General features: G+C 70.9%; 44 protein-coding genes. 16 read left to right on the top strand and 28 right to left on the bottom strand.

From position 1 onward, the window contains the following. Positions 1 to 101: 101 nt before the first annotated feature. Positions 102 to 2,375: a bi-domain-containing oxidoreductase gene (locus tag AC08OT_RS01205; RefSeq protein ID WP_476602470.1), complete on the bottom strand. Its 2,274-nt coding sequence runs from the start codon at positions 2,373 to 2,375 to the stop codon at positions 102 to 104. A gap of 266 nt (positions 2,376 to 2,641) precedes the next feature. On the opposite strand from AC08OT_RS01205, the gene AC08OT_RS01200 reads away from it, so the two are divergent. The 8 genes from AC08OT_RS01200 to AC08OT_RS01165 all read left to right on the top strand — a co-directional run bounded on the left by AC08OT_RS01200 (position 2,642) and on the right by AC08OT_RS01165 (position 13,152). Next, positions 2,642 to 3,769, top strand: a complete 1,128-nt coding sequence (locus AC08OT_RS01200; protein ID WP_462187896.1) for an MraY family glycosyltransferase — start codon at positions 2,642 to 2,644, stop codon at positions 3,767 to 3,769. Between the two features lie 173 nt (positions 3,770 to 3,942). Beyond that, positions 3,943 to 5,268 carry a glycosyltransferase family 4 protein gene (locus AC08OT_RS01195; RefSeq protein WP_476594109.1) on the top strand — a complete coding sequence of 442 codons (1,326 nt, stop codon included), beginning with the start codon at positions 3,943 to 3,945 and terminating at the stop codon, positions 5,266 to 5,268. Continuing rightward, positions 5,265 to 7,124 (top strand): FkbM family methyltransferase, encoded by a 1,860-nt coding sequence (locus AC08OT_RS01190; RefSeq protein WP_476594110.1) that lies wholly within the window; start codon positions 5,265 to 5,267, stop codon positions 7,122 to 7,124. The genes AC08OT_RS01195 and AC08OT_RS01190 overlap by 4 nt, the downstream gene beginning before the upstream one ends. A 5-nt stretch (positions 7,125 to 7,129) precedes the next feature. Next, positions 7,130 to 8,125, top strand: coding sequence for a glycosyltransferase (locus tag AC08OT_RS01185; protein ID WP_476595603.1), 996 nt, complete (start codon positions 7,130 to 7,132; stop codon positions 8,123 to 8,125). Beyond that, the gene (locus tag AC08OT_RS01180; RefSeq protein ID WP_476593338.1) at positions 8,122 to 9,201 is read left to right on the top strand and encodes a glycosyltransferase family 2 protein; all 1,080 of its coding nucleotides are present in this window, start codon (positions 8,122 to 8,124) and stop codon (positions 9,199 to 9,201) included. The genes AC08OT_RS01185 and AC08OT_RS01180 overlap by 4 nt, the downstream gene beginning before the upstream one ends. Next, positions 9,198 to 11,216 carry a heparinase II/III domain-containing protein gene (locus tag AC08OT_RS01175; RefSeq protein WP_476602469.1) on the top strand — a complete coding sequence of 673 codons (2,019 nt, stop codon included), beginning with the start codon at positions 9,198 to 9,200 and terminating at the stop codon, positions 11,214 to 11,216. Before AC08OT_RS01180 ends, AC08OT_RS01175 begins: the two co-directional genes overlap by 4 nt. A gap of 77 nt (positions 11,217 to 11,293) precedes the next feature. Then, entirely contained in the window at positions 11,294 to 12,151 is an 858-nt protein-coding gene (locus tag AC08OT_RS01170) for an FkbM family methyltransferase (protein ID WP_476593340.1), read from the top strand. Further along, a complete protein-coding gene (locus tag AC08OT_RS01165; protein ID WP_476593341.1) occupies positions 12,148 to 13,152 on the top strand; it encodes a glycosyltransferase in 1,005 nt (334 codons plus the stop codon). Before AC08OT_RS01170 ends, AC08OT_RS01165 begins: the two co-directional genes overlap by 4 nt. Here the strand turns inward: AC08OT_RS01165 and AC08OT_RS01160 are convergent. The 4 genes from AC08OT_RS01160 to AC08OT_RS01145 form a co-directional block, all read right to left on the bottom strand. Next, a complete protein-coding gene (locus tag AC08OT_RS01160) occupies positions 13,136 to 13,906 on the bottom strand; it encodes an FkbM family methyltransferase (protein ID WP_476593342.1) in 771 nt (256 codons plus the stop codon). The genes AC08OT_RS01165 and AC08OT_RS01160 overlap by 17 nt on opposite strands. Further along, complete coding sequence (locus AC08OT_RS01155) at positions 13,893 to 15,491, bottom strand: hypothetical protein (RefSeq protein ID WP_476593343.1); 1,599 nt, start codon at positions 15,489 to 15,491, stop codon at positions 13,893 to 13,895. The genes AC08OT_RS01160 and AC08OT_RS01155 overlap by 14 nt, the downstream gene beginning before the upstream one ends. A 77-nt stretch (positions 15,492 to 15,568) precedes the next feature. Next, on the bottom strand, positions 15,569 to 16,423 hold the full coding sequence (locus AC08OT_RS01150; protein ID WP_462203397.1) for a class I SAM-dependent methyltransferase: 855 nt from the start codon (positions 16,421 to 16,423) through the stop codon (positions 15,569 to 15,571). Positions 16,424 to 16,467: 44 nt separating this feature from the next. Further along, positions 16,468 to 17,565: a UDP-glucuronic acid decarboxylase family protein gene (locus AC08OT_RS01145; protein WP_476593344.1), complete on the bottom strand. Its 1,098-nt coding sequence runs from the start codon at positions 17,563 to 17,565 to the stop codon at positions 16,468 to 16,470. Positions 17,566 to 17,979: 414 nt separating this feature from the next. Between AC08OT_RS01145 and AC08OT_RS01140 the strand changes: the two genes are divergently transcribed. The 4 genes from AC08OT_RS01140 (at position 17,980) to AC08OT_RS01125 (ending at position 23,985) form a co-directional block, all read left to right on the top strand. Further along, complete coding sequence (locus tag AC08OT_RS01140; protein ID WP_476593345.1) at positions 17,980 to 19,185, top strand: glycosyltransferase family 4 protein; 1,206 nt, start codon at positions 17,980 to 17,982, stop codon at positions 19,183 to 19,185. Positions 19,186 to 20,659: 1,474 nt separating this feature from the next. Then, positions 20,660 to 21,523 carry a TylF/MycF family methyltransferase gene (locus tag AC08OT_RS01135; RefSeq protein WP_476602471.1) on the top strand — a complete coding sequence of 288 codons (864 nt, stop codon included), beginning with the start codon at positions 20,660 to 20,662 and terminating at the stop codon, positions 21,521 to 21,523. Positions 21,524 to 21,601: 78 nt separating this feature from the next. Then, a complete protein-coding gene (locus AC08OT_RS01130) occupies positions 21,602 to 22,363 on the top strand; it encodes an arsenate reductase/protein-tyrosine-phosphatase family protein (RefSeq protein WP_476593377.1) in 762 nt (253 codons plus the stop codon). Further along, positions 22,360 to 23,985, top strand: a complete 1,626-nt coding sequence (locus AC08OT_RS01125) for a Gfo/Idh/MocA family oxidoreductase (protein ID WP_476593376.1) — start codon at positions 22,360 to 22,362, stop codon at positions 23,983 to 23,985. The genes AC08OT_RS01130 and AC08OT_RS01125 overlap by 4 nt, the downstream gene beginning before the upstream one ends. Before the next feature lie 119 nt (positions 23,986 to 24,104). On the opposite strand, the gene AC08OT_RS01120 is transcribed toward AC08OT_RS01125, so the two are convergent. Together AC08OT_RS01120 and AC08OT_RS01115 are read right to left on the bottom strand one after the other, a co-directional pair. Next, complete coding sequence (locus tag AC08OT_RS01120; RefSeq protein WP_476602468.1) at positions 24,105 to 25,916, bottom strand: putative bifunctional diguanylate cyclase/phosphodiesterase; 1,812 nt, start codon at positions 25,914 to 25,916, stop codon at positions 24,105 to 24,107. 436 nt (positions 25,917 to 26,352) lie between these two features. After that, positions 26,353 to 26,679 (bottom strand): class E sortase, encoded by a 327-nt coding sequence (locus tag AC08OT_RS01115; RefSeq protein ID WP_476593374.1) that lies wholly within the window; start codon positions 26,677 to 26,679, stop codon positions 26,353 to 26,355. Between the two features lie 264 nt (positions 26,680 to 26,943). On the opposite strand from AC08OT_RS01115, the gene AC08OT_RS01110 reads away from it, so the two are divergent. Continuing rightward, entirely contained in the window at positions 26,944 to 27,822 is an 879-nt protein-coding gene (locus AC08OT_RS01110) for a glycosyltransferase family 2 protein (RefSeq protein WP_462186697.1), read from the top strand. Here AC08OT_RS01110 and AC08OT_RS01105 read toward each other — a convergent pair. Beyond that, positions 27,801 to 28,547, bottom strand: coding sequence for a class I SAM-dependent methyltransferase (locus AC08OT_RS01105; RefSeq protein WP_462186686.1), 747 nt, complete (start codon positions 28,545 to 28,547; stop codon positions 27,801 to 27,803). The two genes, AC08OT_RS01110 and AC08OT_RS01105, sit on opposite strands and share 22 nt — an antisense overlap. 120 nt (positions 28,548 to 28,667) lie before the next feature. On the opposite strand from AC08OT_RS01105, the gene AC08OT_RS01100 reads away from it, so the two are divergent. Beyond that, positions 28,668 to 29,876 carry a glycosyltransferase family 4 protein gene (locus AC08OT_RS01100; protein ID WP_476593373.1) on the top strand — a complete coding sequence of 403 codons (1,209 nt, stop codon included), beginning with the start codon at positions 28,668 to 28,670 and terminating at the stop codon, positions 29,874 to 29,876. A gap of 236 nt (positions 29,877 to 30,112) precedes the next feature. Here the strand turns inward: AC08OT_RS01100 and AC08OT_RS01095 are convergent, their stop codons facing one another. The 3 genes from AC08OT_RS01095 to AC08OT_RS01085 all read right to left on the bottom strand — a co-directional run bounded on the left by AC08OT_RS01095 (position 30,113) and on the right by AC08OT_RS01085 (position 34,947). Next, positions 30,113 to 31,291, bottom strand: a complete 1,179-nt coding sequence (locus tag AC08OT_RS01095) for an RNA polymerase sigma factor (protein WP_476593372.1) — start codon at positions 31,289 to 31,291, stop codon at positions 30,113 to 30,115. A gap of 40 nt (positions 31,292 to 31,331) precedes the next feature. Beyond that, complete coding sequence (gene dnaG, locus AC08OT_RS01090) at positions 31,332 to 33,221, bottom strand: DNA primase (RefSeq protein WP_476594912.1); 1,890 nt, start codon at positions 33,219 to 33,221, stop codon at positions 31,332 to 31,334. A gap of 463 nt (positions 33,222 to 33,684) precedes the next feature. Further along, the gene (locus AC08OT_RS01085; protein ID WP_476592112.1) at positions 33,685 to 34,947 is read right to left on the bottom strand and encodes a deoxyguanosinetriphosphate triphosphohydrolase; all 1,263 of its coding nucleotides are present in this window, start codon (positions 34,945 to 34,947) and stop codon (positions 33,685 to 33,687) included. 95 nt (positions 34,948 to 35,042) lie between these two features. Here AC08OT_RS01085 and AC08OT_RS01080 point away from each other — a divergent pair, with 95 nt between their 5' ends. Further along, positions 35,043 to 35,198, top strand: coding sequence for a hypothetical protein (locus AC08OT_RS01080; protein WP_476592113.1), 156 nt, complete (start codon positions 35,043 to 35,045; stop codon positions 35,196 to 35,198). Positions 35,199 to 35,238: 40 nt separating this feature from the next. Beyond that, on the top strand, positions 35,239 to 35,778 hold the full coding sequence (locus AC08OT_RS01075) for a PH domain-containing protein (protein ID WP_476592114.1): 540 nt from the start codon (positions 35,239 to 35,241) through the stop codon (positions 35,776 to 35,778). Positions 35,779 to 36,006: 228 nt separating this feature from the next. On the opposite strand, the gene AC08OT_RS01070 is transcribed toward AC08OT_RS01075, so the two are convergent. The 17 genes from AC08OT_RS01070 to hrcA form a co-directional block, all read right to left on the bottom strand. After that, complete coding sequence (locus AC08OT_RS01070; protein ID WP_476592115.1) at positions 36,007 to 37,881, bottom strand: transketolase; 1,875 nt, start codon at positions 37,879 to 37,881, stop codon at positions 36,007 to 36,009. 248 nt (positions 37,882 to 38,129) lie between these two features. Further along, entirely contained in the window at positions 38,130 to 38,816 is a 687-nt protein-coding gene (locus AC08OT_RS01065) for a YdcF family protein (protein ID WP_476592116.1), read from the bottom strand. Positions 38,817 to 38,940: 124 nt separating this feature from the next. After that, positions 38,941 to 41,661 (bottom strand): pyruvate, phosphate dikinase, encoded by a 2,721-nt coding sequence (gene ppdK, locus AC08OT_RS01060; RefSeq protein WP_476592117.1) that lies wholly within the window; start codon positions 41,659 to 41,661, stop codon positions 38,941 to 38,943. A 76-nt stretch (positions 41,662 to 41,737) separates the two neighbouring features. After that, entirely contained in the window at positions 41,738 to 44,791 is a 3,054-nt protein-coding gene (locus AC08OT_RS01055; RefSeq protein WP_476602467.1) for a glycine--tRNA ligase, read from the bottom strand. A 113-nt stretch (positions 44,792 to 44,904) separates the two neighbouring features. Next, a complete protein-coding gene (locus tag AC08OT_RS01050; protein ID WP_476602466.1) occupies positions 44,905 to 45,000 on the bottom strand; it encodes a hypothetical protein in 96 nt (31 codons plus the stop codon). Between the two features lie 100 nt (positions 45,001 to 45,100). Then, positions 45,101 to 45,544: an antibiotic biosynthesis monooxygenase gene (locus AC08OT_RS01045; protein WP_476592119.1), complete on the bottom strand. Its 444-nt coding sequence runs from the start codon at positions 45,542 to 45,544 to the stop codon at positions 45,101 to 45,103. Positions 45,545 to 45,585: 41 nt separating this feature from the next. After that, positions 45,586 to 46,383 (bottom strand): isoprenyl transferase, encoded by a 798-nt coding sequence (locus AC08OT_RS01040; RefSeq protein ID WP_476592120.1) that lies wholly within the window; start codon positions 46,381 to 46,383, stop codon positions 45,586 to 45,588. 288 nt (positions 46,384 to 46,671) lie between these two features. Further along, positions 46,672 to 47,403: a DNA repair protein RecO gene (recO, locus tag AC08OT_RS01035; RefSeq protein ID WP_476592121.1), complete on the bottom strand. Its 732-nt coding sequence runs from the start codon at positions 47,401 to 47,403 to the stop codon at positions 46,672 to 46,674. Between the two features lie 194 nt (positions 47,404 to 47,597). Continuing rightward, complete coding sequence (era, locus tag AC08OT_RS01030) at positions 47,598 to 48,521, bottom strand: GTPase Era (RefSeq protein ID WP_476592122.1); 924 nt, start codon at positions 48,519 to 48,521, stop codon at positions 47,598 to 47,600. Between the two features lies 1 nt (position 48,522). Beyond that, a complete protein-coding gene (locus tag AC08OT_RS01025) occupies positions 48,523 to 48,948 on the bottom strand; it encodes a cytidine deaminase (protein WP_476592123.1) in 426 nt (141 codons plus the stop codon). Continuing rightward, the gene (locus tag AC08OT_RS01020; RefSeq protein WP_476592124.1) at positions 48,945 to 50,309 is read right to left on the bottom strand and encodes a hemolysin family protein; all 1,365 of its coding nucleotides are present in this window, start codon (positions 50,307 to 50,309) and stop codon (positions 48,945 to 48,947) included. The genes AC08OT_RS01025 and AC08OT_RS01020 overlap by 4 nt, the downstream gene beginning before the upstream one ends. Before the next feature lie 20 nt (positions 50,310 to 50,329). Then, positions 50,330 to 50,926, bottom strand: coding sequence for an rRNA maturation RNase YbeY (gene ybeY, locus AC08OT_RS01015; protein WP_476592125.1), 597 nt, complete (start codon positions 50,924 to 50,926; stop codon positions 50,330 to 50,332). Between the two features lie 28 nt (positions 50,927 to 50,954). After that, the gene (locus AC08OT_RS01010; RefSeq protein ID WP_476592126.1) at positions 50,955 to 51,992 is read right to left on the bottom strand and encodes a PhoH family protein; all 1,038 of its coding nucleotides are present in this window, start codon (positions 51,990 to 51,992) and stop codon (positions 50,955 to 50,957) included. A 156-nt stretch (positions 51,993 to 52,148) separates the two neighbouring features. Continuing rightward, positions 52,149 to 52,703, bottom strand: a complete 555-nt coding sequence (locus tag AC08OT_RS01005; protein WP_476592127.1) for an RsmE family RNA methyltransferase — start codon at positions 52,701 to 52,703, stop codon at positions 52,149 to 52,151. Then, a complete protein-coding gene (locus tag AC08OT_RS01000) occupies positions 52,652 to 52,849 on the bottom strand; it encodes an RNA methyltransferase PUA domain-containing protein (protein WP_476592128.1) in 198 nt (65 codons plus the stop codon). Before AC08OT_RS01000 ends, AC08OT_RS01005 begins: the two co-directional genes overlap by 52 nt. A 123-nt stretch (positions 52,850 to 52,972) precedes the next feature. Continuing rightward, positions 52,973 to 54,112, bottom strand: a complete 1,140-nt coding sequence (gene dnaJ, locus AC08OT_RS00995) for a molecular chaperone DnaJ (RefSeq protein WP_476592129.1) — start codon at positions 54,110 to 54,112, stop codon at positions 52,973 to 52,975. Beyond that, positions 54,112 to 55,131 carry a heat-inducible transcriptional repressor HrcA gene (gene hrcA / locus AC08OT_RS00990; RefSeq protein ID WP_476594919.1) on the bottom strand — a complete coding sequence of 340 codons (1,020 nt, stop codon included), beginning with the start codon at positions 55,129 to 55,131 and terminating at the stop codon, positions 54,112 to 54,114. Before hrcA ends, dnaJ begins: the two co-directional genes overlap by 1 nt. Between the last annotated feature and the right edge of the window lie 97 nt (positions 55,132 to 55,228).

Below are 55,228 nucleotides of genomic sequence, written 5' to 3'. Positions count from 1 at the left end.
CACCCAGATACAACCCGTCCTGACCGGTAATCCCGGTAATCAGCGCGCGAGGCACGTCGAAATCCTTTCGTCAAAAAAATCTTCGGCCGGTTCCCGGCTGTTCAGGAACCCATCCGGGCCGAGCTTCGCGGTACCTCGGCACCGAGCGCGTCAGCGGCCGCGAGGGTCGCCCGGCTCGAGGCGAGCAGCTCCGCGGTGACACCGGTGTCGCTGCCGCGGCACATCCGCAGGAAGGCCGCCGCGGCGGCACGATGCCCCTTGTCCTGCGGCCCCTTCCAGGCGGAACGTCCATCGATCACCAGTTCGCGGTAATCGTCGATGCGGACGTGCCGGCTGCCCGCCAGCGCCTCGAGATGCTCCTTACGCACTCCGCGGGGACGGGCGGAACTGTAGGAGATGGCCGACAGGGAACCGTCGGCATGCCGGAGCGTGACTGCCACATCGGGAGCAAGCAACAGCTCGGCCTCCCGCCCGGCAAGCGCCGTCACCATGTCCACGTCGCTGCCGGCGAGCGCGGCGCAGGTGTCGACGAAGTGGCAGACCTCGCCGAGCAGCCGGCCACCCTGGACCCGGTCGTTGTACCAGTGGTCGGCCAGCACCGGCCCGGCGGCGATCCGATAGCTCAACGTGAGAGGACCGTCCCGGTCGGCCAGCGCCGCGCGGGCTGCGGTGACCGCCGGAGAAAAACGCCGGTTGTAGCCGACGACAAGCACCCCGCCGCCGGTCGCCGCCGCCTTCTCCACCCGGTTGAGCTCGTCGAGGCTCAGCGCGAGCGGCTTCTCGCACCATACGTGCCGACCGCCTTCCAGAGCCCGGGCGGCGAGGTTGGCATGTGTCGCATGCGGCGTCGCGATGACGACCACGTCGACGTCGTCATCGTCCAGCACGGCGTCGGCGCCGGCCACCGCCCCGGCGAACCCATGCCGGTCCGCGAAGGCCCTGGCCGACCGGCCACCGGCGGAGGACACCGTGACCAACTGGTCGAACCCGGCCGCCCGGAACGCGGGCAGCAGAACCGATCCGGAGAACGTCCCGGCCCCGATCCAGCCGACCCGGCTGCCCCGACGTCCCGCTGGGGCGGATCGCTGGCGGGGCCCCCGCGGCCGCGGGCTGACCGACCGGTCCCGGGCCGGGCCCGCGCTGTGTGCCGGTGCGGTCCCGGCCACCGCGGACCCGGCCTGTTCGGGGGCGGCCTGTTCGGGGGCGGCCTGTTCGGGGGCGGCCTGTTCGGGGGCGGCCTGTTCGGGGGCGGCCGACGCCGGGTAGTCGAAACGGATCCCCAGGTACGGCTCGCTACGGGTGGCGACGATCTCGTAGGCCCGCGGCGCCGCGTCGATCGGAAAAGCGTGGGTGACGAGATCATCAACTTGCAGCCGGCCGGCCGCGAGCAGGTCGAGCACGGCCTCCTGGTTGCGTCCCTCGGTCCAGCGGACCTGCCCGGCCGGGTAGTCAACCCCCCAGTCCTCGTAGCCACGCTCGTACCGCCCCGGCCCGTAGGAGCGGGCGAAGCGCAGCGTCAGCTCCTTGTCGTAGAACGGCGCGCGCAGCAGGCCCAGTCCGACGTCACCCACCACGACCAGCTGCGCCCGGTCCCGGGCCAACGCGGTGGCCCGCATGACCGGTTCCGCCGAACGACCAGCGGCGCAGATGAGGACCGCGTCGGCACCACGGCCCCGGCTCCAGGCGCGGACCGCGGCGGTGGTGGCCTCGCCGGACTCCCGCAGCGCACGGACACCGCTCGCCCCGGCGGTGACCAACGGCAGATCGGCAAGATCGATGCCGGCGACGTCACATCCGCTGGCGAGCGCGAGCCGGGCGGCGAGCTGACCGACCAGCCCCAGCCCGACGACCACCACCTTCGCCCCGGGGCCCACCTCCGCCAGGCGCAGCCCGTGCAGGGCGATGGAGCCGATCGTGGCGAACGCCGCCGCCCCCGGGTCGACCCCGTCCGGAACCCGGGCGCAGAGCAGCCCGGGAACGGCCTGGAACTCGGCGTGGTTGGCGCGCCCGGCCCCACCCGTGGCGACGAGGTCACCGGGGCGGATGCGGTCGACCGCGGAGCCCACCTCGACGACGCGACCACATCCGCTGTAGCCGAGGGGGACGTCGGCGCCGAGCCGATCCCGGACCGAACGCGCGGCCGGGATGAGACCGTCGGTCCTCGCCTTCTCCGCGACCTTGCGGACAAGGTCCGGACGGGCCCGCGCCTTGGTCAGCAGCCCAGAGCGGGCGAGCGTGGTAACGGCACGTTCCGTGCCGGCGGACACGATCGTCGCAACGGTCGCCACCAGCACCTCGGTCGGACCGATGACCGGCACGGGAACGTCGACGACGCGCACCGCCCCGCCGGACGCCGCCTGCACCACCTGCTTCACCACACCACCTGCTTCACCGCGTCACTGGGGCGCCGCCGCACCGGCCGACGGTCGGCGCCGGCAGGCGGACTCGCACCCACTCGCGGACCCGTACCGGCGTGTCGGCTCGTACCGGCGTGTCGGCCCGAGTCTTCGGTACGACCGGGGGAAGTGAGGGCGTCGGGGGCGCCCACGCTCGCATCATGCTGCGCAGTGTAGTTGATGCATTACATTCAGCGATGAACATCGGCCTCGCCCATCCGAAGTGTCAGACCCGGAGGAACGGCATGCTCGAAGCGTCGGCCGCCGCGTGCATCGTCACCCTTGCGGCGACCCCGATCGTCATCGTCGGCATGCGCCGGATGGCGGCGATCGACGAGGTCACTGCGCGGTCCTCGCACCAGGTCCCGACCCCGCGTGGCGGCGGTATCGCAGTCGTCCTCGGGCTGTTCGCGGGCATCGGCCTGGCGGTGTGCATCCCTGGGTACGGCGACGCCCGCGACCTGCTGTCGTTGACCATCGGCATCGCCCCGTTCGGCCTGATCGGACTCGTCGAGGACCTCAGCGGCATCACCCCGCTGCGCCGACTGGCCCTGCACGTCACCGCGGCCGTCGTCGTCGCGGTGACGACGGTGCTCGGGGCGGTGCTCGACGACCCGGTTCCGAGCGGCACAACCGTCCTGCTCGTCACGATCATCGCGCCGATCTGGATCACCGCATTTGTCAACGTCTTCAACTTCATGGACGGCATCAACGGCATCTCGGTGACGACGGCGGTCCTGGCCGGGGCGGCGTTCACGGTGCTCGGAGCCGTCCACCACGTGGACGCGATCACGATCGGCGGTGCTCTCACGGCGGCCGCGGCGCTCGGTTTCGGCCCGTTCAACTTTCCGCGGGCCCACATCTTCCTCGGGGACGTGGGCAGCTATTCGCTGGGAGCCGCGATCGCGGTCCTGGCGGTGCAAGCGGTCCTGGCGGGAATACCGGTGGAGACCGCCGTGGCGCCGACGGCGCTGTATCTGGCCGACACTGCCTGGACCCTGCTACGCCGGGTGCGGGCGAAGGAACAGTGGTACCTGCCCCACCGCACCCATGCCTACCAACGACTCACCACCGCCGGGTGGTCACACACCCGGGTGACCGGGCTGGTTGGCGTCCTGACGGCGGTCCTCGCCGCCTTGGGATTCGCCGCGGACGGACCACTGCCCGTTCGCCTGCTCGCCGACACGGCAGCCGGGCTGGTGCTCCTCGGGTACCTGAACGCTCCACAGCGCGTCGCGGCGAGACGGGACTGCGTCGCGGCGGCCCCGTCCTCCGGAGCGGCGATCCCGTCGCAACGCCGGCTGGCGAACCCGGACAGGACAGACCGGACCGACGGGACCCGGCCACTGGGGGATGCCGGTCGAAGCCACTGATCGGCTCGTACCCCCCCCCCCCCGACCGCCAGGCGGCCGACGACGACGGATGACAACGAGGTCGATACGAAGCGCGACACACGCGGTACGACATCGCCCACGTTTAGTCACGCACAGCATACAATGCATTACTCATGGTGAAGGATGTCAAGGGCGACTGGAGGTCGAGGTCGGTGGTCCCCTCTCCTGCCCGGTCGCGCGTCCTGCTGGTGACGCACTACTTCCCCCCGGAGACCGGAGCTCCCCAGTCCCGGTTGTCGGAGACGGCACGCGCGTGGGCGGCGAACGGGCTCGACGTCACCGTACTCACCGGCATGCCGAACCACCCGACGGGCAAGATCCCTGCCGCCTATCGCGGCGCCTGGCTGCGGACCGAGCGGGTCGACGGGTACCGCGTCGTGCGCACCTGGCTCTATGCCACTCCCAACGAGGGGATCACCCGCAAGACCCTCGGCCATCTGTCGTTCATGGTCACCAGCGTCCTGCTCGGCGGCCGGCCCGCCGGCCCAGCCGACGTGGTGGTGGTGTCCTCGCCGACCTTCTTTCCCCTCGGCTCGGCCTGCCTGCTCGCCAGGCTGCGAGGCGCCCGGCTGGTCGTGGAGGTCCGCGACCTGTGGCCGGCCATCTTCGAGCACCTCGGCGTCCTCACCGACCGGCGGGTCCTCGGCATTCTCGAACGCCTCGAACTCGCCGCCTACCGGGCCGCCGACGCCGTTGTCACGGTGACGGAGGGGTTCCGGGAAGACATCGTGCGGCGAGGCATCGCGCCGCACAAGGTGCACGTGATTCCCAACGGCGTGGACCTCCGCCGGTTCCACCCGACGACCGTGGCCTCGGCCGACATCCGGGCCCGGCTGAGCGCCACCGACGGCGACACCCTCGTGCTCTACCTCGGCGCCCACGGCATCTCGCACGGGCTGACCTCGATCGCCGACGCGGCCGCCCGGGTGACCGGCCGGCCGATCCGGTTCGCCTTCGTCGGTGAGGGGGCCGAGAAACGCAGGCTCGTCGGGCACGTCGAGCGCCTGGGACTAGCCAACACGGTGCTGCGCGACGGGGTTGCCCGCGAGGAGGTGCCCGCCGTCGTCGCGGCCGCCGACATCTGCGTCGTCCCGCTGCGGGACGTGCCGATGTTCGACACGTTCATCCCGTCGAAGATGTTCGAGTTCCTCGCCGCGGGCCGCCCGGTGATCGGGGCGGTCCGCGGCGAGGCAGCCCGGATCCTCCTTGCCGCCGGGCAGATGGTCGTGCCCCCCGAGGACCCGGCCGCGCTGGCGGAGGCGATCCTGGCCCTGGCGGCGGACCCGGACCGCCGGGCGCGGATGGCCCGCAGCGGGCGGGCCCACGTCGAGGCCCACTACGATCGCGACGACCTGGCCCGCCGGTACCAGACGCTACTGTTCGGCAACGCACCGTTCCCGACGCCGCCCCCACCGACGACCCTTTCCCCACCGGTACCGGTGCAGGTACCTGCACCTGCACCGGACGTGGTCGCATGAGGTTCCTCGTCACCGGTGGCACCGGTTTCCTCGGAAGCCGGGTGGTCGACCGGGCGCTCGCGGACGGACACCGGGTCGTCGGGCTGGCGCGCAGCGACGCGGCGGCGACAAAGCTGCGCCGACGCGGCGCGGGGACTGTGCGCGGTGACCTCGACGATCCGGCGACGCTGCTCCCGGCATTCCGCGAGGCGAACTGCGAGGCGCTGGTCAACATCGCCTCACTCGGGTTCGGCCATGCGGAGACGATCGTGACCGCCGCCCGTGCGGCCGGCATTCACCGGGCCGTCTTCCTTTCCACCACCGGGATCTTCACTACGCTCGATCCACCCTCGAAGCGGATCCGGGTAGCGGCCGAGGGGACCATCGCGGCGAGCGGGCTGGACTGGACGATCATCCGGCCGACGATGATCTACGGGGGTCCCGACGACCGGAACATGGCCCGGCTGCTGGCGCTGCTCCGGCGCGTTCCGGTGCTGCCGGTCCCCGGCGGGGGGCATCATCTGCAGCAGCCGGTGCACGTCGAGGACCTGGCCCGCACCGTGCTGCGCGCAGCGACGACCGCGGCGGCGATCGGACGCGCCTATGACGTCGCCGGGCCGGAGGCATTGACGTTCCGGCAGGTCGTGACCACGGCCGGCGCCACCGTCGGCCGACGGGTGATCTGCGTGCCCGTGCCGGTCCGCCCCGTTATCGCCGTGACCCGCGCCTACGAACGGCGGGTGTCCTCGCCAAGGTTGAAGGCCGAACAGATCGCCCGGCTCACCGAGGACAAGGCGTTCTCGATCGACGCGGCCCGCCGCGACCTGGACCATCGTCCGCGGCCATTCGCGGCCGGCATCGCGGCGCAGGCCGCCTCATCACCCGATCGGGTGACCCCCAGCCGCTCTCCCGACCGAACGGAGACCCGGATGTTCCGGATCGACCAGGCCACCCAACTGTTCCAGGACCTCCAACGGATCGCCAGGGTGGCTGGTCCCCCGACGGCGCTGCGCTTTGGTGCCGCCGTGGCCCGGCATGCTCCGACCATCCGCCGGGCGGGCAACCTGAATGCCGCTGACCGGGCAATGGCCGCCGGCGGCCACACCTACCGGCCGCTGCCCGGGGTGACGGTCATGTTGCCCGGCACCGCGTTCGGCGGCGCGCGCGAGATGTACTGCCGCGGCGTCTACCACGCCCTCCCCGGGTACGCGCCGGCGGCCGGCGAGGTCGTCGTCGACCTCGGCGCGAACCAGGGCCTGTTCTCGGTGCTCGCGGCGCGAGCGGGCGCCGATGTGATTGCCGTCGAGGCGCAGCGCGGGTTCGCCCCCGCCTTCGTCAACCATGCCGCCGGCAACGGTGTGTCGAACCACATCCAACTGCTCCACGCCCTGGTCGGTCCGACCGCCGGCGTGTTCGCCGATCCGCGGGCCCGCCGGAACGCGACGCACTGGGACGGAGACGTCGACGTCCTCACCATGGCAGAGGTGTTCGAGGCCGGCGGGGTCGACCAGGTCGACCTCGTCAAGCTGGACATCGAAGGCTCCGAGTTCGCCCTGTTCGACGAGCCCGGATGGCTGGACGCGGTTGGTCGGATCGTGATGGAGGTGCACACCGGGTTCGGCGATCCCCGTACGCTCGACGACCTGCTGGTCCGGCACGGCTTCGAGGTCACTCTGCTCGGTAACGACCTGGTGCCGACTGCCCATCTGGGCGACGCGGCGTCGGGTTACCTCTACGCCCGCCGGACCCGATCGACGACCCGGGCCATCCGCAGGCCCGCCGAGCCCGACGGTCGCCCGGTGCCGGTACCCGGCAGCCGCCCGTCATCCGAGCCCGGTTTCGTCGACGACCCCGCACCGCGGGGTGTCTCGGCGTGAGGCCGATGTCCAGCACCCGCCCGACCCTGGTCGACTGTGCCGGTGCCCGGATGGGCGGGGCGTTGCGGTTCCTGACCGAACTGGACGGTTACCTGAGCCTTCGGCCGGGCCTGCAGGTCCACCTGGTCGGCCGAGATCGCCGGATCGGACCGGGCTGGCTCGCCCGCCGGGAGCGGCCTGGGCGGTACGCGCGCGCGATCGCCCTCAACAACGTCGGCTTCCTCGCGACCCGCGGCGAACGATGGGTCCTGCTGCGCAACGTGCTGCACTTCCTGCCGGCGGAGGAGGCCCGACGGCTACCCGGCGGCCTGCCCGACGGCATGGCCCGGACAGCACGTCTCGTGCGGCTGTTCGCCCGTCGTGCGGACGTGGTCGTCGTACCGACGACCACAATGGCGGACCGGGTTCTAACCATGCTTCCGAGCCTGTCCGCCAGGCTGGTGGTCCGGCCCCATCCGCTGTCCCCCGATCCGACCCCTCCCCGGGCCCGTACGCCGGGCCGGTTTCTGTGTCCCGTGTTGTTCGCGCCGTTCAAACCGATGGGGCGCCTGCTCCGCATGGTCGATGCCGCCGCGACCCGGCTTCAGGAGGAGATCGGAGCCCACCTCGCGATCATGGTCACCGCGACCGATCGCGAGGCCCACGAACACGGCTTGTCCCACTGTCGGACGCTGCGGTTCGTGGGCCGGCTGACGCCGGCCGAACTGCGGGCCCACCAACGCGATGCCGGCGCGTTGCTGCAGCCGACGACGATGGAGTCCTTCGGCTACCCGCTCGCCGAGGCACGGCTCGCCGGGATACCCGTCATCGCCCGCGACACCTCGCACAACCGCGAGGTGGCCGGCTCGGTTCTGGTGCCGTACTCCCGGGAGTCGGCGGATGACCTCGCCGTGGCGCTGCGCACGGCACTCACGTTCACGCCACGGCCCGAGACGGGAAACCCCTTCGATCCGACGCGTTACTTCGACTGGTTGCTCGATGCAGGAGAGAGCTCACCATGACGACGCAGACCCACCGAATCCCGCCGCGCCAGGGCCCATCGTTCCCCGCGGCACCAGCGGCACCAACGGCAGCACCAGAACCGGTAACGCCAGAACCGGCAGCACCAGAACCGGCAGCGACGCGAACCCCACGCCGAGCGAACTGGCCGACCCCCTATGACACCGCCGGTACCACCGGCCCAGCCGGTGCCGCCGGTCCCTCCCCCGCCGGATCGGCACAGCCACAGCCGGCGCCGGGATCGGTTCCCCTCACCGCAATCATCCTCGCCCACAACGAGGCACCGAACATCGTCCGGGCGATCAGGTCCGTCGGTTGGTGTCGACAGGTCGTCGTCGTGGACTCGGGTTCCACCGACGGCACCGCGGATCTGGCCCGCGCCATCGGTGCAACTGTCTGGCACGAGCCTTGGCGTGGGTTCGCCGGCCAGCGGCAGTGGGCGATGACCCACCCGGGGATCGCCCACGACTGGGTGTACTTCCTCGACAGCGACGAATGGGTGTCCACCGCGCTCGCCGCCGAGATCGCCGCCCGGCTGGGGACGGCGGACTGCGCAGCCTACAGCCAACGACGCCGGCTGGTGTTCGAAGGCCGCTGGATCGCGCACTGCGGGTGGTATGCGAACAGCTGGCAGGCGCGGCTGCTCGATCGGCGGGTGGCGTACTTCGACGACGCCGTCACCTACAGCGAACGGGCCGTGGTCACCGGTGAGGTCGGACGGCTGTCCGCCGACCTGATCGACGAGGACCACAAAGGACTCGCCGCCTGGCTGCGCAAGCACGTGCGCTACGCCGAGCTGGAGGCGGCGCGCCGCGTGACGCAGCCCGCTGCCCGGGAGCGGTTGGCGCGGGTCCGCGAGGAGGTGCGCCGGCCCACCGGGTCAACCCGACCGCTCACGCGGACCATCGCGAGGGACGTGATCTTCCCGCTGGTTCCGGCCAAGCCGGCGGTCCTCTTCTGCTACATGTACCTGCTGCGGAGCGGATGGCGGGACGGGCGGCAAGGGCTGCTGTTTTGTCTCTACTACGCCTGGTACGAGCTCACGATCGGCGCACTGACCCGGTCTGTTCACCGGTGACCGCGTCGGTTCCGCTCGGTCGCTACCTGCGCACCACCGCGGGGCTGCGACCGGTCCAGCTCGGCGCCCGTGTCCGGCTGCGCGGGCAACGGGCCATCCTGAGCCGCCACCCGGGCCTGGGCGAGATGCTGCTGCGCGGCAGGCCGCCAGCGGAATCCTGGCCGATCGGGTTCCTGCCGTTCGACGGCAGATGCCCGCCGGCTCGGCCGATGTTCGACGAGATCGTCGCGGGCCGCCTCACCCTGCTCGGCCACTCCCGCGATCTATGCCCCCCGGACTCCAGCACCCCCGCGACCGGCACCCCCACGGGGACCGGCGCCGCCGCGGCCCCCGCCCGATGGGACTGGAGGCAGGCCGACGCTCCGCTGCTGTGGCGCTACCATCTGCACTACTGGGGCTGGGCATGGGCATTCACCACCGAGGCTGTCCAGGGGCCGGCGATGTTCGCCCGGCTGTATCTGGCCTGGCGGACCTCGGTGGCCCTAGGCGATCCGGTTGCCTGGTCGCCCTATGTCGTGTCGCTCCGGGCCTGGACGCTGTGTGCCTTGTGGCCCCGGCTCGCTCGGGGAACGCCCGCCGAGATGGCGGTCCTCGCCGACCTCGGCGTCTGCCGGTCCTTCCTGCGCACTCATCTGGAGACCGACGTCGGCGGGAACCACCTGCTGAAGAACTACAAGGCACTGATCGGGCTGGCGGTCGCCGATGACGACGCCCGCGGCCGCCGACGATGGGTCGACGCGCTGCTGCGCGAGCTCGATCGGCAGGTCCTCAGCGACGGTGGACACTACGAACGCTCCCCCACCTATCACTGTCAGGTGCTGGCCGACCTCGACGACGTCGCCGGGCTGCTCACCGCGGCGGGCCACGCGGTGCCCGGCGCACTGCTCGACGCGGCCGGCAGGATGCGGGCCTGGCTGACGGCCGTGCTCGGACCGGATGGTATGGTTCCCACGCTCAACGACGGATTCGCGGTGCCCGCCGAGGCCCTGCGGCTGCTTCTCCCGGCTCCGGTGAGATCGGCGCCGATCTCCGTCCAGGGTCCGGGTCCGGGTCCGATCCCAATCCCGGCACCGCGCCCGGCCGAGATGCCGACCTCGACGCCGCAGCTGACCGTGGGGACCGCGCACCGTCCGCGGACGCCCGCATCTGACCAGACCGGCGGCCTTCTGCTAGTCGACAGCGGTCTCGCCGTGCTGACGGCGGGACCGTGGCATCTGCTCGCCGACGTGGGCCTGCCCTGTCCCGAGGACCTTCCGGCCCACGCCCACGCCGACACCCTCGCGTTTCTGCTCTGGCACGACGGCCGGCCGCTCCTGGTGGATACCGGGACCTCGACCTACGCCCCCGGACCGGACCGGGACGCCGAACGTGGTACCGCCGCCCACTCGACCGTCATCGTCGATCACGCCGACTCGACCGAGGTCTGGGGCGCGTTCCGGGCGGGCCGCCGGGCCCGTCCCACTCTTGTCACGATGCGCCACCACGAGAACGTGGCGACGTTGGCCGCCGGCCATGATGGCTACCGCCACCTTCCGGGGCGACCCGTGCACTGGCGGACGTGGCTACTCGACCCGAGTGGGTTGTCCGTCGACGATCGGATCACCGGGGAGGGCCGCCACCACGTCGAGGTGCTGTTCCACTTCGCCCCCGGGGTGTCCGTCACCGCCGCGGCGGTCGATACCAGGCAAACCAGTACCGCTTCGAGCGGGACCACTTCGAGCGGGACCAGCCGGAACGCGGCCACCCGGAGCGGGGCCACGGAGGCGCTCACGGTGAGCACGTCCCAGGGGCGGCTGGTCCTGCGGGCCGGCGGACCGGGGCGGTGGGTGGTGCGCTCCACCCGCCGGGCGGTCGGATGGAGCCGTACGGTGCCGGCGTACACCGCCGCGTACGTGATCGATACCGAGCTGCCTGTCGCGGTACGCACCACGGTCGTCCACGAGGTCCGCTCCGGCAACCTGCACTCCGGCGACTTGCGCTCCGGCGACACGGAATCGTCGCCCGCCCGCCTCTGACGCACACCCGGACCGGACCCACCCCGGTCACACCGCATCACCACGAAACCGAACAAACTGCCCGACAGGAGAACACCGTGCCGACCCTGTCCGCCCTACGCCCTTTCGCGGAACGGCTCACCCACCATCTGGTGGTGGCCCGCCGCCTGCCGCCGCCCTTCCAGGCGACGCGCATCTACGTCTCTTCCGAGGCGGGTCTGAAGTATCTGCGCCCCAGTCTCGCCGCCGTCGATCCGGTCCTGACCGACCTGGTCGGCGAGGTCGTGCGCCCCGGCCACGTGGTCTGGGACATCGGCGCGAACGTGGGACTGTTCGCCTTCGCCGCCGCGTCCGCCGCGACGTCGTCCGGCACGGTCGTCGCGGTCGAGCCCGACACCTGGCTGGTCGGGATGTTGCGCCGGTCGCAGACACGGTCACCACGCCGCGGCGGATCATCGGCCACCGATGGCCGTGCCACGGTGAAGATCCTGCCCGCCGCGGTCGGCGCGGCCCCGGGGATCAGCACGTTCCACATCGCGAGTCGCAACCGCGCGACCAGCCATCTGGACGGATTCGGCAGCAGCCAGACCGGCGGCACCCGCGCGGCGCAGCTCGTGCCGACCTTTACCCTGGACGGCCTGCTCTCCCATTTCCCGGCACCGGACGTCGTGAAAATCGACGTGGAGGGGGCCGAGCACGCGGTCCTCAGCGGTGGGCACCGGCTTCTGGGCGACATCCGCCCGACCGTGATCTGCGAGGTCACCGGACGCAACGCCGAGGCCGTCGGCGACCTGCTGCGCGGGCACGGGTACCGCATCGTCGACGCGGAGGTTCCGCCGCCGGCTCGGCGATTCCTGACGGCGGCACCCTGGTCTACGTTGGCCGTGCCGGACGTCCCGCCCGCCACCGCGCGACCCGCGTCCGGGCAGGTTCCCGAGCCCCTGGTGCGCGCATGAGGACCACGGCGGTCATCGTCCACTGGGGGCCGACCGCGCCGACGATGGATCTGGCCGCGCAACTGGCGGCGATACCTCGGATCAGCGAGGTCGTCGTGGTGGCGAACGATCTGCGAGGACGGCCCGACGGCCTCGGGGAGGAGACGGCTTGGCTCGTCCCCCCCGGCAACCTCGGTTTCGGCGGCGGCTTCCGGCACGCGTGTGACGCCTATCCGGCCACCGACTGCTATCTCCTGCTCAACAATGACGTCCAGCTCGTGCCGGCCACCGTCGACGCCTGTCTGGAACTGCTGTCCCGCCCGGACGTGGGCATCGTCGGACCCACTCTGGTCAACGCCGACGGTCTGCATCCGGGCTTCGCCGGACTCACCCGCGTCTTCACCGTGCCGCGCGCCCGCCGGACCCCCACGGACCACGCCGATGACGTGCCGTGGGTCACCGGCGCGATCACCTTTATCAAGGCCGAGTGTCATCGGCAGGTGCCGATGGCCGTTCGGTACTTCCTGTACTACGAGGACGTGGATCTCTGCCACCGCGCTCAGGCGGCCGGGTGGCGTGTCCTCGTCAGTCCGGCCCAGGCCTGGCACACCGGTGGTGGGACGGTACCCAGCAACGGCTACACCTACTACACGGTACGCAACCGGCTGTGGTTCGCCCGCCTCCACGGCCGCCCGCGGCAGGTGGCGCTGGTGACCGCCTGGCTGCTCCTGGCGGTGCTGCCCCGGGTCGCCGTGTCCGAGCTGGTGCGCCGGCGCGGAATCGTCCGCGTCCACTGCGGCCTGCGCGGCGTCGTGGACGGTCTCGCCCGCATCCCCGACATCGACCAGACCCTGCCCGGGGAACCCCAGGCGTCCCGGTGGAGTACGTGGACGCGCGAGGCCCGCTCCGTCCCGCGTCCTCGCCCGGCCCGGGACCGGCCGATCGGTCCACCGGACCCCGCGGGGGGAACCGACCGGCGGGAGAAGGCGGCCGGCACGGGGGAGCTCACCCGTCCCGGCTGAGCGTGACCACCACCCCGTGGCGATCGACCACCTGGAAGCCCAGTCCACGCGCGGCGTCGAGCAGGTCCGCCGCGGTGACGGGCCGTCCCTCGAAGGTCGTGTCGTGCATCTCGAACACCGCTCGACGGCACCGGTCCAGCGCGCCCGGATCCCCCAACAGAAACGACGCCTCCGCACCCTCGATGTCGCTGACGAGGTCGAATTCCGCGATCCTCCTGCGTACCAGCAGGTCCCGAAGCGTGGCCGCCGGAATGGTGACGGTCCGCCGCGACGCGTCGTCCCACAACCGGGAACCGAGGTTGTTCCCGACGAGGGCGAACGCCACCGGGCCCACGGCCTGCATGATCGCCCTGTTCTCCACGTCCAGGGTGATGTGCCCGGCGTACGCGGCCAGGCGTCGCGTGAGGCCCTCGATGAGGTGAGGGTTTGCCTCCACGCACACCAGCCGCGAGCCGGGGGCCAGCCGCGAGGCGATATGCGCGCTGGTGATGCCCAGACTCGCACCGAGTTCCACGACGGTGCCCGAGGTCGTGAGATGACGGCGGATCATCCGAATCTCGGCCCCTTCGTACAGCCGCCAGAACAGCGCCGCCCGCGCCTGCGGGGTGAAGTCGCGGTCAGCCACGTCGAAACGCAGCCCGTGGTTGGGGACCCGGTTGCGGGTGGCCGCCGCGATGACTGTCCCCACCGCCGGGGACGTCAGGACACCGGCGATCGAGATCTTGGTTCGGTAAAGAACATCACTGGCGTCCATGAGTAGGATCTTTTCCCTTCGTTGCGGGCCGGGCACCGCCGTAGGCGAAACGTGCCGTCAGGAACAGCACGGCCAGCTGGATGGGCAACGCCGCGAGGAGGTCCCCCACGCTGCTCTCGGAGTTGACCAGTTGGAGGAAGAGCGGAACGAAGATCACGATGTAGCGCAAATCCTTCGCCGGGTCCCACGCCTCGTCGATCAGCCGGAAACCGGCGCCCAGCAGTGCCATGCCGACCAGCAGGGGAAGCAGGCCCCCATGCAGATAGAGGTCGGTCTGGGGGGAGACGGCGGCCGCGGAGTAGATCCGGGCGTTCCCCGAGAGGTACTGCTGTTTGAACTCGTAGCCGGTGGCCCTGATCGGTTTGTCGGGCCAGACCGCCCGGGGCACGGCGGTCAGGACGGGAGCCAGGAACAGCTCGTTGATGTCCCGGTAGGGAACGATGTCGGGAGACAGCTGGACGACGATGGCCAGACTGTCGATGCCCCGCATCCGCGAGGTCAGGTACTCCAGCGGTGACTCCGCGGGGCCTTCCCCCGCGGGGGCGTCCCCGGACAGCGTCTGGCCCAGCACGGTCGGCGCCATGGACACCGCCGACTGGGCGTCCAGGGTGTGGCTCTGGCTGCGTACCTGGGCCCGGTAGGAGGCGTTGTAGGGAATCAGCACGAGGACGAAGACGGCGGCGGCCGCGGCGATCCACCGCATTGGAAGCCGGCCGCTGGCGACGGAGAACGCGATCAGCACCCCCCACACGCTGGTCGCGAACACCCCCTTCATCCCGCTGGCGACGGCGAAGAGGATCTCGATGGACAGCAGGGCGACGAAGGCCCGCCGACGCCCCCCGCCCCGGGCCAGATCGACGGCGGCGATGAGGAGGGCGGACATCCCGAGGCCGCCGAGCAGGGTGAGCGGCTGGGCGTAGGCACTCGCCTCGGAGACCTTCTGGGACGCGTCGCCCAGGTAGGCATACTGGCCCAGGAGGATCTGCAGGACCCTGGCCGCCACCGAGATCCCGCACAGGATCCACGGCACGTTCCGGCCACGCAGCCGGGTACCGGTCCCGGGCGCCGCCGCGGCGGCAAACCGGGTGGCCGCGCGCGTCACCATCCGGCCCGGGCCGAGCAGGTATCCGCAGGTCCACAGCGGCAGGGCGAGGCTCGCCAATGCGAGTGCCCGCAGCACGCCGTCGAGATGGATCTGCGGGGTGTCCAGCTGGGGGGTGCGCCAGACCAGTGACACCAGTCCGAACGACATCCCGGTCCACAGCAGGTACCAGGGGCCGAGACGGAACAAGCCCAGCCCGTAACCACGTCCCGCTCGCGCACCGACCAGGAGCAGCGCAGCGAGGCATTCGAACGTGAACGCCACCGAGCGCAGGACCACCCGGTCGGACTCGGACGGCATCCGGAACGCCTCGACGAACCACGGCGCCACGCTGACCATCACGATCATCAGCCACAGCAGCGGCGGGCGGCGGGCGGCGTAGGCAACCCTCCCACCCGGCACGGCCGGGGCGATCACTACGGCGCACCCGAGGGGATCGGCGAGGCGTCGCCGGTAGGCGTGCCCGAGTGGCGCCGCGGACATCCCGCGAGCGGGCAGACGGCCCGGGACGTCCGCCAGCAGAGAGCCCGCCAGCAGAGAAGATCAGGCATGCCCGAACCTCACGCCGTCTGGTCGCGGGGCAGCGGCGTGCGCCGCAGGGTGACGGCGACCTGTTCGAAACGCTCCCAGCCGTCGTGGAGCGCGAGCACGTTCGGCGAGAAGACGCCCTGCCCGGTCAGCCCGCGCCGGCTCAGATTGAGGATCCGGTAGCCGGCGGCGGCCAGCAGCGAGACCAGCTCACCGGGATGGTCCCCGGCAGCCCGCCGATCCCGTTCGCCGCGGTGGCCGTTCTCGCCGGGACGGTCTCCGCCGCGGCGGGCGAGGCGGGGCGGCATCGCCAGCAGGAGAGCCGGCCGATGCGCCCGTAGGAGCTCACCGGCGCCGCGCAGCACGTCGAGGCCCTCGGCCTCACCACCGATCCTGACCAGGTCAGGCGGTCGGTGCCGCGCAGCGTAGGCATCGAGGGTGATGGTCGTCGCGCCCGGGATGGGCACGGCGCCCACCGCGGCAGTAGCGCCCACCGCGGCGGTAGACAGGTGGACACCCGAGAGCCGGTTGCGCTCGACCAGGGCCGCGAGCGTCGCCCCGGTGCGCGGTGCTTCCTCGAAGGCATGCACCTCGCCGGCCGCTCCCACCACCCCGGCCGCCCACAGGGTGTAGAGCCCAAGGCCAGCAGCGACGTCATAGCAACAGTCACCGGGGCGCAGAACCGCGTCGAACACCGGCGCGAGCGCCGGTGGCCGATAGCGGGGACCGCTGTAGGCGTTCGCAGAGCCCTGTACCCATCGGGTCAGCCAGCCACGACCGCGCAGGTCGGGAAGGACCGCGGCCAGACGTCCCGCCAGCCGCCAGCGCAGCGGACCGGCACGACGCCCGGGGATCGTCGCGAGGTTTCCAGAGCCATCCCGGGTCACATGCTTAAAGTAGCCGACCTCTTACAAAGAGCAATGGATTGAGGTCACGAATCCGCCGCGTCGCCCTCGCCCACCTTGACCGCCAGCCCCGGTCCGCCACCCCCCGGTCCGCCACTCCGCACGGTGAACCCGTCGCGGTCACCGCCAAGCACGTCCGAGCCCGCCGGTGGCTCCTGACAGGGCACCACCCACGGGGACCGCGGCCGCTCGACACGTCCGTGGAACCAGGCCACGGTGCGGGCAAGCCCGTCCCGTACGTCCACCAGGGGTCGCCACCCGAGCGCCTCCCGCGCCAGCGTGATGTCGGGGCAGCGCACGGTGGGATCGTCCTGCGGCCGCGGAACGAAGGTGATCGGGACGTCAGCCCCGCACACCTCCACGACGAGCCGCGCCGCATCAATGATCGTCATCTCCTGGGGGCTGCCGAGATTCACCGGACCAGGAAGGTCGCTGTCCAGCATGCGCACGATCCCCTCCACCAGATCGTCGACGTAGCACAGCGACCGAGTCTGGCGACCCTCGCCCGCAACGGTGACGGCCTGGCCACGCAGGGCCTGCGCAATGAAGGTCGGGATGGCGCGCCCGTCGTCGGCGCGCATCCTCGGCCCATAGGTGTTGAAGATCCGGATGATCCCGGTGGACGTGCCGTGGGTGGCGCGGTGGGCGGCGGTCAACGCCTCAGCGAAGCGCTTGGCCTCGTCGTACATGCTCCTCGGACCGATCGGATTGACGTGGCCCCAGTACTCCTCCGGCTGGGGGTGGACCCGGGGGTCGCCATAGACCTCCGAGGTGGAGGCCAAGAGGAACCGGGCGTTCTTGCGATATGCCAGATCCAGCAGGTTCGCGGTACCCGACGCACCGACCGACAGGGTCTCCAAGGGCAGGGCCCGATAGTCCACCGGGGACGCGGGGGAGGCGAAGTTCAGCACGGCGTCGACCGGACCAGTGACGTCGATCGGCTCGGTCACGTCCCGCCGCAGCAAGCGGAACCCGCCATGCCTCCGAAGATGGTCGATGTTGTCCGGCCGGCCGGTGAGGAAGTTGTCGACGCAGATCACCTCGGCGCCCCGAGCCAGCAGGCGGTCACAGAGATGGCTTCCAAGGAAGCCGGCCCCGCCGGCGACGACGACCCGCCTGGTCACTCCAACCACCACCCGTGAGTAAGGAAAGCCGGGTCATGGGCGTCACGTTCCGCTATCGGTCGACAACGACACTGCGCGCCCCTCAGACAGTCCTCCTTCTATCACTGACAGTGATAGAAGGAGGACTACCACGGCGGGGGACCCGCGTGTCTCCACCCGATGACGCCGCAACCGCCACCCACCGCCACCCGGGCCCCACCGGTTCCCGGCACCCCGGCACCCGCGATCCGCGGCCTACGGCCCGCGACACGCGACACGCGACACGCGACACGCATCTACAAACAGTTGCTCGATTAATACTTTGAGTGACAGAGTCGGATCGATTCGTACTGGCGCACGGCCCACCCGGTCCGATCAGCGGTCATTGCGAGGAGGAACAGCCGGCTCATGACCTCCGTCCACAGGTCGACGACGGTGGCAGTCGTCGTATCGCACGCGATTCAGCATTTCGCGCCGCTGTACCGGGCGTTGACCGAACACGAGGTGGATCTTCGGGTGCTCTTCCTGTCCCGATCGGGCCTGGAACGCTACTTCGACGCGGATTTCGGCCTCGACGTGCAGTGGAAATCGGACATCGTCACCGGTTATCACCACGAGTTCATCGCGGACCTGCCGCTGCGCCCGGGCTGGCGGCAGCCCGACGCCAGCCGGCAGATGGTTACCCGGACCTGGGCGGCCCTGGACCGGCTGCGCCCCGCCTGCGTGCTCGTCTACGGATACCGGTACGCCCATTCCCTCGCGGCGCTCGCCTGGTGCCGGCGACGGGGCGTACCCGCCCTCATGATCAGTGACAGCGAACTCCTCGGCCAGCGAACCCCCGCCGTCCGCGCCGTCAAACGGCTCACGCTGCCCCACCTGATGCGTTCAGTGAGTGCATTCCTCACGATCGGCGACAACAACGAGGCGTACCTGGCCCACTATGGAGTCCCCGCCACCCGCATGTTCCGCACGCCGTATCCCACCGATGAGACGGTGCTGCGGGCCGTACTGGCTCATCGGGAGAAGCATCGAACGGCGATTCGCGCCGAGCTGGGTATCGCCCCGGACGCCCTTGTCGCCCTGTTCGCCGGAAAGATGATCTCTCGGAAGCGCCCCCTCGACATCGCGGACGCGCTGCGCGTCCTCACCCGCGCCCCCCGGGGTCCGGTCGACCGGGAAATCATCGTGATCATGGCTGGGGACGGAGTGTTGCGCCCCGCTCTCGACGCGGTGGCCGCCGAGCTCGGCGGCGCGTTGCGGATGGTCGGATTCGCCGACCAGGAACGGCTCCCCCGCCTGTACGCGGCCAGCGACCTCTACCTGCACCCCGCCGAGCGGGACCCGCACCCGCTGGCGGTCAAGGAGGCGGTGCTCTGCGGCCTGCCGGTGGTGGTCAGCGACCGGGTGGGCTCCACCGGCCCGACCGACGATGTCCGTCCCGGCCGCAACGGCCGGGTTCACCCGGCCGGCGATGTGGACGCGCTCGCACGGATCCTCGGGGAGCTGCGCGCGCGCCCCGACGTCCTGGCCAGGATGGCCCAGGAGTCGGAGAAGGTGATCGGCGACATCGAGCTCGCCGCGTCAGTGGACGGCTTCCTGCGCGCCGTTGCCCATGTGCGCGACACCGCTCGGCGCGGATGACCAGAGCCGTCAGCCGAATCGCCGGGCCGTCATGACCGGCCCGCTCGCGAGCCGGCTTCCCCGCTCCACCGTCGCCGTACTCACCGGCAACGCGGGCACGCTGGTCGTCGGGACCGCGACCGGCGTCCTGGCCGCCCGCACCCTGGGGCCAGTGGCCCGCGGCGAGTTCGTCGCGCTGCAGACCTGGGCGGGCATGCTCGCGATGGTGTTCGCCCTGGGTGTCTCCCAGACGCTGGTCACCGATGACGGTGAGGACCGCGCGCTGCTCGGCCCGCTGCTCACCCAGACCGTCGCGTCGGCGCTGCTCGCCGCGGTGCTGTTCACCGTGGTGCCGGCGCTGATCACTGTGGGCCCGGGCCGTTCGGGCGGCGCGGGAGCCGGGCGGGGACCCGCCTGGGACACCGTCGCCGTGCTGGGCGCGACCTGCTTCACCGCCGCGGCCGTGGCCGCCTCCAACGCCGCCGGGCTCGCGCAGCGCCGCGGTCGGATGACCGGCGAGTTCCAGCTCGTCCGGCTGCTACCGGCGGCGGCGACACTGGCCGCGTTCGCCGCGCTCGCCGGCAGCGGAGTCCGCGATCCAGGATCGTGGATGCTGGCCCTCGGCGTGACGGCCCTGCTACCCCCACTCGGGTACCACGTGGCGGTGCTCGGCGGCCTTCCCGCGCTCGCGCGGCCGGGACGCCTGCTGCCCCGGCGCCGTTTCATGCGGTCCGCCCTGGGGGCCTACGGCACCGTCGTCGGGGCTCAGGTCATCTACAAGCTGGACATGCTGCTCGTCGCCACCTTCCTGGCCGCCGAGCAGGTGGCCTTCTACGCCGTCGCCGTCGCCCTCGCCGGCGCCTGCACGACCGTCTGCCAGGCAACCGGCATGGTGATGTTCAGCCGGCTCCGTACCCTGGTCGATCCCCGGCAGCGGGCCCGGGTGGTGCGCCGCGCGGTCATCGCCACCGTCGCCCTCGCCGCCGTAGTGGCGGGTGCGATCACCCTCGTCACGCCGACGGCCATCCGCATCGTCTACGGCACGCGGTTCGCCCCCGCCGCCCCGGCCGCCCAGGTCCTCGTGCTGGCGACCATCCCGCAGTCCGTCGATTACCTGCTCACCCATGTACTGCTCGGGTTCCGTGCCGCCCGCACGGTGCTTGCCATCCAGGTCCCGGTCGCGCTGTCGACCGTGCTCGGGCTCGCGGCGGCGCTGCACGACGGCCGCCTGCCGATCGTGGCCGCGGTGTCGGGGATCACCTACACCGCCTCGGCCGTGTTGCTGCACCTGGCCAGTACCCGCCTGCTCGCCCGCGCGGCAGGCGCCTCGCCCAGCAGCGCCCCCCCGGACGCCACCTCACCCAGCAGCGCCCCCCCGGACGCCACCTCACCCAGCAGCGCCCCCCTGGACGGCACCTCACCCAATAGCGAACGGAGCCCGACGGCCCCCGGCCCCATCCCCTTTCCGCGCTCACCCCTCTCATCAGGAGCCATGATGACCACGACGCCGACCGTTGCCCCGCACGACCCGACCGTCGCCCGTCACGACCTTTCCGATACCTCGGTGCGGTATCTCGATCTGCTTCGCACGACGCTGACCTGCTCTCTCTGGGATGGTCGGGACGGCGGTACGTGGGAGCCGCGCACCGGCGCGAAGAGGATGCTGGTACGAGCCTTCCGCAGCCAGGGAATGGAAATCGTCAAGAGGAGCGCACCGGGCGCCCGGACCGACGGCCGGGACTGGCCGCGGCTGGCGCTCACGATGACCGGCGACCACCGGATGCGCAACCTCCAGGAGTGCACCGAACGAGTCATCGTCGACGGCGTCCCAGGCGACCTCATCGAGACCGGGGTCTGGCGGGGCGGCGCGTGCATCCTTATGCGCGGGGTGCTCGCCGCCTACGGCGTCCCCGACCGCACGGTCTGGGTCGCCGACTCGTTCGCCGGCCTGCCCGCGCCCAATCCGGGGCGCTACGCCGCCGACACCGGCGACCGCCACCACGAGTACGCGGAGCTGTCGGTGTCCCTCGAGCAGGTGCGGGACAACTTCCGCCGCTACGGCCTGCTCGACGATCAGGTCCGCTTCCTGCGCGGCTGGTTCCGGGACACCCTGCCCACGGCGCCCATCGAGCGCCTCGCGGTCCTGCGCCTCGACGGCGACACGTACGAGAGCACCACCGACGCGCTGACGGCGCTTTACCCGAAGCTCTCCGACGGCGGCTTCTGCATCGTCGACGACTATGGAGCCGTTCCCGGCTGCCGGGCGGCGGTCGAGGACTACCGGGCCGCCCACGGGGTGACCGAGCCGATCATCGAAGTCGACTGGACCTGCGTCTACTGGCGCCGGAACGAGCCCTAGCGGTCACGCTGAGCTGGTCCGCAGTCCGCCGGCCCCGGCGGAGAGAGGAGGAAGGGGATGGCGGAGGAAGGAGTGGCAGTGCGGCAACGACCGTGGGCGGTACTGATGGTGTGTACCGGCAACGTCTGCCGCTCGCCCCTGGCCGAGCATCTCGCCGCCGCCCGGTTCAGCGCCGCGCTGGACCGGATCGGCCTCGGCGCGGCCGGCGCGCCGGCATCCGGCGGGACCGGGGGTAACGAGCCCTCGTCCGAGGGATGGCATCCACCCGGCCCCGCCGGGGATCTTCTGGTGAGCAGCGCGGGAGTATGCGCCCGGGCAGGTGAGGCGATGTATCCCCAGGCCGCGGCGATCCTGGCATCGCGAGGGCTCGACCCGTCCGGCTTCCGGGCAAGGTTGCTGACAGCGGACCTGGTCCAGGCCAGCGATCTGGTGCTGTGCGCGACCCGCGCACACCGCTCGACGGTGGTGGGCCTTGTGCCGCGGGCCATGCGCCGCACCTTCACCCTGCGCGAGTTCGGACGGTTGACCTCCGGAGTCCGCCCCGCCGACATCCCCCCGGGCGGGGCACGGGTGGCCGGGGAGTACCTCGCCACCACGGCCTGGCGGATCCGGGCCGCCGGCCGCGCGCTACCGGCCGCCCTCGACGACCTGGCCGACCCCCTCGACGGCGGTCGGGAGGCGTTCGAGAACTGCGCGCGGATGATCGAAGAGACGTTGTCACGGCCGATGGCCCTGCTGGCGGAGGCGTGTCACGAGCCACTGGCGGCCGCGCCTACGGACCCCGCAGGCCCGGCAGGCCTCGCGGATGTCCCGGTCGACCGGACCCCGGCACCGGGATGAACATCCTGATCGGGAACCGGTGGCTGGCCGGCTTCCTCGACGAGACCCCCCTGCCCGGCCACTGCCGGATCCGCCCGGACACCTGGGTGACGCTGTTTCCCGTGGACGGTCAGTTCTTCGTCAGGGCGGGCAGCGGCCGGGCCCTCGCCGCCTACACCCGCGAGTTCGGCATCCGCGCGGTCGCCCGCAAAACGGCCAGCCGGCTGCGGGAACGCGACCGCAACCAGCGTTACTTCGGCGTGGGCCTGGGCACCCTGGTCGAAGCCGTCCCACCCGCTGGTGGGGCGGCTTCGCGGACGGGAACGACCGTCGCTTTCGTCGCCCCCTGCCACCCGGCGTGCATGGAACGCGTCGTCCTGCATCAGGACCTCGTCCGCCCGGTCGGGCCGCCCGGCCCCACCGGCGCTCCCGCTCCCGCCGACCCACTCGGCTTCGTCAGCCCCGATCCACCACCGCGATCCGCGATCGTCTACCGGGCCCGGCCGGCGACCGCGTTGCCGGTCGTGGACGACACGCTCATCGGCTGGTCTCCGATGTCGGGAGCACCGGTGGATCCCGGTGCCGTCGATCGTCTCGTCGCCTGGCTCGCAACCGAGTGGACCGGGGCCCGACCCGGGGATCGCCCACTCGCCGGGATCAGTCCGATCACGGAGAGCACCCCGCGCCATGGCCCGCCGCCCGCGTCCGGACGACCCACCGCTGTCCTGTTCGGGTTGGGACACTATGCCAAGACACAAATCGCCCCGCACGTCCGTGATCACCTCGACCTCGTCGGTGTGCATGAGATCGACCCCGTCCAGCTGGGCGCCCGGCGACCGGACCGATGTTCCTGGGACACCGCGGCGCTGCTCCGGGACGGGGAGCGGGCCGACGTCGTCCTCATCGCGGGCTACCACCACACGCACGCGCCGCTGGCCCGGGAGGCGCTGCGGCTCGGCTCAGTGGCCGTCGTCGAGAAGCCCGTTGTCACCACAGAGGACGATCTCGACCGGCTGGTGAAACTCCTTCACGCCGGCGGGCGCCTGTTCGCCTGCTTCCAGCGACGCCACAGCCCGATGAACGCCTGGCTGCGCTCCGACCTGCGCCTAGCCGACGGCAACGAGCCGCTGATCTACAGTGCCGTGGTGTACGAGGAACCGCTTCCCCGCCGGCACTGGTACCGCTGGCCGTCCTCACGCACCCGGCTGGTCAGTAACGGCTGCCACTGGATCGACCACTTCCTCTGGCTCAACGACTTCGCGCCGGTCCGCCGGAGCACGGTGGCCCGCTCCCGCACGGACACCTTCACGGTGTACGTCGAGCTGGAGAACGACGCGGTCCTCTCGCTCGTGCTGACCAGTGCCGGGGGCAGCCGGCACGGTCTGCGGGAACAGTCCCAGCTGCGCGCGAACGGTGTGACGGCCACCATCGTCGACGGTTCGCAGTACACCGCGGAGGCCGGGTCCCGCATCCTGCGGCGGCGGCGAGTCAACCGGCTCAACAGCTACCCGGCCATGTACCGCGACATCTGCGAGGGCATCGTGGCCGGCGCCCCGGGCGAGGACGCAGGGCAGATCGCCGCCGTCGCCGCGCTCACGCTACGGCTGGACGCCGCAGCCGGCGGGGATGGGCCCGAACCCTGATCCCCGGGATCAGGGACGTCACGGTCCTGGTGCCGGCGGCGCCCGGACCCCCGAATCGGACCGCCATCACGGGCCCGGTGCGACCGCCACGCCGTCGACCGCCACGCCGTCGACCGCCATCAGGAGGCCGCAAGGTCGGCCGGCACCCGGCGCCCGACCGCCCGCCGGGCTGCCGGTCCCGCCGCCGACGGACGCGTGGCCACGACGGCCTCGACCGCCGGTGCCACGATCGGGGAGACCGGGGACTGTGCCGCGCAGGTGTCGACCGGTCCCGCCACGGCGCGCGGCGCGGTCCCGGGATGGACGGCAAGCCGGCTGCCCCATTCCCGCAACCAGCCGACGACTCGTTCCCCGGCCATCGGACGTGACACGAAGTATCCCTGGACCTCGTCACACTGCCAGGCGGCGAGAGAGGCCCAGGAACGCTGCGTTTCGACCCCCTCGGCGACAATCCGTAACCGCAGCGCATGCGCCAGGGAGACCGTGGACCGCACGATCTCGGCCGCGGCCGGATCGCGGTCGAGGTCACGCAGGAAGGTCCGGTCCAGCTTCACCTCGTCGGCCGGCAGTTCGCGCAGGTACGACAGCGAACAGAACCCGGTGCCGTAGTCGTCCAGGCTGACCCGCACACCGAACCGGCGCAGCCCCGCCAGGGTTCCCTGTGCCAGCTCCCGCGCCACGATGAGGGAGTCCTCGGTGACCTCGATGACGAGCGCCGAGGGCGGGAGCCGGTGCCGGGCGAGCGCGGCCCGCACCACGCCGACGAAGGCGCAGTCGACGATGACCGACGCGGGGACGTTCACCGATACCGCGAGCGGGGCACCCCGGCCGTGCCAGCGCGCGCAGTCGGCCAGGGCCTGGTCAAGGACCTGCACGGTGAGCTTCGGCATCAACCCGGCGCGTTCGATCTCCGCCAGGAAGGCGTCGGGCGACCGCACGCCGTCGACCGGATGACGCCAGCGGACGAGAGCTTCCACACCGCTGATCCGACCACTGCGCAGATCCGCCTTGGGCTGGTAACTCAGTTCGATCTGGCCGGAGTCCAGCGCATGACGCACCTCGGCCCGCAGCAGCAGGCGGGCCCGGTTGATCGGTGGATGATCGCGGGCGTAGACGGTCTGCCCGTGACGGCCCCCCTTCGCCAGGTACATCGCCTCCTCTGCATGACGAAAGAGCTCCAGCGCGCCACGGCCGTGCTCGGGGGCATGGGCGATCCCCACGCTCGCTTCGGGCCGCACCGGAGTTCCCGCGAGCGGAACGGGCAGTTCCAGCACCTCCCGCAACCGCCGAGCGACCTGTTCGGCCCGGACCACGTCAGCGCCGCGCAACAGCACAGCGAACGCGTTGCCGTCCACCCGGGCGAGCAGATCCGATCCGGGCAGCGCCCCGCGCAGCCGGCGACCCACCGTGGCGAGCAGGCGGTCCCCATACTCATGCCCGAGCGCCCCGTTGACATCGCGCATCCGATCGAGATCGATGAGCAGCACCGACACGGACGTTGCGCCGCGCGCCCGGTGCTCACCGCCCGCGAGACAACGGCTGGCGACGTCGAGGAAGTACCGTCGGCCCGGCAGCCCGGTCAGCTCGTCCACCACGCCGCGCCACGGCCACGCACGGCCAACGCCTCCCCGGGGATCCCACGACCGGATGTCCGGGCCGGCTGGACCGGCCAGACCGTTCGGACCCGGCCGGACCGCCGCGGCGAGGATCGCCACCGCGATCGACAACGCCGCGGCCGCGAGCACCACGCACGACAACGCGACCGGCGACGGCACGGGCCCGCCCCATCCGCCGATGAGACAGAGCAGTCCCAGAAACAGACCGAGCGCACCCCCCATCAGGGCGGCGACCCCCGAGAGCGGCCGGACCAGCATCGACCGGGGCAGCATTGACTGGAACAACACTGACCGGAACAACACTGACCGGACCATCGTCGCTCCACCCGCAGCGCATCCATGACTTGGACGAGCACGCGGACCGACATCGCCGGTCCGCGTGCTCCCGGGGACAGCCGTCCCCGCCCCGACCTCGTGGCGCAACCACCGGTGGCCACCCGACGGGCGGCCCGCACCGCCGTGCCGGATCGTCGAGCCACGCCGTATCCGATCCCGCCCATTCATCGAATTCCCCCGAAGCCGATCCCACAATGTCCTTGAGCGAGCTGCGTCCTTGAGCAAGCCGCCGCAGCCGGTCGAGGATGGCCGCCCACGGCGCCACCACCGCCGGCATCACGCGTCTGGTTTATCCCCGCGCTATCCGAGCGTAACGTGCGCCAGTTCGCAGGGTATCCGATGCCCGACTTTCCACCGGCATCGGCTCGGCCCGTGGCCGCCGACACCGTCGTTGGCCAACTGCCGGGGATACTAATCACCATGAAGGGCACCGGCGAAATCCAAACCGTTGCCACCCGGGACCACACCGTGTCCATTCCGGGAAATCCCCCGCCAGGGGCGGAGATCCTACAGTAATCAGCTCCTTGCCCGGCACCTCACCAAGTTCCCCGGACACCGGACAGGCGACGTCGAACCGAGTCGGGGCTACCACCTGAGATTCGGCGGCGCGATACGTGTAGTAACGGTCTCGCACCTCGACGGGGAGGGGATCCCCAACCTTCAACTCATCGAGACGACTAAACAGTGCTCCATATGCGGTCCGATATCCGGAAACCACGACATTCTCCAGCTCACCGGGCATGGCGGTCCCCGTCATATGTCCGGACCCCGGCGCAGGACGCTGGCGGGGGCGCCTCCCACCATGGCCGGTGAATGATGTGGACCGAATCGTGGAGCACACCGAATCATGGAGCACGCAGTATCGTCGGCGGGTCACGCCAGCATCCTGCATCTCACTCACCGTTACATGCAAAAGCATTCCTGTTACCCTCAGTACTCATTCCGAGCCGTGGAGGCTCGTCGCCCGCCGGACCGGATGCTCTACCCGAGCGACGCAGGGGGTCCGATGAAGACCGTGGCGGTGATCGTCCACTGGGGTCCACACCGGCCGACCGTGGAGCTTGCGAGGTGGCTCGACGGCAGCCCCGTCATCGCCCAAGTGGCGGTGGTCGCGAACGACCGGTCGGACCGACCCGACCACCTGCCGGCCTCGGTCGCCTGGATCCTGCCGCCCCGCGACCTCGGTCTCGGCGGAGGCTTCCGGCTCGCCAGCCACGGCTACCCCGCCGCGCAGGCCTATCTCCTGATCGGCAACCACGTCAGGATCCCGGACCCGGCGCTGCGCGCCTGCCTGGAGCTGCTGGCCGGGACGAATATCGGCGTGGTCGCTCCCACCCTGGTCGACGACGACGGTCGGCGCTCGGGCCCGGCGCGGCTGAGCCCGGTCCTGGCGGCACCGAAGGCCCGGCGCCCCCCCGGCGACCGACCCCTGGAGGCCGACTGGGTCGCAGGCACGATCATGTTCGTCAAGGCGGACTGCCTGCGGCGGATCCCCCTGGACGGCCGTTACTACCTCGGGTTCGAGGATGTCGACTTCTGTTACCGCGTCCGGGAAGCCGGATGGAGCGTCGTGGTCAGTCCGCACCGTGCACGGCACATCGGGAGCACGACCGTCCCCCGGCGTGGCGACGCCTATTACGGGGTGCGCAACCGGCTCTGGTTCGCCCGGGTCCGCGGATGGCGGGCCCGGGCCGCCTTGATCGCCCTGGCGACGGCGGTCGTCGTGCTACCCCGCGCCGTCGCCCTGGACATGCTCCTCGGGCACGGTACCCGAACCTCGGCCCTCGTCCTCCACGGCCTGCTGGACGGTCTCTCGATGCTTCCCCCGCCGGGAGAGGCACGTGACGACGAGCCGCGCGCCGCTCACTGGACAAGCTGGCCGTAGCCGGGCCGGCCACCAGGCGCGGACCGTTGCCGCATCACGGCAACGCCGGGGGCGCCGGTCCGGCGCGTCGCCTGTGGCGCCGCGAGGAACAGCGCCTGCCAGGCGAACATGTTCGGCCACCGGTCCAGCACGCGGCGATCCCACCGCCGCACCAGGTCCCCAGGGAGCAGCTCACGGGTGCGCCACCACGGCAGACCACCGGTGGTGGCGGTGGCGACGATGCGCAGTCCGTTGTCCTCCAACAGCCGCCGTGCCGAGTCGACGGTGTAAAACCGCAGGTGGGTAGCGTCCATGAGACCGGTCTCGGTGTACTCAAACCGACCCCGCAGGAACAGCGCGCGCTGCCGGTAGTGCAGCACGTTCGGCAGCGCTACCAGGACCCGGCCGCCGGGTGCCAGCGCCCGCCGGGCCTCGACGAGCAACGGCACCGGATCCGCCAGGTGCTCGAGGATGTGGGAAAGCAGCACGAGCTGGTGACTCCCGTCGGGGACGAAGGGCAGCCCGGCGCTCAGATCGGCAAGTTCGACGTGGTCGCACTCGGCCGCGGCGGCGGCCCGCTCGGACGGATCAATCGTCACCCCCGTCACCCGCCAGCCCCGGGCCCTCAGCAGCCGCGCGTTGTCCCCGGCTCCGCACCCACAGTCCAGCGCCTTACCCGCCGGTATGTCGATCAGATCGAGGAGAGGCGGGTTACCACCGTTGCGGTACCGCAGATCGGCTTCCATACACGACCCCTTGTCGCCATCATCGGAGAAGCTACAGGCAGTCAAGAGAACTCGAAACGTTACTATGACACGCTCCACAACACAGGACTAGCACCTGGAGAAACATTAAAATCACTCTCCGTGCAGATCTCACGCCGATCCACCGCCCCGACCGCCTCCCTCACCGATCGACCTGCCCGGGTTCTGCTGCTGAGCAGTTCCCGCGGCCTCGGTGGTGGGATCGAGCGTTATCTTTCGACGGTCGAGGAGACACTGCGGGCCGGTGGGGCCGATCTCCTGCGGGTCGACATGCTGGAGTCAGGCGTCGAGCTGACCCCGGCGATCAGGGCGCGCTTCGCGTCGCGCGCGCTCGCTGCGGCGCGCCGCTTCGGCCAGGCCGACAGTGTGGTCGCCGGGCACGCCAACCTCATCCCCGTCGCGGCGGCAGCCGTCCGACTGTCCCGGGCCCGCCTCGGCCCAGTGCTGCTCTACGGCACCGACATCTGGGGCATGCGCCGCACCGACCGCGCGATCCTGCGCGCCGACCCGCTCCTGCGCCCGGTCACGATCAGTTCCTACAGCGCCGGCGCGCTGTCGACGCTGGGGCTGGCGCCCATCCTCCGGCCGGGCATCTCACCGACGTGGCGGGCGACCCTGCTGGCCGAGGCGAGCCGCCGCCGGCCGTTGTCCCCCGTACCGACCATGCTGAGCGTGTTCCGGCTCAGTGACTGGGTGAGCAAGGGTGCGGGGGTCCTGCTGGAGGCCGTGGAGTCCGTCCGGGCCACTCTCGGCCCGGTCCGGCTGGTGTTCGCCGGGCGGGGCCCGGCACCCGGGGCCCTGCACGAGCTGGTGTCCGCGCACCCCGACACCGAGCTGCACGAGTCCCCGGCCGACGACGCGTTGGCACGTCTCTACGCCACCGCCGACCTGTTCGCGCTGTGCACCCGCACCCGCTCGCGCGGGCCACGGATCAGCGGCGAGGGCTACGGCATCGTGCTGCTCGAGGCGCAGCTCGCCGGGTGCGCGGTGATCGGACCCGCCTCAGGCGGTAGCCACGACGCCTACCAGGACGGCGTGACCGGGCAGACGCCGATGGACGAGTCGGCGCAGGCGCTGGCGGACGTCCTGCACGGCATGCTCGCCGACCGAGCGCGACTGGCCCGCGTCGGCCGGCGCGCCGCGGAGTGGGCCGAGGCTGCCACCCGGCCCGACGACTACCTCCGCACGGTTTTCACCGCCCTGACCGGACGGCTACCGAGCAGCGAGGGCCGGGACATCCCGGTCCAGCCCACGGGTGCCGGAACCCGGCGGGGGGCGACACGGGTCAATACTCCCACCGGATCGGCGTGACTCCCGGATCCGGATCACGACGAGAGCGTCCATCCCGGGCCTGAATGATCCGGACGGTCATCGAGGAACCCGCCTGATCATGAAAAATGCATCGAACGGATCGGACTGATCCTCACGCGACGCGACACACAGGTCAGTAAACCCCGATACCGAACCCGATACGAATATCAAATATCGACCAGAGGTAACCATAACACTATCGGCAGTCAACAGCCGGAAATGGTTGCCGGCCACTCCTACTCCAGGTAGTCGCGCAGCTTCTGCGACCGGGAGGGATGCCGAAGCTTGGACAGCGTCTTCGACTCGATCTGGCGGATGCGCTCCCGGGTGACCCCAAACTCGCGCCCGACCTCCTCCAACGTACGCGGGTGCCCGTCAGTGAGCCCGAAGCGCAGCTGGATGACCTTCTTCTCCCGGTCGGACAGGGTGTGCAGGACCGAGTCGAGCTGCTCCTGAAGCAGGATGAAGCTAGCCGCGTCTACCGGGACGACGGCGTCGCAGTCCTCGATGAAGTCCCCGAGGTGGGAGTCCTCCTCCTCACCGATGGGGGTCTCCAGCGACACCGGCTCCTGTGAGACCTTGAGGATCTCACGCACCTTGTCCGGAGTGAGATCCATCTCCTTGGCGATCTCCTCCGGACTCGGCTCCCGGCCGAGGTCCTGCAGGAGCTGCCGCTGGATGCGGATCAGCTTGTTGATGGTCTCGACCATGTGCACCGGGATGCGGATGGTGCGTGCCTGGTCGGCGATGGCCCGCGTGATCGCCTGCCGGATCCACCAGGTGGCATAGGTCGAGAACTTATAGCCCTTGGTGTAGTCGAACTTCTCGACCGCCCGGATCAGGCCGAGGTTGCCCTCCTGGATGAGGTCCAGGAACAGCATGCCGCGCCCGACGTACCGCTTGGCGATCGAGACGACGAGACGCAGGTTCGCCTCAACCAGCTTGCGCTTGGCGATCTGCCCGTCGCGTTCGATGGCCTCGAGGTCCCGCCGCATCTGCGGGGAAGTTTTCTTGGTGGCCACCGCCAGCTTCTCGGAGGCGAACAGCCCCGCCTCGATCCGCTTGGCGAGATCGACCTCCTCCTCGGCGGTGAGCAGGGGGACCTTGCCGATCTCCTTGAGGTACATGCGCACCGGGTCGGAAGTCGGCGCCTTGAGGGCGAGCTCCTCCTCCTCGCGGCGACGGCGGGCCAGCAGATCCGCCTCGTCGGGGCTCTCACCTCCCGCCTCGAGTACCTCGATGCCCTCGTCGTTCAGCACCTGCAGCACCGTCTCGGCCTGCTCCGGGGGGAGCTCCGCGGCCTGGATGGCGACCGTGACATCCTCGGTGGTGAGGAACCCGATCTCCTTGCCCCGGATGATGAGGTCCTTGACCTCGTCCACCTGGGCTTCGCGGGGTAGGACGGTAGGACTCATGGGCGGAATCTCGTCACTTCCTTCTCGGGATCGACCCAGGTTACGCGGCACCTACGCCCCGCTCCCGGAGTTGATGCTTGTGCTGCTCCAAAGCAATCAGCTCGCCGAATGCACGGCGGAGGGCCTCGGCGTCGGTCACCCCGTTGAGCCGCTGCACACGCGACTTCAGGTCCGTGATCCGACGGGTCACATGCAACTCCTGTACCCGCGACATCTGTTCGTCGACATAACGATCATCCACATCGTGGTCGCACAGCACCCTCTCCACTGCGAGGGCAGTAACGAAGCGTCGCAGCTCCTCCTCCGGAGCCGCCGCGGTCAGCTCGGTTACCCAGGTGGTGACCTCACCGGACCTCGCCAGCCCCGCGCACACCCCACCGGCCTCGGCGATGAGGTCACGGACGGCACGGTGCGCGGGAACAGTGAACATCTCCGAAGCCAGCGTGTCGAACATCGGGCCCGCAAGCCCGGGATACTGAACGGCCAGCTTGAGCGCCTCACGCTCCACGATGACCGCCGCGTCATCGGCCCCCGCCCCGTGCCGGCGCATCGGCGCGGAACGGGCGCCAGCCCGCTCGCCCCCCTGCCGCGACCGGTGCTCGGCCACCCGGCCCACCACGAACCGCTCGTCGAGAAAACCCAGCCAGCGGTCCAGGTTCACCGCGTACCGGTGCCGCAACGCGGCGTCCTTGAGCCGGTTGACCAGCGGCGCGACGGCGTCCAAGGCGGCGAGCCGGCCCTCGGTGGTGTTGAGGTCGTAGCGGTCGAGCACCCCGCGGATTGCGAACTCGACCAGCGGCACCCGGCTGGCCACCAGATCCCGCACGGCGCCGTCGCCACCGCTCATCCACAGCTCGCAGGGGTCGCGGCCGGAGGATTCCACCGCCACGAAGGTCTGGGTGGCGAAACGCTCCTCGTGCTCGAAGGCGCGTAGCGCCGCCTTCTGCCCGGCCGCGTCGCCGTCGAACGTGAAAATCACCTCACCGCGACGCTCGTCGGAGTCCATGAGCAGCCGGCGGACCACCGCGACGTGCTCGGAGCCGAAGGCGGTGCCACAGGTCGCCACGGCCGTGGTGACCCCGGCGAGATGGCAGGCCATGACGTCGGTATAACCTTCGACCACCACGACCTGGTACCGCCGGGCGATGTCACGGCGGGCGAGGTCGGCGCCGTAGAGCAGGTTCGCCTTCTTGAACAACGGCGTGTCCGGCGTGTTGAGGTACTTCGGCCCGGCGTTCGAGGCGTCCTCCTCGGCGAGGCGTCGCCCACCGAAGCCGACCACCTCACCGGCGAGATCCTTGATCGGCCACATCAGCCGATGATGGAAACGGTCGATCAGGCCCCCGCGGGCGCCCTGTTTGGCCAGCCCCCCGAGCACCAGCTCCTCGCCGGTGAAGCGCCGGGCGAGCAGATGCCGGGTGAGGGTGTCCCAGCCGGTCGGGGCGTAGCCGACCTCGAAGCGCGCCGCCGCGGTAAGATCGAATCCCCGCGCGGCGAGGAAGTCCCAGCCGGCGCGCGCGGAGGCCTGCGACCCTAGCTGCTCGGCGTAAAACTCGGCGGCCACCCGGTGCGCCTCCAGCAGCCGCTGCCGCTGGCTGGACACCGTACGGCCGGTGGTTCCACCGCCCTCGTAGGCCAGCGTCACCCCGGCCCGACGCGCCAGGCGTTCCGCCGCCTCCCGGAAGGTCAGCCCGTCGATCTCCCGCACGAAGGAGTAGACGTCGCCACCCTGCTGGCATCCGAAACAGTGGAACAGGCCAGTTGCCGCATTGACGTAGAAGGAGGGTGACTTCTCATCATGGAACGGGCACAGCCCGACGAGCTCGTTACGCCCCGCCGGACGCAGCTGTACGTGCTCGGCCACGACGTCCGCAATCGGCGAGCGCTCCCGGACCAGGGCGACGTCGGCGTCACGGATTCGTCCCCCCACCCGTCCCTCCCAAGTCCGCGTTGAGACTCTGCGGGTACCCGAACGAGAGGTAGCTCGCCCGGGGCAGAGCGCCCGTCAATATGTTTGCCACGTCCATTCCCGCCGGATCGATACTAGGAACACCACCCGCCGGCCCACCCGCCCTGTCGACGAGTGACGCGGCGCCCTCACATCGGTCCTACCGCTGCGATGGTACGTGTCGTAAGCACGACAGTACCGATCATGCCACGTGAATGTTGGGGACAGCGGCCGTGACGTGCGTGCCGAGCTGCGACGTCGGGCCGCGGGCCGCGCACCGGCTCACTCCCCCATCCGAGGGAGCGGGTGTCCCCCCGAACGGGGGAACACCCGAAACACCGTCGGGCCATCGGGCCAGCGGCGGACGCCCACCGGACCCACCACGCACGGATCCGGCACGCACGGATCCGGCACGCACCGGACCCCCGCACACCGGACTCGTGGCTCACAGGACCCACGGCGCCGGTCGTCCACACAGCAGCGCATGCCGCCGCTCGGCGCTGGCGTCGGTCAGACGCGCCACCTGGTCGATGACGACCCGTAGCCGTGCCGCATCGTCGGCGGCCATGCGGTAGGCCGCGCGCAACGACGGCTCGAGCACGTCCGGCGCGCCCCGGGAGAGCATCGCCACGAGCTCCGCGACCACCTCCCGCTGCCGGGACTGCCGGGCGCGGGCACCCGGCCGCTCCATCACATACCAGGCGGTGACCCCCTTGAGCGCCGTGCACTCGGCCACGGTGTCCGGATCCACCACCAGATCCGCGCCATAGCGCCGCAGCGGACCGTCGGGATGGCACACCCGGGTGGCACGGACCGCGCTGTGCGCGAACCGGGCGATGAGCTCGCTGGTCATCGCCCGCAGGGCGGCCTGGCCCCGGGCCGAGGTGATCTCGGAGCGGACCCACCAGGGCTGGCACCGCAGGGTGCCCAGGGCGGCCGCCACCGCCTCGGCGGACGGCCCCGGGTAGCGGACGGCGGTCGCGGCGGCGAGCTCCGCCCGGCGGCCGGAATCGTCGAGGGCGGCTAGATCGATGTGTCCGGCGACGACCCCGTCCTCGAGGTCGTGCACCGAATAGGCCACGTCGTCCGCCCAGTCCATGATCTGCGTCTCGATACAGCACCGGCCGGCCGGTGCGCCCTCCCGGACCCAGCGGAGCACGGACAGGTCGTCGGCGTAGGCGCCGAACTTCGCGCTGTCCGCCCGGGGCCCAGGGCGGCGCGGCCACGGGTACTTCGTCGCTGCGTCCAGGGTCGCCCGGGTAAGGTTCAGGCCTGCGCTGCGACCGCCACAGTCGACGATCTTGACTTCGAGCCTAGTCAGCTCGCGCAGGCTCTGGGCGTTGCCCTCGAAGCCACCGCAGGCGGCTGCGGCCTCGTCAAGCGCCAGCTCGCCGTTATGCCCGAAAGGGGGATGACCCAGATCATGTGCGAGGCACGCCGCCTCGACCAGGTCGGGGTCCGCTCCCAGCTCCTCGGCGAGCTCCCGGCCCACCTGGGCGGTCTCCAGGGAGTGGGTCAGCCGGGTACGCGGGAAGTCGTCGTCGAGCGGGCCCACGACCTGGGTTTTTCCCGCCAGCCTGCGCAGCGCGCTGGAGTGCAGCACCCGGGCTCGGTCCCGGGCGAAGGGACGGCGCTGGGCCGGTGTGGCCTTCGGGCGTTCCACGACCCGACGGGCCGCGTCCAAGGCATCATACCACTCACTGACCACGAGCTTGAGAGTATCGGCGCGATTCCGCGACCTCCGTCGAGCTCAGCGGCGATACTTTGTGCGCACCCTTCCCCGAATCGGCCCGGAGGCCCGCTGTGGACAAGATCATTAGATATGGGGCGATCGCGTTCCTCATCTTCTTCGTGGTGACCGCGCCCAACAGCGCGGCCAGTATCATCGACCGCGTCTTCGACTGGCTGCAGTCCATCGGTAACGGGGCGTCCCAGTTCGTAACCGATACCGCTCTGTAATGGCTACCCGGCCACTCTTGATGTCTGGGACACTGCGGGCGTGGTGAGACTCCAGCTTCCGGACCCGGCTCAGCGCGACACCAAGTACCTCGCGTCCCAGGAACGCCTGGTGATGATGGTGCGGTCACACTGGGCGGTCCTGCTACCCGTCTTCCTGCAGACCATCGGGGCCGTACTGCTCGCGCTCGTGGCGAACATCCTGCTCGCCGCGCAGGACGTTGACGCCGGCATCATCACCACGCTGCTGTGGTACTTCGCCCTCTTCATGATCTTGAGGATGCTGTGGGGGGTCGTCGATTGGCAGTTCGAGCATCTTATGATCACTGACAAGCGACTACTGAAGGTGTCCGGGATCTTCTTCCGCAAGGTCCAGACGATGCCACTGTCCAAGATCACGGATCTCACGTACAACCGGGACCCGCTTGGCCGGTTGCTCGGGTACGGCGAGTTCGTCGTGGAGTCCGCCGGCCAGGACCAGGCACTTTCCAAGATCAAGTTTCTGCCGCGCCCGGACCGGCTCTACCTCACCCTGGTCGACATGACCTTCGGTGGAGCACCCGCCCCAGCCGGAGACGACTGAGGGACGGCCCGCGGGACCGGGCCCGACGGGTTGGCGCAGGCCTGACCGGGTGCCCTGACCGGGTGCGAGGTACCCGTCGCCGGACGTCCCCACCGATCCTGCTCATGCTCACGCCTGGTCAGGCATGCGACAACGACGAAGGCGGGACCGGGGGATCTCCCCCGGTCCCGCCGGATGTCAGCCTTGTGCCTTCCCCCGCCCGCCGGCCGGCCGCTGGCCCTGGACGGGTCAGCGCAGCAGGCCGCGGGCAGCCTCGACGATGTGCTTCGCGGAGATGCCGGCCGCGTCCAAGAGCTCCTGCGACGTCCCGGAACCCGGCAGCGACCGCACCGCGAGATGACGGACCGACAGCGGCACGCTGCCGTCGCTGAGCGCTTCCAGCACCGCGCTGGCCAGTCCGCCCTCCGGGTAGTGATCCTCGGTGACGACGATGCGCCCGCCGGTGGCCCGGGCGGCGTCGGCGAGCGTCGCCGCGTCGACCGGCTTCACGGAATACAGGTCGACCACGCGGGCCGCGATCCCCTCGGCCGCGAGCGTGCCCGCCGCGGCCAGCGACTCGTGCAGGGTGACACCGGCACCGATGAGCGTGACGGTGTCGGCGTCCGATCGGCGGAGCACCTTGGAACCACCGGGGGCAAACGGCTCGTCCGGGCCATAGAGCACGGGGTAGGCGCCACGGGTGGTGCGCAGGTAGCTGACCCCGGGCAGATCCGTCATCGCCTCGACGAGCTTCGCAGCGGACGTCGCGTCGCTCGGGTAGAGCACCGTCGAGCCGCCGACCGCCCGCATCATGGCGAGGTCCTCGAGCGCCATCTGCGACGGCCCGTCGGCGCCGATCTCGACTCCCGCGTGGCTGCCGGACAGCCGGATGTCGGCCTGGGAGATCGCCGCCATCCGGATGAAGTCGTAGGCCCGGGAGAAGAACGCCGCGAACGTGGAGGCGAAGGGCACGTAGCCACGCACCGACAGCCCGACCGCCGCCGCGACGAGCTGCTGCTCGGCGATGAAGATCTCGAAGAAGCGGTCCGGATAGATCTTGGCCAAGTCCTCGGAGTAGGTCGAGTTGCTGACCTCCGCGTCGAGCGCCACCACGTCGGTGCGGGCTCCGAGCGCGGCGAGCGCCTGGCCGTAGGCGCGCCGAGTCGCCACCTTGGCGCCGAGATCGTAGGTGGGCAGCGTGATGGCGGGCCGCTCGACCGGCGCCGGTCGGGGAAGGTCCCCGGGCGGCACCGGACCGCGAACCCGCAGGTCACGCAGGCCGCCGAGCTCGGCGATGGCGCGATCGGCCATGTCGGCGGGGAACGGCTTGCCGTGCCAGCCCTCGACGTCCGCGGCCTCGGAGAAGCCCTCGCCCTTGCGGGTGCGGGCGAGGATGACGGTCGGCCGGGTGACGTCCTCGGCGTCGGCGAGCACCGCGTCGATCGCGGCGATGTCGTGGCCGTCGACGACGACCGCGCGGGCGCCGAAGGACTCCACCCGCTTGGCATAGGTGTCGAGGTCCCAGCCGAGCTCGGTCGGGCCGCGCTGGCCGAGCCGGTTGACGTCGACGATCGCGATGAGGTTGGAGAGGTTGTAGTAGGAGGCCTTGTCCAGTGCCTCCCAGACCGAGCCCTCCGCCATCTCGCTGTCACCGCAGATCACCCAGACTCGGTAGGGCACCTTGTCCAGGTACTTACCGGCGAGCGCGACGCCCACGCCGTCGGGCAGGCCCTGCCCGAGCGACCCGGTCGCGACGTCGACCCACGGCAGGACAGGCGTCGGGTGGCCCTGGAGCCGCTCGCCGAAACGGCGGTAACCATTGATCAACTCGTCGTCACCGACGACCCCGACCGCCTTGAAGATGGAGTAGATCAGCGGGGAGGCGTGCCCCTTCGAAAAGATCAGATGATCGTTCGCCGGGTCCACCGGGTTGTCCCAGTCGTATCGAAGGTGGCGCGCGACGAGAACCGCCAGCACGTCCGCGGCCGACATCGACGAGGTGGGATGCCCGGAACCCGCCGAGGTGCTGCTGCGCACCGAGTCGACCCGCAGCTGCTGCGCGAGTTCCCGAACCGTCTCCAGGTCGGCCGTCCCGACCGTGCTCTCGGATACGGGAGTTGCCACACCAGTCTCCTTACAGTGTCGTTACAGTGTCGTTACACACCCGGAAGGTAATCTCCGGAGGGTTCTCTCGCGCCTCGGGCAGCCGACTCCGCCGCTTTGCCTCACTACCACGTGTCGCACTACCCCCTCACCCGGCGATCCGAACCGTATCAGCGGCGGCCGACGGCAAAGAGGGCCGAAGCGGGCCTTGATATGTCAGAGGCGTCACGGGTTCGTATCCGCTGCTGCTGACGAGCGTCGACCCGGTGTCAGACGGCCCGGGTGGTCGCCGAAGGTGGTGATGCCTGGCGGAAGAGCTGATACCACCGGTAACCAATCCCCTCGCGGATGATGTACCGGACCTGCGTGCCGAAGCCGTGGACGGCCGGCCCCCGGTCGACCGGGGAGGTGACGGCGTCGACACCGAGGTCACGGGCCATCGTCCGGGAACGCAGGCTGTGCCAGGGATCGGTGACCAGCACGGCGGTGTGCCAGTGCCGCGAGTTCATCAACCCGGCTACGGCGGTCAGCGACCCGAGCGTGTTCGAATCCTCGGGGAGGACGAGCACCCGGCTCGGGGGGATACCCCGCTGCCGCAGATAGGTCGCGCTGGCCCCGCCCTCGGTGTAACGGTCGCCCGGCTGCTTCCCACCGACTGTGATCACCTGAGGGGCGACTCCCTCCCGGTAGAGCTCCAGCACGTGGTCGAGACGAGCGGCGAGGACCGCCGAGGGACGCCCGTCGTACTGCAAGGCACCGAGCACCACGAGGACGTCGGACCGGGGCCGATGATCCTCCCTGCCCACCCACCAGACCTGCAGAAACGTCACCACGGCGAGAACCATGATGCCGAGGAGGACAGCCGCCACCGCCCACATCATCCAACGCCACCATGGCACGCGGTGCCAGGTCGCGCGAAACGGGTTGACGATGAGACGAGGACGGGACAGGCCCACGCGAACGAACAGTAGCGTCCCTATGGGCACACGACCGACATCATAGGGCAACTGCCCCGTTCATCCGCCCAACCCCGATCGGGATTCCAGCCCGGGAAGGGCAGGGAACGGGCCGGGCGGAAACTCACCCGACCGCCGACCGGCCGAGAACCGCGGCACGCCCGGCCTCCAGCCGGGCCACCGGCACCCGGAACGGCGAACAGGAAACGTAGTCGAGCTCGAGTTCGGCGAAGAAGTGCACGGAATCGGGATCGCCGCCGTGCTCGCCACAGACGCCGAGGCCGAGATCGGGCCGGGCGCCCCGCCCGGCCCGGACCGCCGTCCTCATCAGGGCGCCCACCCCGTCGCGGTCCACCGACGCGAACGGCGACCCGGCCAGGATGCCGAGGTCGAGATAGCGCGGCAGCAACGATGCCTCGACGTCATCCCGGGAGAAACCCCAGAGCAGCTGGGTGAGGTCGTTGGTGCCGAACGAGAAGAACTCGGCGCGGCGGGCGATCTGGTCCGCGGTGAGCGCCGCCCGCGGAACCTCGATCATCGTGCCGATCGGCAGGTCGATCTCCAGGCCGCTCTCGGCGCCGACCTCGGCTAGTACCCCGCGCACCCGGTCCCGGACGGCATCCAGCTCCGCCGCGGTGGAGATAAACGGAATCATGATCTCGGGACGGGGATCACCGCCCACGCGGCGGCAGCGCACCAGCGCCTCGGCGATCGCCCGCGCCTGCAGTTCCACCAGCCCCGGGACGGTGAGAGCGAGTCGGACGCCGCGGCGACCCAGCATCGGGTTGGTCTCGTGCATGCCCCGCAGGACCGCCAGCCTCGCCCGGTCGACGTCGTCGACCGGGCTTCCGGCGGCGTCCGCGGCGGCGATCGACACGGACAGCTCGGTGAGGTCCGGGAGGAACTCGTGCAACGGCGGATCGAGCAGCCGGACCGTGACGGGCAGACCGTCCATCGCGGTGAAGATCTCGACGAAATCCTCCCGTTGCGGAGGAAGCAGCCGGCTGAGCGCCTCGGTCCGCTCGGCCGGCGTTCCCGCGAGGATCATCTGCTCGACCAGGACACGACGGTCCCCGAGGAACATGTGCTCGGTGCGGCACAGCCCGATACCCGCGGCGCCGAACCGGCGGGCCCGCGCGGCGTCCGGCCCGGTGTCGGCATTCGCGCGGACCCGCAGCCGGCGGGACCGGTCGGCGTGCCGCATCAGCCGATCCACGGCGGCGACCAGGTCCCCGCCCGGCCGGGGATGGTCGAGGCGGCCGGAATGGCCGGCATGGTCGGGATGGCCGGCCTCGAAGTACTCGACGACCGGTGACGGGACGAGCGGTACGGGACCGGGGTATACCGCGCCGGTGGTCCCGTCGATGGAGAGGATGTCCCCCTCCCGCACGACCACGCCCCGCCCGGTGGTGAGGCGGCGACCGGCGGGATCGACCTCGATCTCCTCGGCCCCGCACACGCAGGTCCGGCCCAATCCTCTGGCGACGACGGCGGCATGCGACGTCCGGCCGCCCCGGGAGGTCAGGATTCCGCGCGCCGCGAGCATGCCCGCGAGGTCGTCGGGGTTCGTCTCGCGGCGGACGAGGATGACCGGTCGGCCCTCGGCCGCCACCCGCACCGCCTCGGCGGCGTCGAAGACGGCCTCCCCCACCGCAGCCCCGGGCGCGGCGTTCACTCCCGTCGCGATCGGGGCGGGGCGGGCCGTGTCGTCGAAACGCGGGAACATCAGGGTGGCGAGCTGGTCGCCGCTCACCCGGCACAGCGCCTCGTCATCGTCGATGACACCGCGTTCGGCGAGCGTGGCGGCGATCCGGAAGGCCGCCGCGGCAGTGCGTTTGCCGACGCGGGTCTGCAGGATCCACAACCTGCCATGTTCGATCGTGAACTCGATGTCGCACAGGTCCCGGTAGTGCTTCTCCAAGCGCGTCATGATCTCGCGCAGTTCGGTGAAGGATGCCGGGTCGATCCGCTCCAGCTCGGCGAGGGGAACCGGGTTACGGATCCCGGCCACCACATCCTCGCCCTGGGCATTGGGCAGATAGTCTCCGTACACGCCGGGTTCCCCGTTGCCCGGGTCCCGGGTGAAGGCCACCCCGGTGCCCGAGTCCGTTCCAAGGTTGCCGAACACCATCGCGACGACGCTCACTGCCGTCCCGAGATCGTCCGTAATGCGCTCGGTACGGCGGTACAGCCGGGCCCGCGGCCCGTTCCAGGAGTCGAACACCGCTCGGATCGCGAGATCCAGCTGCTCGCGGGGATCCTGGGGGAAGGGACGGCCGGTGCGCTCGAGCACGATCCGCTGGTAGGTCGCGACGAGCGCCCGCAGGTCGTTCTCGTCGAGGTCGAGGTCGCTGCTGGTGCCCTTGGCCCGCTTCGCCGCCTCGAGAGCCGCGTCGAACGACGGCTCGCCGACACCGAGGACGGTCCGGCCGAACATGGCCAGCAGCCGGCGGTAGGAGTCCCAGGCGAACCGCGGCGAACCCGACTGCTCGGCCAGGCCCAAGACGGCCTGGTCGGTCAGGCCGATGTTCAGGATGGTGTCCATCATCCCGGGCATGGAGAACTTCGCGCCGGAACGCACCGACACCAGCAGCGGATCGTCGGCCTGGCCGAGCCGCCGTCCCCGGGCGGTCTCCAGAGCGGCAAGATGCTGATCGATCTCCACCCGTAGCCCGACCGGTTCGCCGCCGGCAAGGTACTCCCGGCACGCCTGGGTGCTGATGGTGAACCCGGGCGGGACGGGCAGGCCGAGATTCGTCATCTCGGCGAGGTTCGCGCCCTTACCGCCGAGAAGATCCTTCATATCCTTGTTGCCCTGGTGGAAGCCATACACGTAGCGCGCCATGGTCGTCCCTTCCGCCCCGGAGTGATACCCAGACGCTAACCCGTGGTAACGGTATGCGCAGCCAGAATGCCCATGATCAGTAACCGGAAGCGGGCAGCGAGCCGAGAGCCTCCCAGTCGAGAGCTCCGGCCGTCAGGTCCCGGATCCAGGCCAGCAGACCGAGCCGCGCCGCCCGCACCGCCGGGTCGTCGGCCATCACCATCACCGCGTCGAAGAACGCGTCGACGGCGGCCGGCAGGTCTCCGGCTGCGGCGACCAGCTCATCGAGGGAGATCACTCCGGCCGGCGTCTCCGCGGTGACAGCCGAATCGGCGCCGGAGGGCGCGAGCCGCTGGGCGAGGGCTGTCACGACCTCCAGCAGGTCGATCTCGGCGGGTTCGGTGAGGCGCTGCGCGTCGAGCACCGCCGGGGTCCCGGCCGGCACGATCCGGCGGACCCGCTGCAACGCGGCGGCCAGGGCGGCGAAGCCGGCGGCGGGTGCGGGCTCCCCCTGGACGAGCTGCCGCAGTGTCACCAAGGTGGCGGCCGCGCGGGCCGGCGTGCCGGTGAGCGGCCCGACTGCGCCGACCAGGCGGTGGTCCACCCCGGCGTCGAGTAGTTGCTGGACGTAGCGGCCACGGACGAACGCCCCGGCGGCCTCGAGCGCCTCGGCGGGCACCGGCACCGGGGTAAGCCGGGCAGCACGGGCCAGCGCGCCGGTGACGGTGAGGCCGGCGAGCTCGGGCCGGCTGCCCAGGATCGCGGCGACCCCGAGCGCGGCCCGGCGCAACCCGAACGGATCCGAACTCCCCGTGGGAGCCGCGTCGAGCGCGAACAGCCCAACAAGCAGATCGAGCCGGTCGGCGAGGGCCAGCAGGCCACCGGGGGCGGTAGCGGGCAGCTGATCACCGGCCCGGCGAGGCAGCTCCATCTCAAAGAGGGCGACGGCGACCGCCTCGGGCTCACCGGCCCGGCGGGCATACTCCCGCGCCATCGTGCCGGCGAGGCTCGACAGCTCGATGACCATCTGGGTGGCCAGATCGAACTTGGCGAGCGCGGCCGCCCGGTCCAGGGTGGCCCGGTCGTCCTCACCGAGGCCGATCTCCTCGGCAAGGTCACGCGCCAGCGCCGCGATGCGGTCGGCCCGGTCCGCGACGGAGCCGAGCCGCTGCTCGAACGTCAGCTTCGCGAGCTCCGCCCGGAACGTCTCGGGCGGCACCGTGACGTCGGCGTCGTAGAAGAACGCGGCGTCGGTGAACCGGGCCCGGATGACCTCCTCGTTGCCGGCGCGGACCAGCGCCTGGTCGACCTCGCCATCGGCGACGGCGACGAACGACGGCAGCAGCCGCCCGGCGGCGTCACGCACCGGCAGGTAGCGCTGGTGCTTGCGCATGACGGTGGTGAGGATCTCCGCCGGCAGGTCCAGAAAGCGTTCCTCGAAGGACCCGAGGATCGGGCGCGGGAACTCGACGAGGTTCGCCACCTCGGTGAGCACGTCCGCCTCGGCGACGAGGTCGATGTGACCGCCGGAGTCCGCGGTGAGCTTGGCCGCCTCCTCGACGACGAGCTCGCGGCGAACTACCGGGTCGAGCAGGACCGAGCGGGCGGCGAGCAGTTCGGGGTAGCCGGACGCGCTCGGCACGTCGAGCGGCGGGGAGCCGGCCCGCCGGTGGCCGCGGGTGGTCCGACCGGCCGCGAGCGTCGACACCGCCACCGGCACCACGGCCTCGCCGAGCAGGGCGAGCAGCCAGCGCACCGGCCGGCTGAACGACAGGGCCGGATCGTTCCAACGCATATTGCGCTCCGCGCGCAGCCCCGCCACCAGCTCACCGAGCACCCCGGCCAGCACCCGGGCGGCGTCCCCGCCAGCCTCGGTGCGCACGAGCGCGACATGCTCGACACCGCGGTGGGTGACGACCTGGAGGCCGGCGGGATCCGCGCCCTGACCACGCGCGAACCCGACGGCGGCCTTCGTCGGCGCGCCGGCGGCGTCGTAGGCGGCCGAAACGCGCGGGCCGCGGACGACCCGCTCGACGTCCGGCTCCCGGGGCGCCACCTCGTCAACAATCGCCACGATGCGCCGGGGAGTGCCCAGCACCCGGACCGCACCGTGCGTGAGGCGGGTGGCCGCTAGCCGCTCGACGAGGCCGGCGCGCACCGCCTCGATGGTCCGGGTCACCTCGGCCGCCGGGAGCTCCTCCGTCCCGATCTCGAACAGCAGGGTGGCCGGCGCCTCGATCTGGGTGGTCACCGCGGCGGGCACCGCGGCCGGTGGCGGGGAGGCCACCCCGAGGGGATGGCCAAGCTCCTCGCGGCGGTCCCGCCACAGCGCCGCGACCTCCCGCGACAGTCCGCGCATCTGCGCGAAGGAGGTGGCCCGCTCGGTGGTGGAGACCGCGCCCCGGGAATCGAGGATGTTGAAGGCGTGCGAACACTTCAGCACGTAGGAGTGCGCGGGGACGGGCAGCCGGGCGTCGATGAGCCGGCGGGCCTCGGCGGCATAGTCGGCGTAGAGCCGGCGCACGGTGTCGATGTCGGCGTCGTCGAGGTAGTACCGGGACATCTCGTACTCGGCCTGGCCGAACACCTCGCCGTAGGAGATGCCGGGGGCGTAAGCAATCTCGCTGAAGTGGCGGACGCCCTGCAGGGCCATGAGGATGCGTTCCACGCCATAGGTGATCTCGACGCTGACGGTGTCGAGCGTCTGGCCACCGGCCTGCTGGAAGTAGGTGAACTGGGTGATCTCCAGGCCGTCGAGCCAGATCTCCCAGCCCAGACCCCAGGCACCGAGCGCGGGCGAGGCCCAGTTGTCCTCGACGAACCGGACGTCGTGGGCGGCGGTGTCGATGCCGAGCGCCGCGAGACTGCCCAGGTAGAGCTCCTGGGAGTTGCCCGGGTCCGGTTTGAGGATGACCTGGAACTGGGTGTGGGTCTGCAGCCGGTTCGGGTTGTGGCCGTAGCGGGAGTCGTCGGGACGGACCGAGGGTTCGGCGTACGCGACCCGCCACGGCTCCGGTCCGAGCACCCGCAGCACCGTGGCTGGGTTGAGCGTACCAGCGCCGACCTCGGTGTTGAACGGCTGCACGATCATGCAGCCGCGGTCGGTCCAGTAACGGGTCAGCGCCAGCAGCGCGTCCTGCATGGTCAACATCGAGCGAGCCTCGGCATTTCGCTGTCGCGGTCACGAGTGGGGCGGACACCCCGGTTCCGGGGACCGGACACCGGCCCGCCGGCGACCGGTGTCCGGAGAGAGCGGTCAGGCGGTCAGGGAGGGGACTGTCCAAGGGACATCGACACTCCGAATCCATGATTCACAGATCCATGATTCACAGATCCATGATTCACAGATCCATGATCCATGATCCATAGATCTGCACATCATAGATCCACAACCCATAGATCGTAGATTCCATGATGCTGAGTCGAGGCTACCGGTACCCACCGGCAATCCCGCGGCTGGTCACGGCCGGCCGGTGCCCGGCGCACCGGCGGAGCGCGGCAGCTCGCCGGGAGCCGCGGTGCCGGCGTCCGGCGCACGGTCGGACCGATGGGTCCGCGCCGAGCCACCCGGCCCGTCCACCGACATCAGCACCTCGAAGGTGCCGGGCCCGTCGACCGCGAAGACGAGCAGCGGCGTCAGCGCGTACCGCACCTCGAAGGCGGACAACGCGCGACGCCACACACCCGGCCCGTCCCACTCGGTGGTCATCAGCCACGAGCCGGGTTCGTCGAGCGCCTGGGCGATCCGCCCACCACGGAATCCCGGGGCCCGGGCGAGCGCGTCGAGCGCCGGGCGTGCCGCCGCGGCGAACCCCGCCCCGCCCGGGCTGGCGTCCCCGGGCACGGCGAAGGCGATCTGGGCAACGACCGGAGCACCGGCCGTCGGCGCCGCCCAGTCGGGCACGGTGGAAGCGTCTGGTCCAGTCGGAACGTCGGGCCCAGGCATCAGACGCGGTGGGCGACGGTTCCGCCGTAGCGCCGGTCCCGTCGGGCGAAATCCTCACAGGCGGACCACAGATCGCGCCGGTCGAAGTCCGGCCAGAGCGTCTCGACGAACGAGAACTCGGCATAGGCGGCCTGCCAGAGCAGGAAGTTGCTGAGCCGCTGTTCCCCGGAAGTCCGAATGACGAGGTCCAGATCGGGCATATCGGGCTCGTCCAGGTAGCGGCCGATGGTCGCCTCATCGATCCGATCGACGCGCAGCCGGCCCTCCCGCACGTCCCGGGCGATCGCCGCCGCGGCATCGGCGATCTCGGCCCGGCCGCCGTAGTTCACGCACATCACCAGGGTGAGCCGGTCGTTGTCACGGGTACGTTCCTCGGACGACTCCAGCCGCCTGATCACGTTCCCCCACAGCCGGGGACGACGGCCCGCCCAGCGAACCCGCACACCGAGCGCGTGCATGTCCTCGATGCGCCGGCCGAACACCCCGTCGGTGAAGCGCATCAGGAACGCCACCTCGTCCGGTGACCGTTTCCAGTTCTCCGTGGAGAAGGCGAACACCGACAACCATCGGACCCCGAGCTCGATCGCGCCCTCGACGCAGTCGAACAGGGCGTCCTCGCCGGCCTCGTGCCCCTTTGTCCGCGCCAGCCCGCGCCTCTTCGCCCACCGTCCGTTACCGTCCATGACGATGCCCACATGCCGCGGGACGAGACGCGACGGCAGGACCGGAGGCCGCGCGCCGGAGGGATGGGGATGCGGATCGCGGAACCGCATCTCCACATCATTACGCAGCGCCACCGCCTGCCTCCCCGTACCCGTCCGGGGCGGCTTCAAGCCGCAATCCGTCCTGCCGATCCCTGCCATCACCACATCGTCCCCCCGTCGGCGCCGGGTCGCGCCGGACGCACCCACCACCGCTTTCCGCCTCACCATGTCCGTCCTCGTCCTTCCGCCACGGCCCGTCCCGCCGCCGTCCCGCTCCCATGGTCCCGTTCCCCGGCGGTCGCACCCAGGCCGCCTAGCCCGCCTCCCCGGGACGACCGTCCCAGCGCACGCGCGAGACCTCCACCACGGCGCCCGGCCGCGTCACGCCCTCTCCAGATGAGGCAGCGCGCGAAGCCCGCGTTCGAGATGCCACTGGAGATAGGCGGCGACGATGCCACCGGCCTCCCGCCGGGCGCGGGCGTCACTGACCAGTGCACCGTCCCAGTCACCGCACAACAGATCCGCGAGCAGCCGCACCGCACCCGCGGACACCGACGCCGCACCGTGCGGGCGACATTGCGGGCACACTACGCCGCCGCCCGACACGGACAACGACAGGTGCAGCCCAGGCCCACCGCAGCGCGCGCAGTCGTCTAGGGCCATCCCATACCCGGACACCGCGAGCGCCCGCAGCAGGAACGCGTCGAGGACGAGCGCGGGTGGGCGCTCCCCGCCGGCGAGCGTACGCAGACCACCGACGAGCAGGAGGAACAGCCGCAGGGCGGGCTGGCGTTCCTCGCTGGTCAACCGCTCGGCGGTCTCGAGCATCACCGCGGCCGCGGTGTACCTCGGGTAGTCGACGGCGATCGTGGCGCCGTAGGGAGAGATGATGTCCGCCTGGGTGACCGTGTCCAGCGCCCGGCCGGAATGCAGCAGCAGATCGACGTACGTGCCCGGCTCCAGCCGCGACCCGAACCGCGAGGACGTCTTGCGGACACCCTTGGCGACGGCCCGCACCCGACCGGTCCGACGGGTGAGCACGGTAATGATGCGGTCGGCCTCGGTGAGGGGGGCCGTGCGCAGGACGACACCTTCGTCGCGATACACCGGCACCCGCCCATGGTTGCACGGCCCCGAGTTCATGCGGTGAAGCGAGGTCGCCCGGCAGATGGCCGGTACCAGCCGGGATGTTCTCCTGAGGAGCCCGCCGGGCATCCCGTTCCCATAGCCGGGGGTAGGTACGGCAGTACATGGCGGCATGGACGCGGCATGGACGGTGCCCCGGTGGGGCCCGGCGGCGAGCCGGCTCAGAACCCCAGGCGACGCAGCTGACGCGGATCGCGCTGCCAGTCCTTGGCGACCTTGACATGTAGATCGAGGAAGACCGGGGTGCCGAGGAGCGCCTCGATCTGGGTACGGGCGCGGGAACCGACCTCCTTGAGGCGGGATCCACTGGTCCCGATGACAATCGCCTTCTGGCTGGGCCGCTCGACGAAGACGTTCACCCGGACGTCGAGGAGAGGACGCTGCGCCGGCCTGCCCTCCCGGGGGACCATCTCCTCCACCACGACGGCGAGCGAGTGCGGCAACTCGTCGCGGACCCCCTCCAACGCGGCCTCACGGACGAGTTCGGCGACCATCACCTGTTCCGGTTCGTCGGTCAGCTCCCCACCGGGATACAGCGCAGGCCCGGCGGGCAGCCGGGCGACGAGCATGTCGGCGAGCACGTCGACCTGGTAGGAGCGCACCGCGCTGACTGGAACGATGTCATTGAACTCGCCGAGCCCGGCGATCTCGAGCAGGCGGGCGCCGATCCGATCGGGATCGGCGACCCGGTCTGTCTTGGTGAGGATGGCGACCACCGGGGTGCGCTTGGGCAGCCGGGACAGCTCCTCGGCGATGAAGCGGTCCCCCCGGCCGACCGGCTCGTCCGCGGGCATGCAGAAACCGACGACGTCAACCTCGGACAGCGTGGCCCGCACCACGTCATTGAGCCGCTGCCCGAGCAGCGTGCGCGGCCGGTGCAACCCCGGGGTGTCGACCAGGACGAGCTGGGCGTCGTCGCGGTGGACGATGCCGCGGATGGCGTGCCGAGTGGTCTGTGGTCGCCCGCTGGTAATGGCGACCTTCGTCCCTACCAGCGCGTTCGTCAGCGTCGACTTGCCGGCGTTGGGCCGTCCGACGAGGCAGGCGAAGCCGGCCCGGAACGGCACCGAGGTCGTTGTCGACACGCTAGGTGGTCACCCTGGTCCGGGCGACGCCGTCCGGGCCGGCGAGGAACACCGGGATCCCGACGCCGAACTCGGCCAACGTCGCCAGGTCGGCGCGGTCGAGCTCGTCCTTCTGCGTGACCACCGCGGCAGCTTCGAACCGGCGGGCGCCACTGGACACCGCGGCGGCCACCGCCGCGCGCAGCGCCGAGATCGCTAGCTCGGCCCGGCCCAGGCCGAGAGTCGCCGCCGCGTAGGTGCGACCGTCGGTGTCACGCAGCGCCGCTCCCTCCGCAGGGTCGCCCGAGGGGGCGTAGGCACGCAGCCGCGCCGCCCTGGCCAGCACCACGAGCTTCGCGTCCTCGGCGGCGAGGTCGAGAGCCGGGACGCCGTCGGCCGAGTTGCCATCGGCAGGCACGGTCCCCGACCGGGTCACGTCGGCGGTCACGAATTCACCTTTCTGTCCGACGACGAGCTGCGCACGGGTTCGCCGCCGTCGTCGGATCGAGGAGGCGGCGAGCCGTCGTCGCCGTTCGACGGATGCGGCAACCGCTGGACGACCACGGTGCCGATCTGGTTACGCCGGCCGGCGGCCCGTTCCGCCGATAGCCGCAACCCACCGACCGTGACCGTCGCACCCGGGATGGGCACCCGTCCCAGGGCCGTGGCCAGCAGGCCACCGACGGTGAGGGTGTCGTCCGCGCCGGGCAGGTCGTCCACATCGAAGTGGAACAGCTTCGCCAGATCGTCGATGTCGAGCCGGGCGGTTACCCGCGCGGTGTCAGCGTCGATCCGCTCCACCGGCGGAACCTCGTTGTCGTACTCGTCGGTGATCTCACCGACGATCTCCTCGAGGATGTCCTCGATGGTGACGAGTCCGGCCGTTCCACCGTACTCGTCGATGACGATCGCCATGTGGGTGCGCGACGCCTGCATCTCGCGGAGCAGGTCGTCCGCGGGCTTACTCTCGGGCACAAGCGCGGGCGAACGCATGATCTCAGCGATCGCACCGTCCTCGCCCCCCTCGCGTTCCCGGCGGACCATGTCCTTGAGGAAGGCGATCCCCACCACGTCGTCGACGCTCTCCCCGATGACGGGGATCCGCGAGAAGCCGCTGCGCAGGGCCAGCGCGAGGGCCTGCCGGACGGTCTTCGTCGACTCGATGAAGAGCATGTCCGGACGCGGCACCATCACCTCGCGCACCAGGGTGTCCCCGAGCTCGAACACCGACGCGATCATGTCGCGTTCCTCGCGCTCGATGACCTCGTTCTCCTCGGCGAGGTCGACGAGATCGCGCAGCTCGGCCTCGGAGGCGAAGGGACCATCCCGGAAACCAGGGCCGGGGGTGACCGCGTTGCCGAACGCGATCAGCAGCCGGGGCAACGGCCCGAAGATCCGCGCCAACCGGACCGTGAGACCGGCGCTGGCCAACGCCACCGCGGGGGCGTGCTGGCGGCCCAGGGTACGGGACATCACCCCGACGAGGATGTAGGCGACCAGGGTCGAGGCCAGCGTCCCGAGGCCGATCGCGGCGAACCCGGCCCCGTAGGCGTGCACGAACAGCACCGTGATACAGGCCGCGGCGAGCATCTCCGCGACGATGCGCAGGAGCAGCAGCAGCGCGAGGTAGCGGCCCGGATCGGCCACGACGGTCGCCAGGTTCCGGGCACCGGCCCGGCCCTGGCGGGAGAAGCCCTCGACCGTCACCCGGGAGACCCGGGTCAGGGCCGCGTCGATGCCGCCGAGACCCGCCGCGGTAAGCGAGCCCATCACGGCGATGAAGACGAGAAAAAGATCACCGGAACTCATGCGGACCCCCTTGTGCCGGGTCAGCGTGCGGGCGCGGCAGGGGGCTCTCCGGCGCCACCGCCACGGCCCTGGTCACTGCGGCGGCTCTGGTCACTACGGCGGCCCTCGCCGCCGCCCGCGGCATCGCGGGCGGCGTCCGCGTCGCCGGGGGCCCGCACCGCGCCGTCCCACGACGCGAGCAGCTGGCTCTGTACCTTCCACATCTCGCGTTCCTCGTCCGGCTCGGCGTGGTCGTAGCCGAGCAGGTGCAGGATGCCGTGGGTGCACAGCAGGGACAGCTCGCGATCGAAGGAGTGACCGGCCTGCTCCGCCTGCCGCCGCGCGACGTCCGGGCACAGCACGACGTCGCCGAGCAGGGTGGTCGGATCGTCGTCGACCGACTCCGACCACGAGGCGTCGAAGGCGTCGTCCTGCGGGAAGGACAGGACGTCGGTCGGGCCCCCCTCGCCCATGTACCGGACGTGCAGATCGGTCATAGCCTTCGGCTCCACCAGCATCACCGAGAGCTCGGCGAGCGGGTTCACCTTCATAGCGTCGAGCACGAACCGGGCGAGCGCGGCCAGCCTCACCTCGTCGACGTCACTCGCGCCCGACTCGTTGGCAACGAATACGGCCATCAGCGGTCCTCTCTGGCCGCGGCGACGGTCACCGTCGGTCCCGACGGGCAGACCGGGCCGGAGCGGGTGGCGGCGCGCTGGCCGCGTCCCAGCGGGCGTAAGCGTCGACGATCTCGCTCACGAGCCGGTGCCGAACCACATCGGAGCTGGTCAGGGATGCAAAATGGACGTCGTCGAGGCCGTCGAGGATCTCCCGGACCACCCGCAGCCCGCTGCGGGTGCCGCTGGGGAGGTCGACCTGGGTCACGTCCCCAGTAACAACGATCTTCGCGCCGAAGCCGAGCCGGGTGAGGAACATCTTCATCTGTTCCGGCGAGGTGTTCTGGGCTTCGTCGAGGATGATGAAGGCGTCGTTCAGCGTCCGGCCGCGCATGTAGGCCAGTGGGGCCACCTCGATCGTGCCGCTCTGCATCAGCCGCGGGATCGAGTCCGGATCGATCATGTTATGCAGCGCGTCGTAGAGCGGCCGCAGGTAAGGATCGATCTTCTCGTACAGGGTCCCCGGCAGGAACCCGAGGCGTTCCCCCGCCTCGACCGCGGGGCGGGTCAGAATGATCCGGTTCACCTTCTTGGCCTGCAACGCCTGAACGGCCTTCGCCATGGCGAGGTAGGTCTTGCCGGTGCCGGCCGGCCCGATCCCGAAAACGATGGTGTGCTGGTCGATCGCGTCGACGTACCGCTTCTGGTTCAGCGTCTTCGGCCGGATCGTCCGGCCCCGGCTGGAGAGGATGTTGAGGGTGAGAACCTCGGCCGGCCGCTCCTCGGCGCCGCTGCGCAGCATCGCCAACGAATGGTCGACATGCTGCGGGCTGAGCTCCGTCCCGGCGTCGAGCAGCGCGATGAGCTCGGCGAACAACCTGGCAGCGAGCTCGTTCTCAGCCGGAGCGCCGGTGATGGTGATCTCGTTGCCACGCACATGGATATCCGAGGAGAAAGCCTTCTCGACGGTACGGAGCAGCTGATCCTGGTGACCGAGCAGACTCACCATGCTGTGCGGACCGGGTACGACAATGCGCGTCTGGACCCTGGTGTCGGGCGCGACGGGTGGCGTAACGGATTCGGGCATAAAGAGCGGCCAGCGAGGCCGGGGCACCTCTCAGGATTGATGATTGCGGTAGGCGGCGCGGCGCGGCGCGGACAGCCGACACCGGGACAGAACCCCTCCAGCCGGAGGGGCCGCCCAGCGAGGCGGACCACGGGCGCTACCTGGCCAGTCTATCCATCACCGCGCCGGGCCGTCCCAACGACCGAGATCCGCGAACACGACCGCCGCGGCCACGACGCCGGCGGTGGATGTGCGCAGCACCGTCAAACCGAGCCGCGACACAATCGCTCCGGCCTCACCCAGCGTGGCCAGTTCCGGCTCGGACACCCCTCCCTCGGGGCCCACGACGAGCACCAGCTCCGCCGCCGAGGCGGTCGGGCCCACCCGCTCCAGCACCTCAACCGAGCGGACCAGTCCAACCGAGCGGGCCAGTCCGACCAACGGGATGGTCGCCTCCTCGTGCAGGACGACGGCAAGCGCCGCCGCCCGCACCCGCTCGACAACCTCCTTCAGGCCGGCCAGCTCGCCCACCACTAGCCAGTGCAGTCGGTGGGACTGCTTCGACGCCTCCTCCGCGGCTCTGACCCAGCGTTCCCGGGCCCGCACGCCACGGACACCCTCGCAACGGGCCACGGACCGGGCCGCCGACCACGGCACGATCTCGTCGACACCGACCTCGGTCAGCATCTCCACCGCCCGCTCGCCCCGATCCCCCTTGGCAAGGGCCTGCACGACAACCAGCCGGGGGCTCGGGGCCCCGGCGGCGACCCGGCGCAGTCGATCTCATCCCGCCGGACGGCGACGACCTCGCACTCCACCGCATGGCCAAGACCGTCGGTCACGTCGACCGGTTCCCCCGGCCGCAGCCGGCGCACCATGGCCGCATGGCGACCCTCCGGACCAGCGAGGGTGAACGAGTCCGCGATCGGCAGCGGCGACAGCCGAAACAGGGCGCTGGTCAGGATGCATCCTCTCCGCAGCGGTCACGGCCGACGACCGGGCTAACGGCCGCGGCGCGTGCCCCGCCGCCGGAACAGCCCCGCCGCGCCGCCGCCGGAGGATCCGCCCACGACGGCCGGCGCCTCCTCGTCGCGCAGCTTCGCCAACTCCCGCAGCAACCGCTCCTGCTCGCTGTCCAGCTTCGTCGGAGTCTCGACGTTGATGTGGATGTGCAGATGACCGCGCCCGGCGGCCCGCAGATGCGGAACCCCGCGCCCGGCGAGCTTGATGACCTCACCGGGCTGGGTGCCGGGCTTCACGGCGATGGTCTCGGTGCCGTCGAGGGTCTCCAGCGTGGCGGAGGTGCCGAGCGCCGCCGAGGTCATCGGCAGCGGCAGCTCACAGTGCAGATCGTCGCCCTCCCGGGTGAAGACCGGGTGCTGCTTCTCGGAGACCTCGACGTAAAGGTCACCGGGCGGCCCGCCGCCGGGCCCGACCTCGCCCTCGCCCGACAGCCGGATGCGCATGCCGTCCTCGACCCCGGAGGGGATCTTCACGATGAGCGTCCGGCGCTTGCGTACCCGGCCGTCGCCGCCGCAGTCCCGGCAGGGATGCTCGATCACGGTGCCGGTACCCGAACACCGCGGACAAGGCCGGGAGGTCACCATCTGGCCGAGGAAGGAACGGGTGACCTGCTGGACCTCGCCCCGCCCGCCGCAGGTACCGCAGGTCGACGGGTGCGTGCCGGGAGCCGCACCGGCGCCGGTACACGTCGAGCACACTGCCGCCGTGTCCACGGTGATCTCGCGCGTGGCGCCGAACGCGATCTCGGACAGGTCGAGCTCGATACGCAGCAGCGCGTCGTTGCCGCGCCGGACCCGGGACCGGGGCCCACGGCTCGACCCGCCGCCGAAGAAGGCGTCCATGATGTCACCAAGGCCGCCGAAACCGGCGCCGAACGGCGAACCACCACCGCCGCCGCCGGGCGCGAGCGGATCGCCGCCCAGGTCGACGATCTGGCGCTTCTCCGGATCGGAGAGCACCTCGTACGCGGCCGTGACGCCCCGGAAGCGCTGCTGCGCATCCGGATCTGGATTGACGTCTGGATGCAGCTCACGGGCCAGTTTGCGGTAGGCCCGCTTGATCTCGTCGTTCGACGCTTCCCGGCGTACGCCCAGAACGGCGTAATAATCCACTGCCATCAATCGGCACCCAAGAGTTCACCCACATATTTGGCGACGGCCCGGACGGCCGCCATCGTCCCCGGATAGTCCATGCGCATCGGGCCGACCACCCCCATCCCACCCAGCGCGAAGGGACCACGACCGTATCCCGTGGCCACCACCGCGGTGGACCGGAGGGCGTCCACATCCGTTTCGCGACCGATCCGTACGGTTACAGTACCGGTCTCCCGCGCCGAGCCGATGAGCTTCATCAGCACGACCTGTTCTTCCAATGCCTCAAGTATCGACCGCAACGAGTCGGCGAAGTCGACCGGGGACCGCGTGAGATTCGCCGTCCCGGCCATCGCGATGCGCTCCTCCTGCCGCTCGACCAACGACTCCAGCACGGCGCCGGCCATCGTGGTCAGGTAGGGGCGCAGCTCGGAGCGGGTGCTGTCGGGCAGGGCCGCGACGATGTCGGGGGCGTCGACCAAGCGCCGGCCGGCCAGCGCGCAGTTGAGCGCGGAACGCAGCTCGCCGGCGACCTCGTCGTCGATGGGTACGAGGCTGTCGACGATACGCTGCTCGACCCGCCCGGTGTCGGTGATGAGGACCATCAGCAGGCGGTACGGGCCGAGTGTGACAACCTCGATGTGCCGGATGCTGCTACTCGACAGGGAGGGGTACTGCACGACGGCCACCTGCCGGGTGAGCTGGGCGAGCAGCCGCACGGAGCGGCGCACCACGTCGTCCAGGTCGACGGCGCCCTCCAGGAAGCTCTGGATCGCCCGACGTTCAGCCCGGGACAGCGGCTTCACCCCGGACAACCGGTCCACGAACAACCGGTAGCCCTTGTCCGTCGGTATCCGTCCTGCGCTGGTATGGGGCTGTGTGATGTACCCCTCTTCCTCCAGGGCGGACATGTCGTTACGGACAGTAGCTGATGACACACCGAGGTTGTGCCGCTCCGCCAGCGCCTTGGAACCCACCGGCTCGTTGCTCAGCACAAAGTCCTCAACAATCGCCCGAAGGACTTCGAGCCGCCGATCCTCCAGCACGCGGTCGCACCCCCTTCACCAGGCGGGACGTGGCCGGGCCACGGCATGTACAGCGGCGGGCACCCAGCTTGGCACTCGGCCGCAGTGAGTGCCAAGT

The sequence above is a fragment of the Frankia sp. CgJB1 genome, assembly GCF_977947065.1.
The sequence above is the reverse complement of the archived record's forward strand: the minus strand, read 5'-3'. Positions and strand labels throughout refer to the sequence as shown.

Bases quoted from the DNA above. Each gene is read 5' to 3' on its own strand.
- AC08OT_RS01095 (WP_476593372.1), bottom strand. From the start codon at position 31,291: ATGAGTCCTACCGTCCTACCCCGCGAAGCCCAGGTGGACGAGGTCAAG.
- AC08OT_RS01165 (WP_476593341.1), top strand. From the start codon at position 12,148: ATGAGGACCACGGCGGTCATCGTCCACTGGGGGCCGACCGCGCCGACG.
- AC08OT_RS01135 (WP_476602471.1), top strand. From the start codon at position 20,660: ATGACCACGACGCCGACCGTTGCCCCGCACGACCCGACCGTCGCCCGT.
- AC08OT_RS01010 (WP_476592126.1), bottom strand. From the start codon at position 51,992: ATGCCCGAATCCGTTACGCCACCCGTCGCGCCCGACACCAGGGTCCAG.
- AC08OT_RS01105 (WP_462186686.1), bottom strand. From the start codon at position 28,547: ATGGAAGCCGATCTGCGGTACCGCAACGGTGGTAACCCGCCTCTCCTC.
- AC08OT_RS01200 (WP_462187896.1), top strand. From the start codon at position 2,642: ATGCTCGAAGCGTCGGCCGCCGCGTGCATCGTCACCCTTGCGGCGACC.
- AC08OT_RS01160 (WP_476593342.1), bottom strand. From the start codon at position 13,906: ATGGACGCCAGTGATGTTCTTTACCGAACCAAGATCTCGATCGCCGGT.
- ppdK (WP_476592117.1), bottom strand. From the start codon at position 41,661: ATGGCGCGCTACGTGTATGGCTTCCACCAGGGCAACAAGGATATGAAG.
- AC08OT_RS01120 (WP_476602468.1), bottom strand. From the start codon at position 25,916: ATGGTCCGGTCAGTGTTGTTCCGGTCAGTGTTGTTCCAGTCAATGCTG.
- AC08OT_RS01055 (WP_476602467.1), bottom strand. From the start codon at position 44,791: ATGTTGACCATGCAGGACGCGCTGCTGGCGCTGACCCGTTACTGGACC.
- AC08OT_RS01190 (WP_476594110.1), top strand. From the start codon at position 5,265: ATGAGGTTCCTCGTCACCGGTGGCACCGGTTTCCTCGGAAGCCGGGTG.
- dnaJ (WP_476592129.1), bottom strand. From the start codon at position 54,112: ATGGCAGTGGATTATTACGCCGTTCTGGGCGTACGCCGGGAAGCGTCG.
- AC08OT_RS01185 (WP_476595603.1), top strand. From the start codon at position 7,130: ATGTCCAGCACCCGCCCGACCCTGGTCGACTGTGCCGGTGCCCGGATG.
- AC08OT_RS01180 (WP_476593338.1), top strand. From the start codon at position 8,122: ATGACGACGCAGACCCACCGAATCCCGCCGCGCCAGGGCCCATCGTTC.
- ybeY (WP_476592125.1), bottom strand. From the start codon at position 50,926: ATGGCCGTATTCGTTGCCAACGAGTCGGGCGCGAGTGACGTCGACGAG.
- AC08OT_RS01125 (WP_476593376.1), top strand. From the start codon at position 22,360: ATGAACATCCTGATCGGGAACCGGTGGCTGGCCGGCTTCCTCGACGAG.
- AC08OT_RS01020 (WP_476592124.1), bottom strand. From the start codon at position 50,309: ATGAGTTCCGGTGATCTTTTTCTCGTCTTCATCGCCGTGATGGGCTCG.
- AC08OT_RS01110 (WP_462186697.1), top strand. From the start codon at position 26,944: ATGAAGACCGTGGCGGTGATCGTCCACTGGGGTCCACACCGGCCGACC.
- AC08OT_RS01115 (WP_476593374.1), bottom strand. From the start codon at position 26,679: ATGCCCGGTGAGCTGGAGAATGTCGTGGTTTCCGGATATCGGACCGCA.
- AC08OT_RS01050 (WP_476602466.1), bottom strand. From the start codon at position 45,000: ATGGATCATGGATCTGTGAATCATGGATCTGTGAATCATGGATCTGTG.
- AC08OT_RS01000 (WP_476592128.1), bottom strand. From the start codon at position 52,849: ATGGTGCGCCGGCTGCGGCCGGGGGAACCGGTCGACGTGACCGACGGT.
- AC08OT_RS01155 (WP_476593343.1), bottom strand. From the start codon at position 15,491: ATGTCCGCGGCGCCACTCGGGCACGCCTACCGGCGACGCCTCGCCGAT.